The following is a 57,671-nucleotide window of genomic DNA, read 5'->3' as shown; positions in this document are numbered from 1 at the left end:
CAGCCGGGCTTCCCGGGTGTCTACACCGAGGTGTCCACCTTCGCCGCCGACATCCAGTCGGCAGCGGCGGGTCTCTGACGCCCTGTCGGAGGGATCACCGGCGCGCGCTGAGCGCGTGACGTGACACGTATGAGGAGGGGTGGATTCCGGGCCGGTCGGTCCGGAACCCACCCCTCTTCCTCGTTTGGCGGGCCCGTCCAGGCCGTCCCGCCTTCGTCCGTGTGGGCGCCTTGTCCCGGGATGCTCGCGCGGCGGCCGGAGATGAGGGGCGTTCCGGTGTTCGGTGGCCGGACGACGACCGGAGGCCGACCGTTCGGTTGGCCGAGATTCGTATCTTGTGGGGCCGCAGCTGCCCTCCGGATAATCCGTCTCGCGTTCCTGTCGGGCTCATGCCAATGTCGTGCAACGCGCGTCGACCCGTGTGTCCTACAGGGGCAAATCCCTCAAGCCCCCACGAAAGGCAGACCGTTGAGCATTCAGGGTGTCCTCAAGAGATGCATCGCTGCCGGCGCTGTCATGCTCGCCGCCATCAGCCTCCAGACCACCAGCGCCTCCGCCGCTCCCGTGCCGGACGCGCCCAAGACGCAGGCCGCCGCCCCCCTCGCGCCCCCCGTCGTCGGTGGCACCCGCGCCGCCCAGGGTGAGTTCCCCTTCATGGTCCGCCTCTCGATGGGCTGTGGCGGCTCGCTGTACTCGCCCACCGTCGTGCTGACCGCCGCCCACTGTGTGAGCGGATCGGGCAACAACACCAGCATCACCGCCACCGCGGGCGTCGTGGACCTCCAGAGCTCCAGCGCCATCAAGGTCCGCTCCACCAAGGTCCTCCAGGCCCCCGGCTACAACGGCACCGGCAAGGACTGGGCGCTGATCAAGCTCGCCCAGCCGATCAACCTGCCGACCCTGAAGATCGCCACCACCACGCAGTACAACACCGGCAACTTCACCGTCGCCGGCTGGGGAGCGGCCCGCGAGGGCGGCGCCCAGCAGCGCTACCTCCTCAAGGCCACCGTCCCGTTCGTCTCCGACGCCACCTGCAACTCGAACTACGGCGGCCAGATCATCGCCTCCGAAGAGATCTGCGCCGGCTTCGCCGCCGGTGGCGTCGACACCTGCCAGGGTGACTCCGGCGGCCCGATGTTCCGCAAGGACAACGCCGGCGCCTTCATCCAGATCGGCATCGTGAGCTGGGGCAACGGCTGCGCCCGGCCCAACTACCCCGGTGTCTACACCGAGGTCTCCACCTTCGCCTCCCAGATCGCGTCGGCCGCCTCCACTCTCTGACCCGACCGGGTCCGACCGGCTGTTGACCGTGTGACCCGCAGAGGCGGGACAGGGCAAGGGACCGGCGCCTTCGGCGCGTTAGTCCAAGACCTGTCCCGCCTTTGTCCATGGGCGCACCCGCTCCTCGCGACGCAGATTGACGTGCACGGAACACCGTGGACGAAGAGGAGCGACGTGAACGCCAACGCAAGTGACCGAGGCCCCCGCCGCAGAACCGTCGTGGCCGCCACCGCGCTCGCGGGGGCCGGCGCCGCCCTCGCCGCCGCCCCGGGCAGCGCCTTCGCGGCCGGTACGGGGGCACCCACCGCAGCCGCGCCCGCCCCCGGCACCCGCGAGACCGTCCTGCGCTCGCACGAGCTGGAGGTCCGTGTCGACAGCGGCTTCCCGAGGGTCGTGTCGTACACCGACCGTGGCACCCGCGCCGTCCTGCACGGACAGAGCGCCACCGTCACCACCGTCGTCGTCGACGGAACACCGCACACCCCGAAGGTCACCACCCGGTCCGGCGGCCGGGCGCGGATCGCGTACACGCTCGCCTTCGACGGCGGCACCGAGATCGACGTCGAGATCGCCGTCGACGGCCCGCGCGTCGACTGGCGCGTCACCCGTGTCGCGGACACCGACGCCCTGCGCGTCGGCACCCTGGAACTGCCCGAACTCGCCCTGCTCTCCGTACGGAGCGACCAGAGCGGCGCGACCCTGCTCGCCGCCCGCGTCGAGATCGACAAGGCCAAGAGCGGCGACACCCTCGTCGAGGTCACCCCCGACACCCCCGAGAGAGCGGCGGCAGGCTGCGCGTACGCCGTCGTGGCACACGACCGGCTCGGCGGCGCGATCGAGACCAACACCGTGTACGACAGGCCCGCCGCCGGCACCACCTGGGACAACGGCCGGCTCCGGCACCGCACCGAGCGGCGGGACGGCGTCGCGCTGGCCCTGCTCGGCTGCGGCCAGTGGACACACCGCGCGCAGACGTCACCGGTGGACGCCACCGAACCCCTGCCGTACGCCACCGTCGTCATCACCCGCGATCGGGACGGCTCCGGCACCGTCGACTGGCAGGACGCCGCCACCGCCTTCCGCGACATCATGGTCACCCCGCTCGGCGCCGACGAACAGCATCTGCGGGTCGTCCCGCACATCCCCTTCAACTTCGCCAGCCAGGCCACCAACCCGTTCCTGGCCACCCTCGACCAGGTCAAACGGATCTCCCTGGCCACCGACGGACTACGCCAGTACACCCTCCTCAAGGGCTACCAGTCCGAGGGCCACGACTCGGCGCACCCCGACTACGCCGGAAACCACAACACCCGCGCCGGCGGCCTGACCGACCTCAACACCCTCCTCAAGGAGGGCGCGAAATGGCACAGCGACTTCGGCGTCCACGTCAACGCCACCGAGTCCTACCCCGTCGCGAACGCCTTCTCCGAGACCCTCGTCGACAAGACCGACGAACAATGGGACTGGCTCGACCAGAGCTACCGCATCGACGCCCGCCGCGACCTCGTCTCCGGCGACATCGTCAAACGCTTCCAGGACCTGCGCGACGAGACGCACCCCGCGCTCAACACCCTCTACATCGACGTCTTCCGCGAGTCCGGCTGGAACTCCGACCGGCTCCAGCGCGCCCTGCGCGACCAGGGCTGGCACATCACCACCGAATGGGGCCACGGCCTGGAACGCTCCGCGCTCTGGTCGCACTGGGCCACCGAGACCGACTACGGCGCCGACACCTCGCGCGGCGTCAACTCCCAGCTCATCCGCTTCATCCGCAACCACCAGAAGGACGTCTTCGCCGACAAGTGGCCCACCCTGCTCGGCATCCCGCGCACCGGCAACTTCGAGGGCTGGGTCGGCAAGACCGACTGGCACGACTTCTACCGGCTGATCTGGACCGACTCACTGCCCGCCAAATACCTCCAGGCGTACCCGATCCAGCGCTGGAGCGAGCACGAGATCAGCTTCGCCGGACCGACCAGGACCGTCGTCAGCGACACCGGCGGCACCCGGCGCATCACCACCGACGGACGGCTCGTGTACGACGACGGGCGCTACCTGCTGCCCTGGGAGCCGCGCGAGGCCACCGACCCCCGCAAGCTCTACCACTACAACCCCACGGGCGGCAGCACCCGGTGGCAGCTGCCGCGCGGCTGGGCCGGACGCTCCCGCACCGCCCTGTACCGGCTCACCGACCAGGGCCGTGAACACGTCGCCGACCTGCCCGTACGGGGCGGCAGAGTCACCGTCGACGCCGAGGCCGGGCAGCCGTACGTGCTGTACCCCGCCCGCGTACCGGGCGGCCCCGACCCGCACTGGGGGCAGGCCACGCCCGTCCACGACCCCGGCTTCAACTCCGGCTCCACGGACGGCTGGCGGGTGACCGGCGGTCCGGCCCGCGTCGAGCCGAGCGCGCTCGGCGACTACGAGCTGGTGATCGGCGCGGGCGGCGCCACCTCCGTAGGACAGCGCCTCGAACGCCTCGCGCCGGGCACCTACGCCGCCTCCGTACAGGTCGAGGTCGGCGCCACGGCGGGGGAGCGGCGCCGGGCCGCCCTGGAGATCCGTACCTCCGACGGCGTGCGCGCCGTCAACTGGACGGACAGCTCCACGGCGGGCAACTATGTGGCCGCCGACCGCAAGCACGGCACCCGCTTCCAAAGGATGTTCACCTACTTCACCGTCCCCGAGCGCGGCGGCCCCGTCGACCTCCTGCTGACGGCGGCGGCCGGCGAGGCGCGCGTGCGGTTCGACAACGTACGCGTCGTCGGGGCGCGCCGCTCCACCCGGCCCGGCGCACTGGTCTTCGAGGACTTCCAGCACGTCCCGCAGGGCTGGGGTGTCTTCGTCAAGGGCGACGCGGGCGGCGCCACCGACCCGCGCACCCACATCGCCCAGCGGCACGCGCCGTACACCCAGCGCGGCTGGAACGGCAAGGCGATCGACGACGTCGTCGACGGCACCGAATCGCTCAAGTCGCGCGGCGAGAACGACGGGCTCGTCTACCGCACCACCCAGCACACCGTCCGCTTCGAACCGGGCACGCGCTACCGGGTCACCTTCCGCTACGAGAACGAGAAGGCCGGACAGTACGCCTGGATCACGGCGGTGGACGAGCCGGGGGAGCGGGAGATGTCACGCGCCGAACTGCCCGTCGCGACCGAACCGGCCGTCCTGAGCTACGAGTTCACCGCTCCGGAGAGCGGGGAGAGCTGGGTCGGGCTGCGCAAGGTCGGGGACGACGGCACGGCGGAGTTCGTCCTCGACGCGTTCGAGGTCCGCGAGGTGTAGCGGGCCCCCGGGCGGGCCCCGCACGGGGCCCGCCCGGCCAGGGCCCGTCAGGCCGGCTGTACGTCACGACAGTTGTACGTATCCCTCGCCCGCGCCCTCCAGCTCCAGCACCCACACCTCGTTGCGCCCCGCCCGCAGCACCGGCCCCGGCACATACAGCGACTCCTGCGGGCCCACCGCCCAGTACCGGCCCAGACAGAAGCCGTTGACCCAGACGAAGCCGCGCGTCCAGCCCGGCAGCCGCAGCCGGGCGTCACCGGGGGACGCCACATCGAAAGACCCCCGGTACAGGCCCCGCGCCCCCGGCCAGGACGCGGCGCGCAGCGGCAGCGCGGCGACCGCAGCCGCGTCGTCGAAGGCGTCCAGCCGCAGCCCCCGCGCCCGTACCCCGTGCAGATACTGCCGCTCGTGCAGGAAACCGCCCGTGATCCCCTTCGGCTCACCCGTCCGCGGCCCGTAGTTGACCCGCCCCAGCGACTCCACCCACGCCTCCACCACCGCCGGACCGGCCACCGGCTCCGCCAGCACCGAATCCTCCTCACGCAGCACCCCCGCCCGCACCCCGTCGACCTGCACCACCGCCAGATCGCGCAGCCCCGCCAGCGTGAGCGGATACGGGCGCCGGGGACCCGGCACCGCCACGCGGTAGCGCACCAGCCCCCGGTCCACGCCCAGTTCGTCGAAGGACGGCGGCATCGGCGTCCGTGTCTCCGGCCCGCCCAGCGCGTCGATCACCTCGTCCAACGGCGCCCACCCGTCCAGTTCCGCGCGCATCGGCCCGCCGGCCAGCACCGGGGGAGCGGGCGGCAGCTCCGGCAGCGGACCCTCCTGGAACTCCGCCAGCACCTCCCGGAACAGCCAGAACTTCTCCGTCGGCCGCCCCGCCTCGTCCACCGGCGCGTCGTAGTCGTACGACGTCACATCCGGCTCCAGCACACCGTCGTGCAGCGCGCCGGCGCGATTGGCGCCCGCCCGGCCCGCGAAGCTCGTACCGCCGTGCGCCATATAGATGTTCACCGACGCACCGCACGCCAGGATCTCCCGCAGCGCCCCCGCAGCGTCCGCCGGATCGCGCACCGCGGGCCCGGCGCCCCAGTGGTCGAACCAGCCGCACCAGAACTCCATACACATCAGCGGTCCCTCCGCCCGGTGCTCACGCAGCGTCTCGAACGCCGCTCGCGCCCCCGAACCGAAATTCACCGTCGCCAGCACACCGGGCACCGAACCACCGGTCAGCATGTGGTCCTCCGGCCCGTCGGAGGTGAACAGCGGCACCTCGATCCCGCAGCTACGGAGCAGCCCGGCCAGTGTCGAGAGGTACGGCAGGTCGGAGCCGTAACTCCCGTACTCGTTCTCGACCTGCACCATGACCACCGGCCCGCCGCGGCCGATCTGCCGGGAGGCGACCTGCGGCAGAAGACGCCGCAGCCACCGCTCCACCGGCCCCAGGAACTCCGGATCACCGGTCCGGATCCGCGTGCCCACCGCCGCCGTCAGCCAGTGCGGCAGCCCGCCGTTGTCCCACTCCGCGCAGATGTACGGGCCCGGCCGCACGATCGCCCACAGCCCCGCGCCGGCCGCCGCGTCCAGGAACCGGCCCAGCGCCTCCACATCGGCGTACCGGCCCGGCGCGGGCTCGTGCAGATTCCACGGGACATACGTCTCCACACAGTTCAGGCCCATCGCCCGCAGCATCCGCAGCCGGTGCGGCCACAACTCCTCGTGCACCCGGAAGTAGTGCAGCGCCCCCGACAGGAGCCGCACCGGCCGGCCGTCCACCAGGAAATCCTCGTCACCTACAGTGAACTCGGCCACCGCCGCCGCCCTTCCGTCCGATCAGGTCCCGGGGCCACCCTCACCCCCTGGTCAGGGACGGGTCCATGGACAAAGATCGGCAGGATCTTGGACTCGCCGTACGGCGGGAGAGGAGGAACGGCAGCGGATGTACCACACCTGGATGCGGTACTTCACCCCCAGCCCCGTCCACCACCGGCTCGGCCTCGTCTGCCTCGGCGTGGGCCTCCAGCACGGCCGGCTGCCGACGGTCGGACCCCGCGTACTCGACCACCACGTCGCCGTCGTCATCGGCGCGGGCAGCGGCTGGTACCGCGACGCCGAGGGCCACCGCACCACCGTCACCGCGCCCGCGCTCCTGTGGCTGCTCCCCGGCGTACCGCACCACTACGGCGCCGACGCAGAGACCGGCTGGGACGAGAGCTTCGTCGACTTCACCGGCCCCGCCACCGCCACATACACCGAACTCGGCTACATCGAGACGGACCGCCCCGTCGTCCCCCTCTCCGACGCGGCCACCGCGCGCGCCGCCGTCGGCCGTATCGTCCGCGCCGCACGGCGCGGCAACCCGCTCCTGGAGGTCGAGACCGGCGCCGCCGTCCACGAACTCCTCGTCGAACTGCGCCGCGCCCGCGCCGACACCAACGCCGAGGGCGAACTGGTCCTCCAGGCGCTGGCCCGCGACGCGTTCCTGCCGCTCTCCGTCGCCGAACACGCCGCCCGGCACGGTATGACGCCCGCCGAACTGCGCGGCGCCGTCCGCAGAGGCGCCGGCTGTAGCCCCAAGGACTATCTGCTGGGCATCAGACTCGGCCGTGCCAAAGAACTCCTCGCCGCCACCGAACTGCCCGTCGCGGCGGTCGCGCGCCGCGTCGGCTACGACGATCCGGCGTACTTCTCCCGGCTGTTCACACGCCGCGTGGGCATCGCGCCCATCCGCTTCCGACAGCGCCAGGGCCGGGCCGTCCCCGGCGGCTGGAGCACCTGCGTGCCGGATCCGGACCACCCGCCGACGATCACGACGTCCTCTCCGTGAGACGCGTCGCCGGTCGTACGGCGCAGGCCCTAAGCTTCCGCACCATGACCACGAGTGACAACGACGGCGAGGGCGGCGTCGACCAGGCCGTCCAGGCCGAACTGGACCGGCTGCGCGGCAGTATCGACAACATCGACGCGGCCGTCGTCCATATGCTGGCCGAACGGTTCAAATGCACCCAGCAGGTCGGCGTCCTCAAGGCCGTGCACCACCTGCCGCCCGCCGACCCGGCCCGCGAGTCCCGGCAGATCACCCGGCTCCGGCAGCTCGCGGAGAGTGCCCGGCTCGACCCCGCGTTCGCCGAGAAGCTCCTCAACTTCATCATCGCCGAGGTGATCCGCCACCACGAGACGATCGCGGACAGCTCCGCCCGCCAGAACTCCGCCTAGGCCCGGCACCGGGGCCCCCACGCCCGACGGCCGGTGTTCGGAGCGTGTCCGGCACTTCCGGACAACCCCGGCCCGGCATGTGCCCCGCCCCGCCCCCGTACCCCCACCCGTGCGCTCTCAGCGCAACCCCCACCCGCTGCGCGTCCCCGGACCCATCGGGCAGCATGTCCCCATGTCCGTACTGACGCGCGACGAAGCGCAGACCCGTGCCCAGCTCATCGACGTCCACCGGTACACGGTCGCCCTCGACCTGACCACCGGCGACGAGACCTTCGAATCCCGTGCCGCCATCCAGTTCACCGCCCGCGCGGCCGGAGACACCTTCGTCGAGCTGAAGCCCGCACAGTTGCGCTCCGTCACCCTCGACGGACAGCCCCTGGACCCCCACGCGCTCGACCAGAACCGGCTCGCGCTCACCGGCCTCGCCGCCGGCGAGCACGAACTGCGCGTCGACGCCACCATGCGCTACTCCCGCACCGGCGAAGGCATGCACCGCTTCACCGACCCCACCGACGGCGAGACCTACGTCTACACCCAGATGTTCCTCGAAGACATCCAACGCGTCTTCGCCGTCTTCGACCAGCCCGACCTCAAGGCCGTCTTCGAACTCTCCGTCACCGCCCCCGAAGGCTGGACCGTCCTCGGCAACGGCATCGCCACCGACGAGGGCGACGGCCGCTGGAGCATCGCGCCGACCCCGCCCATCTCCACCTACCTCGTCGCCGTCGCCGCCGGCCCCTGGCACTCCGTACGCACCGAACACGCGGGCCTGCCCTTCGGCATCCACTGCCGCCGCTCCCTCGCACCCCATCTCGACGTCGACGCCGACGAGATCCTCACCATCACCCGCGCCTGCTACGACCGCTACCACGAGAAGTTCAAGGAGCCGTACCCCTTCGACTCCTACGACCAGGCCTTCGTCCCCGAGTTCAACGCGGGCGCCATGGAGAACCCCGGCCTCGTCACCTTCCGCGACGAATTCGTCTACCGCTCCGCCGTCACCGACACCGAGCGGCAGACCCGCGCCATGGTCATCGCGCACGAGATGGCCCACATGTGGTTCGGCGACCTCGTCACACTCACCTGGTGGGACGACATCTGGCTCAACGAGTCCTTCGCCGAGTACATGGGCTACCAGACCCTCACCGAGGCCACCCGCTACACCGACACCTGGGTCGCCTTCGGCATCGACCGCAAGTCCTGGGGCTACGACGCCGACCAGCGGCCCTCCACCCACCCCGTCGCGCCCGACCCCGACGCCGTGCCCGACACCGCGTCCGCGATGCTCAACTTCGACGGCATCTCCTACGCCAAGGGCGCCTCCGCGCTGCGCCAACTCGTCGCCTGGCTCGGCGAGAAGGACTTCCTCGCCGGCATCAACACCCACTTCGCCCGGCACAAGTTCGGCAACGCCACCCTCGCCGACTTCATCGACTCCCTCGCCGCCTCCACCGACCGCGACGTGCACCGATGGGCCGAGAAATGGCTCCGCACATCCGGCGTCGACACCCTCACCCCCGCCGTCGGCGGCAACGGCTCCGAAGCCGGCTGGACCCTCGACATCGCCCAGCAGGGCAACCGCCCGCACCGGATCGCCGTCGGTGCCTACGACCGCGACCTCGTCGACCCCGGCCACCTCACCCCCCGCGACCGCTTCGAGATCGACATCCCGCAGCAGGACGGCCCCACCGTCCGCCCCGGCCGCCGCCCCGACCTCGTCGTCCTCAACGACGGCGACCTCACCTACGCCAAGGTCCGCCTCGACGACCGCTCCTGGGCCACCGCCCTCGACTCGCTCTCCGCCATCCCCGACCCGCTCACCCGCGCCGTCGTCTGGAACGCCGCCCGCGACATGGTCCGCGACGGTGAACTGGCCCCCACCGCCTACCTCGACGCCGCCCGCACCCACCTCCCGCGCGAGTCCGACCTCGCCGTCGTCCAAGGCGTACTGGGCTTCGCCGCCACCCAGATCGCCGACCGCTACCTCGGCCCCGACGACCGGCCCGCCGCCCTCGCCACCCTCACCAGCATCTGCCGCGCCCTCATCCGCCGCACCGAGGACGGCAACGCCCCCGGCCTGCGCCTCACCGCCGTACGTCACTTCATCTCCGCCGCCACCCAGCCCGACGGCATCCAGGACTGGCTCAGCAACGACAGCGTCCCCGGCGGCCCCGAACTCGACCCCGAACTGCGCTGGCGCATCCTCTACCGGCTCGCCGTCCTCGGCGCCGTCGACGACACCGCCATCGCCGCCGAACTCGCCCGCGACCCCAGCGCCACCGGCCGGGAAGGCGCCGCCCGCTGCCACGCCGCGCTCCCCGACGCCGACGCCAAAGCCGCCGCCTGGGACCGGATGTTCCGCACCGACGACCTCTCCAACTACCTCTTCACCGCCACCGCCCAGGGCTTCTGGCAGCCCGAACAGACCGACCTCGTACGCGGATACGTCCCCCGCTTCTACACCGACGCCGTCGAACTGGCCGGCCGCCGCGGCCCCGCCATCGCCGAATGCGCCGGACGCTACGCCTTCCCGGTCCACGCCGTGGACCAGGCGGCACTGCGCCTCGGCGAGGAATGCCTGGCCGGGGCGGACCTGCTGCCCGCCCTGCGCCGCAAACTGGTCGACCAACTGGACGACCTGCGCCGCGCGTTGCGGGTACGGGAGGGCTGACCCTCCTTACGGAGGAGCGCGAGTTCACGAGGAGGGCGGGCCCGGCACCGGGCCCGCCCTCCCGCGTACGGAGGACGCAGACGTACGGAGGACGTACGCGTACGGAGGCCCGCACACGCACGGAGGCCCGCGCGCTCCTTCACTCTCCTTCAGCGCACACCGCTACCCCCGCCGGGTCCGGATCGTTGTGCACCGTGGGCACCACCGACCGACCCCGGACCCCCTGGTGTATCCGGCCCACCCGCCCTGAAGGACCCTCCATGACCGACCTGTCAGCAGACGATCACGACCGGCCGCACGATCTGGTCGGCATCGGCATCGGACCGTTCAACCTCTCCCTCGCCGCGCTCGCCGACGGCGTCCACGGGGGCCTCGCCGCCACCTTCTTCGAACAGCGCCCCGCCTTCCACTGGCACCCCGGCCTGCTTCTCGACGGCACCACCCTCCAAGTGCCCTTCCTGGCCGACCTGGTGACCCTCGTCGACCCGGCGAGCCCCTGGTCGTTCCTCAGCTACCTCAGAGCGCGCGAGCGGCTGTATCCGTTCTACTTCGCCGAGCGCTTCCACATCCAGCGCGCCGAGTACGACGCCTACTGCCGCTGGGTCAGCGAACAGCTCCCCGGGCTCCACTTCGGCCACCAGGTCGACGCCGTCCGCTGGAACGCCGAACGCGCCCTGTTCGAGGTCGACTTCACCCAGCTCGACCACGACGGCGAGGTCGAGGCCCTCGGCCGCGCCTACACCCGCAACATCGCACTCGGCATCGGCACCGAACCCCACATCCCCGAACCGCTCAAACTCCTCGCCGACACCCCCGCCGTCCCCGTCATCCACTCCGCCGACTACCTCGCCCACCGCGAACGGATCCTCGAAGCCGAACACATCACCGTCGTCGGCTCCGGCCAGTCCGGCGCCGAGGTCTTCCTCGACCTGCTGCGCGCCCGCCCCGCAGGCGCCGAGAAACTCCACTGGCTGGCCCGCACCGAGGCGTTCGCGCCCATGGAGTACTCCAAACTCGGCCTGGAGCAGTTCACCCCCGACTACACCAGCTACTTCCACGCACTGCCCGAACAGGTACGCGACGAACTCATCCCGCGCCAGTGGCAGCTCCACAAAGGCATCGACGCCGACACCATCGCCGCCATCCACGACGAGCTCTACCGCCGCACCATGCACGGCGGGTGGCCGGACGCCGTCCTCACCCCCGGCGTCCTCGTCCGCACCGCGGGCCGGGTCGGCGCCACCAGGATCGAACTCCACCTCGAACACGCCCAGCAGGCCGACCGCTCCCGCCTCACCACCGACGCCGTCGTCCTCGCCACCGGCTACCGCGAGCGCCCGCTCGGCCGGCTCCTGGCCGGACTCGACCCGTACATGCGGCTCGACAAGTCCCAGCGCCCGCGTATCGACGCCCGGTACCGGCTGGTCCTCGACCCCTCCGTCACCGGCTCCGTCTATGTACAGAACGCCGAACGGCACACGCACGGCGTCGGTGCCCCCGACCTCTCACTCGCCGCCTGGCGCAGTGCGACGATCCTCAACTCGCTCACCGGCACCGAGCCCTACCCGCTGCCGCGCCGCACCGCGTTCACCAGCTTCGGCCTCGACGGACAGGAAAAGCACCGGCAGGTGCCGGTGCCGAGGGGCCTCGTACCGCTCTCCGAGGTGCGCTGACAACCACGGGAAGGGGTTTGCGCCGGTGCGGTGCCGAGGGGACGGCACCACACCGGCGCGTCATCGCGCGACGAGTCAGAAGACCGGGGTGCCGTCGCGCGTGAGCTTCCAGTCCACCGAGGCGAACGCCGTCGGGTCGACGGTCTTCGCCGTCTGCACCCACGTGATGATCGTGTTCCGGATCTCGTCCGGGTCGGACCACAGCTGCTGGGCAGCCGCGACATGCGGGAAGTTCCCGCCGCCGCTCGCCCGGTAGTTGTTCACCGCCAGCACGAACTTCGCCGCCGGGTCCAGGGCCTTGCCCTCGAAGGACAGATTCACGATCCGCGAACCGGCCGGCTTGGCGATGTCGATGTCGTACGTCAGCCCCGACACCACGTCGTAGTTGTAGTCCGGGATGTTGTCCGCGTTCGTCAGCTTCGACGTGTCCACCGGCGCGCCCGCGGCCGTCTGTACGTAGTACCTGGCCGAGAACTCCAGATAGTCCTTGATCTGGGCACCCGTCAGCAGCCGCGCCTCCAGGGTGTTCTCGAACGGATACAGCGCCGCCGCGTCCTTGATGGTCACCTCGCCCGCCGGGATCCCCGCCGTACGCGAGAAGCACGACGCCTGCGACAGCAGCGGCAGCGCCGCCCACTCACCGCCCGCGAGACCCGCCTTCACCGTCTCCGTCTGCACATGGTTGATCAGATCGATCAACGGCTCGTCACGCCACGGCGCGTCGGCCGTCGTCATCGCGGCCGTCGACGTCCCGATGACCTGGTTGACATAGGCCACGACCTTGCGGTGCTCGTCCACCAGCAGCCCGGTGATCTTCTTGTCCTCCTCCACCGTGTTGGAGTTGAGGACCTGCGCGCCCACCTTCTCGACCGACCAGCGGCCCCGCTCCCACACCAGGTCGAAGTCGAACAGCGTCAGCCGCTGCCCCCACTTCAGCGGCTCGGACAGCACCACGTCCTTGCCGGTCTCCTTGTTGGTCACCCGGTACTCGGGAATCTCGCTGTGCGCGTGCCCGACCAGGATCGCGTCGATGCCCGGCACCTGCTCGGCCACCAGACCGGCCGCGTTCTCGATGTGCGGAAGCTGGTCTCCGTAGGAGGACGTACCGCTCGACCCCGAATGCGCGGACACGATCACCACGTCGGCGCCCATCGACCGCAGCTTCGGCACCCACTTCGCGGCCTGCTCCTCCAGACCCGGGAACGTCATCCTGCCCTGGACGTTGACCTTGTCCCAGATCGCGATACCCGGGTTCGTCAACCCCAGCACCGCGACCCGCACATCACGCCCGTGCGGCGTCCGCAGCCGCTTGATCACATACGGCGGGAACGCCGGCCGCAGCGTCTTCGCGTCCAGTGCGTTCGCCCCCAGCAGCGGGAAACGGCACTGCTCCTCGAACTTCCGCAGCACCGGAATGCCGTAGTTGAACTCGTGGTTGCCGAGCGCCGCGGCGTCGTAGCCGATCGCGTTCATCGCCTGCGCCATCGGATGCACCGGACCACGCTTCGCCGTGATCGGGTCGATCTTGGCGTAGTAGTACGAGAGCTGAGTGCCCTGGATGGTGTCGCCCGCGTCGATGAGCAGGGTGTTGCCCCGGCCCTTCTCCTTACGGATGCGGTTCACCAGCGTCGAGATCTTGGCCAGTCCGACGTCGTTGCGGTCCTTGTCGTCGAACTCCTTGTCCGTGAAGTAGTCCCAGTTGAAGACATTGCCGTGCAGGTCGGTCGTGCCCATCACGGTGAACGAGTACCGCTTCGGCGGACGTCCGTGGCCATGCCCCTGACCGTCACCGTGCTCCCGCGCCGCCGCGGGCACGGCCGCGCCCCCGGCGATCGCCACACCGGCTCCGGCGGCGGCCGACCGCTCCAGGAACGTCCTTCGGTTCAGCGGCATCGCTACTCCCTCGATCTCGTCACCCACGCGCACAACGCGCGTAGATAGGGCGGCTAGATTCTGACGCAGGAACGAGGAATCGAACACCCCCGGCGGGTTTCGATCCGGTGACCGCCGAATGTCGTGCCCGGACGGGAGTTCGGATGGCAGAGTGACCGGACAGGCCGGCGAGGCGTACACCACGCCCCCCAACTCGCCCCCGTACAAGGGAGAACCGCACATGACCACCGACGCCTCCGCCCCCACCGCCGCGCCCTACGGCACCCCCGAGACCCCCAGGGTCGCCGTCCGGGGCGAGGCGCGCCTGGAGTTCGACCCCGAGATCGCCACCATCGACATCTCCGTCGGCGCACGCGGCACCGACCGGCGCACCGCGCTCGAAGACCTCACCCGCCGCAACAACGACGTCCTCAGCCTCGTCAAGTCCTACGGCGACGCCGTCGAGAAGCTCGTGACCGGCTCCTTCTCCATCAACCCCGAACTCACCCGGCACGGCCGCGGCGAACGCGTCCGCGCCTACCACGGCCGGGTCAACATCACCGCCCAGCTCACCGACTTCACCGCGCTCGGTGAACTCACCACCCGCCTCGCCGACCTCGACCTCACCACCGTGAACGGCCCCTGGTGGGCCCTGCGCCCCGGCTCGCCCGCCCACGGCGAGGCCCGCAGGCAGGCCGTCCGCGAGGCCGTCCAGCGGGCCCGCGAGTACGCCGCCGCGCTCGGCTCGAACCTCGCCGCCCTGGTCGAGCTGGCGGACATCGGCGCCGAGAACGCGGCGCCGTTCGCCACGCGTGCTCCCGCGTACGCGATGAGTTACGGCGGCTCCGCCGAGGCCGCCGGAGCGCCGCCCGCGCTCGATCTCGAACCGCAGCGCCAGACCGTCTACGCGCAGGTGAACGCGCGCTTCACGATGACACCGCCCATTCTCTGAACCGGCCGCCGTCAATACCCGAATAATGCTCATCGGAGCGCGGCCCCGCCCACTTCAACAGTTGTCAACAACCCTTCATGCAAAGGTTGTTGAGTAGTCATGTGAGACCAATTACCTACCCGGCGGTAAGGTTTAGTCTCGAATCATGCGCCGAGCAAAAATCGTCTGTACCCTCGGGCCCGCCACCGACTCGTACGACCAGATCAAAGCACTGGTCGAGGCCGGAATGGACGTCGCCCGCTTCAACCTCAGCCACGGCAGCTACGCCGATCACGAGCAGCGCTACCAGCGCGTACGCAAAGCCGCCGAGGAAACCCGCCGCAGCGTGGGAATCCTCGCCGACCTTCAAGGCCCGAAGATCCGTCTCGGGCGCTTCCGCGAAGGCCCCGTACTCCTTGAACGCGGCGACGAATTCACCATCACCGTCGAACCCCTCGAAGGCGACCGCCACACCTGCGGCACCACCTACGAAGGACTCGCCGACGACGTCACCGCCGGTGAGCGCATCCTCGTGGACGACGGCAAGGTGACCCTGGAGGTCACCGCGGTCGACGGACCCCGCGTCCGCACCACCGTCGTCGAAGGCGGCATGGTCTCCGACAACAAGGGGCTCAACCTCCCCGGCGTCGCGGTGTCCGTCCCCGCGCTCTCCGAGAAGGACATCGACGACCTCCGCTGGGCCCTGCGCATCGGCGCCGACGTCGTAGCGCTCTCCTTCGTACGCAGCGGACGCGACATCGTCGACGTCCACCGCATCATGGACGAGGAGGGCCGGCGCGTCCCCGTCATCGCCAAGGTCGAGAAGCCGCAGGCCGTGGAGAACATAGACGACATCGTCGCCGCGTTCGACGGCATCATGGTGGCCCGCGGCGACCTCGGCGTCGAGATGCCGCTGGAGCAGGTGCCGATCGTCCAGAAGCGCGCGATCAAGCTCGCGAAGCGCAACGCGAAGCCGGTCATCGTCGCCACGCAGATGCTCGACTCGATGATCGACAACTCCCGGCCGACCCGCGCCGAGGCGTCCGACGTCGCCAACGCCGTCATCGACGGCACCGACGCGGTGATGCTGTCCGGCGAGACGAGCGTCGGCAAGTACCCGGTCGAGACGGTCCGCACGATGAGCCGCATCGTGGAGGCGGCGGAGGAGGACGTCCTCGCCAAGGGCCTGCCCCCGCTCACCGAACGCAGCAAGCCCCGCACCCAGGGCGGCGCGGTCGCCCGCGCGGCGGCGGAGATGGGCGACTTCCTCGGCGCGAAGTTCCTGGTCGCCTTCACCCAGTCCGGGGACACGGTCAAGCGCCTCTCGCGTTACCGCTCCCCGATCCCGCTGCTGGCCTTCACGCCCGACCCGGCGACGCGGGCGCAGCTCAACCTCACCTGGGGTGTGGAGGCGTTCCTCGGCCCGCACGTGGACTCGACGGACGCCATGGTCGACCAGGTGGACGAACACCTGCTGCGGATCGGCCGCTGCGACAAGGGCGACATCGTGGTGATCACGGCGGGCTCCCCACCGGGAGTCGCGGGCTCGACGAACCTGGTCCGGGTCCACCACGTGGGCGAGGACGACAGCCCGAAGTAGGGGGTGTCGGGCCGGGGTTGTTCAGTGCTTCGGCCCGACGTGGGTGTCCATGAGGGCGACGGATGTCTTTCTGGCGACGGAGATGTTCTTGGCGTTCGCCTTCTTCCAGGCGACCCCGAGGGTGTCGAGAGTGTCGGTGAACAGGCGCAGGATGTCGGCGGACCTGTTGGTGAAGAAGTACCGGGGGTACTCGTAGCGCTTCATCGCGCCGCCCACGGCGCGGGTGGTCCAGTTCGTGGTCCGGCAGCCGTCGGAGTGGATCAGCCCGCGTAACAGCTCCCACGGGTGGGCGTCCACGATCTCCCGCTGCCAGCCGACGAGTTCGATGGGCCGGTCGTGCTTCTTGCCGGGGCCGTGCTGCGGGAAGAGACACGGCCAGTGCCGGTCGTAACTGCTCACCATCACGCATCCCTGTCTCTGCACGACAGCCACGGAGACACCGGGCCGGACGGCGGGAATGGCCGCCCGGCACAGCTCGATCAGACCGGGCCAGGCATCCGCGCAGGCGATGCGCAGATAGTGGCCACCGCGGGGATACGGGCTGATGCAGCCGTCACCGAGGTAGAGGCCGAGGAGATAGGCGTACGACGCTTGGTCGGCAGGTTCCGACGGACACTCTCGCGCCATGCGTGGCAGGGGCTCGACGCGGGTCTGCCAGGCGCGTATCGCGGCACGCGACACGCCAGTCTGCCTGCTCACGGAGTTGAGGCTGCGGCCTTGGGCGACGAGCGCCAGCGTGCTGCGTCGCGTCTTCATGTCGTACATACGACCGAGCTTGACGTGATCTTGTGTCAGCCGAGCGGAAACGGTGTCTGTGTCACACGTTCACGTGAAGATCGGCGAAAATCACGCCAACCTTAGAAACGAAGGGAAAGTGCCCCGAGTCGGATTCGAACCGACGCTGTATGGGTTTTGAATCCATGGCCTCTACCGCTGGGCTACCGGGGCTCCTTCGAAACGAAGGAAGGGACGGGCCCTCCGTGCTCCAACCATACCGTAGCTAGGTAGGCTCTTGCCCAGCAGTATCTGCCAGTAACGAGGAGCCTCAGTGACCGCCCCCGAGTCGCCCCAGCCCGTCGACGACGACAAGTCGCATGTCCCGCCCCTGACGACCCGCGTCGTCATCGCCGAGGACGAGGCGCTCATCCGTCTCGATCTCAAGGAGATGCTCGAAGAAGAGGGCTACTCCGTCGTGGGCGAGGCCGGTGACGGTGAGCGTGCCGTCGAGCTGGCCCGTGAGCATCGGCCCGATCTTGTCATCCTCGATGTGAAGATGCCCGTCCTCGACGGGATCTCCGCCGCCGAGAAGATCGCCAAGGAGTCCATCGCCCCCGTCCTCATGCTCACCGCCTTCTCGCAGCGCGATCTCGTGGAGCGCGCCCGGGACGCCGGTGCGATGGCGTATCTCGTGAAGCCGTTCAGCAAGAGCGATGTCGTGCCGGCCATCGAGATGGCCGTCTCGCGCTTCAACGAGCTGAAGGCCCTGGAGCAGGAGGTCGCCGATCTGACGACCCGGCTGGAGACCCGCAAGCTCGTGGACCGCGCGAAGTCGATCCTCCAGACCCAGTACGGCCTCACCGAGCCCGCCGCGTTCCGGTGGATCCAGAAGACGTCGATGGACCGGCGGCTGTCGATGCAGCAGGTCGCCGAGGCCGTCATCGAGGACGCCGAGGAGAAGAAGGCCGCGAAGGGGCAGTAGGGGCCGCGTACGGGATCTCGTACCGGACTTCGTACAGACGAGAAGGCCCGCACTCCCGAGGGGGTGCGGGCCTTCTCACGTACGTACGCGGGGACTCAGTCCTCGCCCAGGTACGCCTTGCGTACCGACTCGTCCACCAGCAGGTCCTGCCCGCTGCCCGAGAGCACGACCTTGCCGACCTCCATCACATGGCCCTGGTCCGCCAGTGACAGCGCCGCCTGGGCGTTCTGCTCGACGAGGAGGATCGTCGTGCCCTGCGACTTGAGTTCGGCGATGGTCGCCATGATCTTCTGCATCATGATCGGCGAGAGTCCCATGGAGGGCTCGTCGAGCATGAGCAGCTTGGGCTGCGACATCAGCGCCCGTCCCATGGCGAGCATCTGCTGCTCACCGCCGGACAGGGTGCCGGCCGCCTGCTTGCTGCGTTCGCCGAGGATCGGGAACAGCTCGTAGGCGCGCCTGATGTCCTTCTCGATGCCGGCGGTGTCCTTCCGGAGGAAGGCGCCGAGCTTGAGGTTCTCCGCGATCGTGAGCCGGGGGAAGATCCTGCGGCCCTCGGGGGAGTGCGCCAGGCCCATCGCGACGATCTTGTGCGCGCCGATGCCGTTCAGCGGTTTGCCGTCGAAGACGATCCGGCCGCCGGAGGGCTTGAGCAGCCCGGACAGGGTGCGCAGGGTGGTCGTCTTGCCGGCGCCGTTGGTGCCGATGAGCGTGACGATCTGACCGGCTTCGACGCTGAAGGAGATGCCCTTGACGGCTTCGATCTTGCCGTAGGCGACCTTGAGGTCCTCCACCTCCAGTAGTGCGGTCACTTGGTGTCTCCTTCTGTGCCTGCCGTGCTGTGTGTCTCCGCGGCCTCCACCTCGGAGACTTCCTCGGCGCCGGGGGCGCCCTCGTAGGGGGTGCCGAGGTAGGCGGCGACGACGCGCTCGTCGGCCTGGACGACCTCGGCGGTGCCCTCGACCAGCTTCTGGCCCTGGACGAGGACGGCGACGCGGTCGCACAGGTTGAAGATGAAGCGCATGTCGTGCTCGATGACGAGTACGGCGATGCCCTGGTCGCGGATGGCGAAGACCAGGTCCTGGGTGGTGCGGGTCTCCTGCGGGTTCATGCCGGCGGTGGGCTCGTCGAGCAGGAGCAGGCCCGGGTCGCTGGCGAGTGCGCGCGCGATCTCCAGCTTCCGCTGTTCTCCGTAGGGGAGGTTGCGGGCGAGGTGGTCGCGCTTGGCGGCGAGGCCGGTGAACTCCAGGAGTTCCATGGCGCGTGCCTCGGACTCCTTCTCCGCCTTCTTGAAGCCGGGGCCGCGCAGGAGCGCGGACCAGAGGCCTTCCTTGGTCCTGGTGTGGCGTCCGACGAGGACGTTCTCCAGGACGGTCATGTTGGCGAAGAGCCGGATGTTCTGGAACGTACGGGCGATGCCTGCCTTGGTGACCAGGTGGGACTGGTGCGGCAGGACGGTGCCCTTGTAGCTGACGGTGCCGTCGGTGGGGACGTACAGACCGGTGAGGCAGTTGAAGAAGGTGGTCTTGCCCGCGCCGTTGGGGCCGATGAGGCCGACGATCTCGCCGGTGTTGACCTGGAGGTCGACGTTCTGTACGGCGGTGAGTCCGCCGAATTTCTTGGTGACGCCGGTGGCCTGGAGCACGGGCACACCGGTGGCGGTGGCGGCCTTGGGGGATCCGGCGCCGGTGGGTTCGATGTCGGTGGTCATGTGGGTCACACCCCCGCTTTGCTGAGGCCGATATCGCCCTTGGGGGCGTCCAGTTGCCCGGTCTCGTGGAATTCGAGCTGCTTCCTGCGGTCGGCGATGAGGCCCTCGGGGCGGAATCGCATGAGCAGGATCAGCGCGATGCCGAAGAGCAGCAGCTGGTAGTCGGACATGAACTGGAGCTTCGCCGGGATGAGGTAGAGCAGCGAGGCGCCGATGAGGGGTCCGCTGACGGTGCCCATGCCGCCGAGGATGACGGCGGCGAGGAGGAACGCCGAGTTCGGCGGGACGGCTTCGACGAACTTGTACTGGGCGGGGGTGACGGTGAAGGTCACGTGTGCCTGTACGGTGCCGGCCATGCCGGCGAGGGTGGCGCCGAGGGCGAAGGCGAGCAGCTTGAGCCGGAAGGCGTTGATGCCCATGGCCCTGGCCGCGGTCTCGTCCTCGCGGATGGCGACCCAGGCGCGGCCGATGCGCGACTGGTCGGAGCGCCGGAAGACGGTCACCACGATGATGGTGAACAGCAGCATCAGCAGGTAGTAGTTGGAGAATCTGCCGAGTTCGACGCCGAGGATCGTATGTGGTTCCCCGAGGTTGAACCCGAACAGGTCGAGGTCGGGGATGTTGGGGATGCCGTTGGAGCCGTTGGTGACGTCCGGGCCCGAGGATCCGTCGAGGTTCTGCATGGTGATGCGGAAGATCTCACCGAAGCCGAGGGTCACGATGGCCAGGTAGTCGCCGTGCAGTCGCAGGGTCGGCGCGCCGATGACGACGCCGAAGATCAGCGAGGCGCCGGCGCCGCAGAGGACGGCGGCCCAGAACGGGAGCTGGATGCCGATGGTGGACGACGGCGATCCGGAGACGAGGGCGGCCGTGTAGGCGCCGACGCCGAGGAAGGCGACGTATCCGAGGTCGAGCAGGCCGGCGAGGCCCACGACGACGTTGAGTCCGAGCGCGACGGTGGCGAAGATCAGGATGTTCGTACCGATGGAGGCGTACGCGTCGTTGCTCTGGGTGAACGGGAAGGCGAACGCGGAGACGAACGCCGCGGTCACGGTGACGTTCTTGTGCTTGGAGGTGAGGCCCGCGAGGCGGCGGTTGAGGCCGGCGCGGGAGACGGCGGTGGCGCCGAAGGCGACGAGGAGGATGTAGCCGATGAAGAGTTCGGCGGCCTCGGTGTCGATGCCGTAGGTGAAGACGAACAGGCCGAGCCCGAAGGCGGCGGCGATGATGAGGATTTCGGCCCAGCCGGGGAGCGCGGTGGCTTCCTTGGGCGTGGGGGCCTTGAAGGACTGGACGAGCCGCTGCCAGGCGTTGGGGTTGTCGTGGTCGCCCGGGACGTCGCCGGGGAGCCCGAGGGCGGCGAGGACCGTGATGAGCGAGGCGGCGGCGGCGACGTAGCCGCCCGGTTCGAGGTTGGCGAGTCCGCCGAGTTTCACGGCGATCGCGATGACCGTGTACCAGGTGGTGGCGAAGGTGCCGAGGGCGAAGAGGAGGACGGGGCCGTTCTTGCCGCCGGGGGTGAGCCAGCCGAGTCCGCGTACGCCGTAGCCGGCGACGACGAAGAGCAGGGTCAGCAGCGCACCGGTGAGGGTGAGCAGTTGGAGGCCGCCGGGGTAGCCGGTGACGGTGAGGTCGCCGGGGAATTCGGCGGTCCAGGTCCAGGCGAGGAAGGTGCTCGCGAAGGTCGCGACGGCGCCGATCGCGGCGCCGAGGCTGGCCGCCGCGGGCGGGAGGCCGATGACGGGGCGGCTGTGCCGGGGCGCGGGGGCCGCGGGGTTCGTTTTCGTCGTGGTGGTGGTCATCGGTATCACGCCCGATCCGAGACGCGTGCGCCGAGTAGACCTTGTGGCCTCAGCAGCAGTACGAGGATGAGGAGGACGAACGCCCACACGTCCTTCCAGGCGCCGCCGCCGAGCTGCGACATGCCGGGGATGTTCTCGATGTAGGCGGTGGCCATGGATTCGGCGAGGCCGAGTACGAGGCCGCCGATCATGGCGCCGTAGATGTTGCCGATACCGCCGAGGACCGCGGCGGTGAAGGCCTTGAGTCCGGCGATGAAGCCCATCTTGAAGTTGACTTCGCCGTACTTGAGGCCGTGTGCGACGGCCGCGATGGCGGCGAAGGCGGCACCGATGGCGAACGCGGTGACGATGATGCGGTCGGTGTTGATGCCCATCAGCTTGGCCGTGTCCGGGTCCTGCGACGTGGCCTGCATGGCGCGTCCGGTGCGGGTCTTGGAGACGAAGATCCCGAGCGTGATCATGCACAGGGGTGCGGCGATGAGCAGGAAGAGGTCGCCGCGGCTGATGGCGAACGCGCCGAAGTCGAGCCTGCCGCCTTCGAATTCGGGGAAGGGGCGGGACTTCGTGGCGTCCGGGTAGAAGGCCCAGATGGCTTGCTGGAGTGCGATGGAGAGGCCGATCGCGGTGATCAGTGGTGCGAGCCTGGGGGCGTCCCGCAGGGGCCGGTAGGCGAAGCGTTCGGCTCCTACGGCGACGAGCACGGAGCAGGCCATCGCCATGAGGATCATGAGGGGCAGTGCGAGCAGCAGGCTGGTACCGCTGGGCAACCAGAGAAATACGGTCAGCGCACCGAAGCCGCCGATCATGAATATCTCGCCATGGGCGAAATTGATGAGCTGGACTATGCCATAGACCATCGTGTAACCGATTGCGATGAGTCCGTACAGCGCGCCGAGTAGCAGGCCGTTGGCAAGTTGCTGCGGCAGATCGTTCACCGCGGGGCCTCCGAATGAGTGGGGTCAGATACGGCCGCGGGGGGGCGCTGTGGCGCCCCCGCGCGGTGGTAGTTCCTTCAGGAGGGAGGGCTGGTGAGCCCGATCAGCCCTCGAACACGCCCGTCTTGACGGGGACGTGCTTGCCGCCCTTCACCTCGTAGAGGGAGAGCTGCTTGTTCACGGTGTCGCCGAACTCGTCGAAGCCGACGGTGCCGGTGACGCCGTCGAACTTGACGTCCTGCATGGCCTCGGTGATCTGCTTGCGCGCGTCCTTGACGTCGCCGGGCAGCTTGCCGTCGTTCTTCTCGACGACGGCCTTGACCGCCTGGATGATCGCCCAGGTGGAGTCGTAGGAGTAGCCGCCGTACGCCTCGAACGCGCCGTCGTAGCCGCCGGCGGAGTAGTCGGCGATGAACTTCTTGGCGGTGTCCAGGGTCTCCAGGGGCGCGCCCACGGAGCTGGCGAAGTCGCCTTCGGAGTTCTTCTTGCCCAGCTTGATGTACTCGGCGCTGAAGAGAGCGTCACCACCGACGGTGGGGATCTTGGCGCCGGCGTTCTTGATCTGGCTGGCCAGCGGGGCGCCGGCCGGGTACTCGCCGCCGTAGTAGACGAAGTCGGCCTTGGCCTGGGCGACCTTGCTCGCCACGGCCGAGAAGTCCTTGTCGTCCGGGTTGATGTGGTCGGTGCCGACGACCTTGCCGCCGAGCTTCTCGAACTCGGCGGAGAAGGTGGCGGCGAGACCGGCTCCGTACGTCTTCTTGTCGTCGATGACGTAGACGTTCTTGAGCTTCTTCTCGTTGAACATGAACTGCGCGGCGTACGGGCCCTGGATGGCGTCCGTGGTCGCGGTGCGGAAGTACGTGTCGAAGCCGCGGACCTTCTTGCCGGTCTGCCAGTCCTTGCCCTGAGTCATCTCGGGGTTGGTGTTGGCGGGCGACACCTGGACCAGGTTGTCGTTGGCGAAGACCTTCTGCATGGCCTGGCCGACGTCGGAGTTCAGGGGGCCGACCACGCCCATGACGTCCTGGTTGCCGACAAGCTTGGTGGCGTTCTGCTGGCCGGTCGCGGCCTGGGCCACGTCGTCCAGGGACTCCAGCTTGAAGGTGACGCCTTCGACTTCGTTGTTCTTGTTGGCCGTCTTGACGGCGAGGTCGGCGGAGTTCTTGATGCCCTGGCCGAGCGCGGAGAGGTCTCCGGTCAGCGGCGCGTCGAGGCCGATGACGACGGTCGTCTTTCCGCCGCCGCCGCCCTCGCTGCTGTCGTCGCGGGAGCCGCAAGCAGAAAGCGTGAGGGCTCCTACAGTGACCGCAGTGGTGACTATGAACAAGGAACGGTGACGCACGATCAGTCCTTTCCCCTGGCACGGCTGTCCCTGATTGAGAAGCCGGGTCGAGCGCTGGAACCGAACTGAAAGTAATCCGGTGGCGCGGTGACTGGCCGTGACTCTAAGCGCGCTGGTGGGGGTGGTGCAGAGGTGCGGCCCATGATGTGACGCTCTTGTTATGACGGAAGCGTGGTGAAGCCCGCAAGGGAAGGGAAAGGCGTGCGATTTGAGACCGTTCGGAAGTCCACATAGTGAGAACCAGCAGGACCGTGACGGTAATCGGGCGGTTACGGAGCGGGTTCGCCGCATGCCCGGTCGATGGCCGCGCCGAGGTCTTCGGGGTATCCGTCGCCGAGGATCCGGCTCTGTTTCTGGACCGCCCTTTCGTTACGCAGGGTGATGTCCAGGAAGGGGAGTCCGGAGTTCCGTGGCACTTCCCCGCAGTCGAGTACGTAGACGGTCACCGCCACGTCGCGGGACGCCCCGGCGGGCACGGTGAACGGAGCGGACGGTTCCGTCGATACGGCGAGCGCCGCGGACGGCTGGGTGACGGCGTCGACGGTCACACGGCGGCCGGGCTCGGTCGAGATGGTGACGTCGAAGGTGAACGCCCCGGCGCGTTCGCTCTTCGGCGCCGCGCCCGCGTAGACGAAGCCAACCACCTGCGAGGGCCAGGGTGGTGGCGGCGCGGGCGGTGGCTCCGGGGCGTTGAGCGCGTACACGCAGACCCCCGCGCCGAGGGTCGCGACGACGGCCAGGACCGCCTTGCGGCGGTGGCGCGCGGGCACGGCGAGACGGGCGCGGGGCGGCGTCGCCCCGGTGAGCGGGGCAGCGGGGTGGTGGTAGGTGTCCTCACCCGGTTCGACGGGGCCGATGCCGCTCATGTGCCGAAGTTAGTGGGCATCGCCGGCGAGGACAATGGATCGTGCCCCACGGCGTAACGCAACGTCACCATCGGGGGTCCCACCTGGCTCTCCCGCGCCGGGGTCCGGAGGTGGGCCGTGCGCCGCGCGAGCCTCAACGGGCCCTGGTTTCCGGGATGTTTCGCGGCCGTCGGGCGACGGCCGCGCGTCTCACCTGTTGGTCACCGGAGGGCCGGGCGGAGCCCGTTCGATCCCGCCTCCGGCCCGCTTGAGCCTCCCTTGAGGTTCGCCCTCCGGCGTCCCCCGACGTCCCTCAGGTGTCCTTCGGGCGACCCCCGGGCGTCACTCCGGTTCCGCCCCTCACACGTCCCTCACGCGTCCTTCCGCTTCATGAAGGCGCTGCCGTCACCGCTCTGGAGCAGACACGTCAGCCTGGCCGTGCACACCCGCTTGTCCCGCTCGTCGGTGATCACGATCTCGTACGTCGCGGTGGACCTGCCGCGGTGGATCGGGGTGGCCACGCCCGTCACGACGCCGTCGCGTACGGCGCGGTGGTGCGTGCAGTTCAGATCCACGCCCACGGCGACCTTGCCCCGGCCGCCGTGCATCATCGCGCCGATGGAGCCGAGGGTCTCGGCGAGTACGGCGGAGGCGCCGCCGTGCAGCAGCCCGTACGGCTGGGTGTTGCCCTGCACGGGCATGGTGGCGACGACACGGTCGGCGGACGCCTCGGTGACCCGCAGGCCCATGCGGGTGCCGAGATCCCCGGCGGAGAAGAGCGACTCCAGGTCGATCTCGCCCGGCCCGTACTCGTCGATGATCTCCTGCGGGAACGTCGCTGAGGGCTGCTCGTTCGCTGTGTTCTCACCCATGGGTCAGGCTCCGATCGGCTGCGTGGTGCGGTGCGGTACGTGCTGCGGTGGATGATCCGGGCATGGTTTCCGTGCGTGGTCGCGGTGCGCGTCCGCGTGTGCCGTGCGTGCCGCTCCGGGGTGGGCCGGGGGCGGCACCTCGCGTCAGCGGTGCTCGAAGCGCACGACGACGGACTTGCTCGCCGGGGTGTTGCTGGTGTCGGCCGTGGAGTCCAGCGGCACGAGCACGTTCGTCTCCGGGTAATAGGCGGCGGCGCAGCCGCGGGCCGTGGGGTAGTGCACCACCCGGAAGCCGCGGGCGCGCCGCTCGACGCCGTCCCGCCATTCGCTGACCAGATCCGTGTACGAGCCGTCGGCCAGGCCCAGCCGGTCCGCGTCGTCCGGATTGACCAGGACGACGCGGCGGCCGTTCCGGATGCCCCGGTAGCGGTCGTCGAGACCGTAGATCGTGGTGTTGTACTGGTCGTGCGAGCGCAGCGTCTGGAGCAGCAGCCGGCCCGCCGGCAACTCCGGGTACTCGATCGGCGCCGCTGTGAAGTTGGCCTTGCCGGTGGCGGTGGGGAAGCGCCGTTCGTCGCGCGGGGCGTGCGGGAGCTGGAATCCGCCCGGTGCGGCGACGCGTTCGTTGAAGTCCTCGAAGCCGGGGACGACACGCGAGATGCGGTCGCGGATCGACCCGTAGTCCTTCTCGAACTCCTCCCACGGAGTCAGCGACGCCGGGCCGAGGACGGCACGCGCCATGCGGGCGACGATCGCCGGCTCGGACAGCAGATGCGGGCTCGCGGGCGGGAGGTTGCCGCGCGAGGCGTGCACCATGCCCATGGAGTCCTCCACGGTCACGATCTGCCTGCCGCCCGCCTGCACGTCCTTGTCGGTGCGGCCGAGGGTCGGCAGGATCAGGGCACGCGCGCCGGTCACCGCGTGGGAGCGGTTGAGCTTGGTCGACACGTGCACGGTGAGCCGCGCGGTGCGCATCGCCGCCTCGGTCACCTCGGTGTCCGGGGACGCCGACACGAAGTTGCCGCCCATCGCGAAGAAGACCTTCGCGTCGCCGTCGCGCAGGGCGCGGATGGCCCGTACGACGTCGTAACCGTGGTGGCGCGGCGAGGTGATCCCGAACTCCCGGTCCAGGGCGTCGAGGAACGCCGGCGCGGGCCGCTCGAAGATGCCCATGGTGCGGTCACCCTGGACGTTGGAGTGGCCGCGTACGGGGCACACCCCGGCGCCCGGCCGGCCGATGTTGCCGCGCAGCAGGAGGAAGTTGACGACTTCGCGGATGGTCGCGACGGAGTGCTTGTGCTGGGTGAGGCCCATCGCCCAGCAGACGATGGTGCGCTTCGAGGCCAGCACCATGGCCAGCGCGCGCTCGATGTCGGCGCGCTCCAGTCCCGTCGCGATGAGGGTCTGCTCCCAGTCGGCCTCGCGCGCGGTGGCGGCGAACTCCTCGAAGCCGTGGGTGTGTTCGGCGACGAACGCCTGGTCCACGGCGGCCGGGTCGCTCCCGGCCGCGTCGAGGATCAGCTTGTTCAGCAGCCGGAACAGGGCCTGGTCGCCGCCGATCCGGATCTGTAGGAAGAGGTCGGTGAGCGCCGCGCCCTTGAGGAGGCCCTGCGGGGTCTGCGGATTCTTGAACCGTCCCAGACCGGCCTCGGGCAGCGGGTTCACCGAGATGATCCGCGCGCCCGCCGCCTTGGCCTTCTCCAGGGCGGAGAGCATCCGGGGGTGGTTGGTCCCCGGATTCTGCCCGGCCACGATGATCAGGTCGGCCTGGTGCATGTCCTCCAGGGACACGCTGCCCTTGCCGACGCCCAGGGTCTCGGCGAGCGCCGAACCGGACGACTCGTGGCACATGTTGGAGCAGTCCGGCAGATTGTTCGTGCCGAACTCGCGGGCGAACAGCTGGAGCAGGAAGGCCGCCTCGTTGCTGGTGCGGCCCGAGGTGTAGAACAGCGCCTCGTCGGGGGAGTCCAGCGCGGTCAGTTCCTCGGCGATGATCGCGAACGCGCGCTCCCAGCTGACCGGTTCGTACCGGTCCCCGCCGCCGCTGTCGCCGTCGGTGCCGGTGCCCGCGCCGCGCTCCAGGAGCATCGGCTGGGTGATCCGGCCCTGCTGGCCCAGCCAGTAGCCACTGCGTGTCGCCAGATCGGCCACCGGGTGCGCGGCGAAGAAGTCCGGCGTCACCCGGCGCAGCGTCGCCTCCTCGGCGACCGCCTTCACGCCGTTCTCGCAGAACTCCGCCGTGTGCCGGTGGTCGCCCTCCGGCCAGGCGCAGCCCGGACAGTCGAAGCCGTCCTTCTGGTTGACCTTGAGCAGCGTCCGCGCGGCCCGCCGCACGCCCATCTGCTGCTGGGCGACGCGCAGTGAATGCGCCACGGCCGGCAGTCCGGCGGCGCTGCTGTGCGGGGCGGCGACCTGCGGGGCGTCCTGGACCGGATCACCCGAGGGCGGCTTGCTGGCCATCACGCTCTCCCAAACTCGTACGTCGCGACTCCCCCCGATCCTGTCACGCACCACCGACAGCACGTCGAGCCGGAGCAGCCGGGTCAGGATTGTCAGTGGGGCGTGGCAGGATCGGGTACGTGGCTGAGACAGCATCGAAGAAGACCGCAGACAACCGTCCTCGCCTGCTCCTCATGGACGGGCACTCTCTGGCGTACCGGGCGTTCTTCGCGCTGCCCGCGGAGAATTTCACCACCAGCTCCGGCCAGCCGACCAACGCCGTCTACGGCTTCGCGTCGATGCTGGCGAACACCCTGCGTGACGAGGCGCCCACGCACTTCGCGGTGGCCTTCGACGTCTCGCGCAAGACGTGGCGCTCGGAGGAGTTCCCCGAGTACAAGGCGAACCGCTCCAAGACGCCCGACGAGTTCAAGGGCCAGGTCGAGTTGATCGGTGAGCTGCTGGACGCGATGCACGCGCACCGGTTCGCGATCGACGGCTTCGAGGCGGACGACGTCATCGCCACCCTCGCCACCCAGGCCGAGGAAGCCGGTTTCGAGGTCCTCATCGTCACCGGGGACCGGGACTCCTTCCAGCTCATCACCGAGCACACCACGGTGCTGTATCCCACCAAGGGTGTCTCCGAGCTGACCCGGTTCACCCCGGAGAAAGTCCACGAGAAGTACGGGCTGACGCCCGCGCAGTATCCGGACTTCGCCGCCCTGCGCGGCGACCCGTCGGACAATCTCCCCAGCATTCCCAAGGTCGGTGAGAAGACGGCCGCGAAGTGGATCAACCAGTTCGGTTCCCTCGCCGATCTGGTGGAGCGCGCCGACGAGGTCAAGGGCAAGGTCGGCGAGAGCCTGCGTGAGCACCTGGACTCGGTCAAGCTCAACCGTCATCTCACCGAGCTGGTGCGTGACGTCGAGCTGACGAAGACCCCGCAGGAGCTGGAGCGCGCCCCGTACGACCGGACGGCCCTGACCGGATTCCTCGAAGTGCTGGAGATCCGTAACCCGAGCCTGCGGGAGCGGCTGCTCGCCGTCGACCCGGGCGCCGTCGAGGAAGAGGCCCCGGCCCCCGAGGCGGGCATCGCGCTGGACGGCACGGTCCTCGCCTCCGGCGAGCTGGCCCCCTGGCTGGCGGAGCACGGCGACGAGCCGCTGGGTGTCGCCCTCGTCGACACCTGGGCGCTCGGCACGGGCAGCATCGGCGAGGTCGCGCTGGCCGCGGCCGACGGCGCCGCCGCCTGGTTCGACACCACCCAGCTCGACGAGGCCGACGAGAAGGCCTTCAGCACCTGGCTCGCGTCGGCGGACCACCCCAAGGTGCTGCACAACGCCAAGAGCGCCATGCGCGTGGCCCCCGAGCACGGCTGGCGGATCGGCGGGGTGACCATGGACACCGCGCTCGCCGCGTATCTGGTCAAGCCCGGCCGCCGCTCCTTCGCGCTCGACGCCCTCGCCGTCGAGTATCTGGGACGGGAGCTGGCCCCGGCCGCCGCGGCCGACGGGCAGCTCGCCTTCGGCAGCGACGACCAGGCCGAGGCGGACGCGCTGATGACACAGGCGCGCGCCGTCCTCGACCTCGGCGAGGCGTTCACCGGCCGGCTGGCGGAGGTCGGCGCCACCGAACTGCTCCAGGGCATCGAGCTGCCCACCTCCGCGCTCCTCGCCAAGCTGGAGCGCAACGGGATCTCGGCCGACCAGCCCCATCTGGTCACCCTGGAGGAGCAGTTCGCCGCCGCCGTCCAGCAGGCGGTGAAGGAGGCGCACGCCGCCGTCGGGCACGAGTTCAACCTCGGCTCGCCCAAGCAGCTCCAGGAAGTCCTCTTCGGCGAGCTGAATCTGCCCAAGACCAAGAAGACCAAGACCGGTTACACGACGGACGCCGACGCGCTGGCCTGGCTCGCCGCGCAGACCGAGCACGAGCTGCCCGTCCTGATGCTGCGCCACCGTGAGCAGGCCAGGCTCCGTGTCACCGTCGAGGGCCTGATCAAGATGATCGCCGCCGACGGCCGTATCCACACCACCTTCAGCCAGACGGTCGCGGCCACCGGCCGGCTCTCGTCGACCGACCCCAATTTGCAGAACGTGCCGGTGCGCACCGACGAGGGCCGCGCCATCCGCCGCGGTTTCGTCGTCGGCGAGGGCTACGAGTCGCTGATGACCGCCGACTACAGCCAGATCGAGCTGCGCGTCATGGCGCATCTGTCCGAGGACGCCGGTCTGATCGAGGCGTTCACCTCCGGCGAGGACCTGCACACGACCGTCGCCTCCCAGGTGTTCGGCGTCGAGCGCGCCGATGTCACCCCCGACATGCGCCGCAAGATCAAGGCGATGTCGTACGGACTGGCGTACGGCCTCTCGGCGTTCGGCCTCTCCCAGCAGCTGAACATCGAGGCGGCGGAGGCGCGCGGTCTGATGGACACGTTCTTCGAGCGCTTCGGCGGCGTACGGGACTATCTCCAGCGCGCGGTCGAGGAGGCGAGGGCCACGGGCTACACGGAGACGATGCTCGGCCGCCGCCGCTATCTGCCCGACCTCAACAGCGACAACCGCCAGCGCCGCGAGATGGCCGAGCGGATGGCGCTCAACGCCCCGATCCAGGGCACGGCCGCCGACATCGTCAAGGTCGCCATGCTCCGTGTCGACGCGGCGCTGACCGAGGCCGGGCTCACCTCGCGCATGCTCCTCCAGGTCCACGACGAAATCGTGCTGGAGATCGCCCCCGGCGAGCGGGAGCGGGTGGAGGAGCTGGTGATTCGCGAGATGGCCGCCGCGACGGAGCTGCGGGCGCCGCTGGACATCTCCGTGGGCGTGGGACCGGACTGGGACTCCGCCGCCCACTGACGGCGGGCCGCCCGGCTCTCGTCACCCGAAGGCGTACGGGTAGTCGTTCTCGTACGGGATCAGCGCGATCCCGTACGAGAGCGGTCCGGGGCTGCGGTCACCGGCTTCGTCCGGGCGGCGCGCAGCCGCATCCCCACGCCGTGGACGACGAGTCCGAGGGCCAGCCCCGCACCGGCGCCGAAGCAGAGCGTCGGGATGACGTCCAGCGGGGTGTCCACCCGCCCGTGGTAGGCGTACCAGCGGGTGAACCGGTGCGCCATGCCGAGCAGCACACACCCCGCCAACAGGGCGTGGGCGAGCACGCGTTCGCGCCGTACGAGCACCGGCACCGAGGCCGGCACAGGAGTCCGCGGCAGTCGGCGCACGGCGGTGACCGTGAACCAGCAGAGCCCCGCCAGCGCCAGCGCCGAACTGCCGTACTGCGTGTACGTGTACAGGGGGAAGCCCGCGACGACCTCGCCCAGCGCGGGCACCATCCGGGTGCCCCAGCGGTCGAAGTGCGTGAACGCGTCCCACACCACATGGGTGGACGCGCCGAGCACCGCCGACACGTAGAAGCGCGCGGCGAGCGCCGCCCGCCGTCCCGCACGCCGGTCGGGTCCTCGTACGAAGGCGTACGCCCGCCCCCGCCAGGCGGACGGCAGCAGCGCCACCAGCGGCTCCCGCAGCATCAGCCACAGACCCACCAGGGCCGCGGCGATGACGGCGTCGGCGGTGAACAGGCCCACGATCCCGTGCGTCACCTCGCCGAACTCCATGGCGGCCGGTACGGCGGTCGCGGCGAAGTACGTCATGTCGGGGGCCATCGAGCCGGCGACGAGCGCGGAGGCGAGCAGCGGCCCGCGCGAGGTGCCGTCCCTCCGGATGCCCGGCAGTACCGCCGCCGCATGGCTCAGCGTGAAAGGCAAGGCCGTCCCCCCGGGGCGTGTCGTCGTGGTGCGATCAGCGCGATCGGTGCGATTGGTGCGATCAGTGCGATCGGACAGGGAACGCGCGCACCTGGCACGGAGTCAGTCGGATCAGTATGAAGGACGCGTGTTCTCGGCCACCGGTTCGACCTACGGGAAGCCGGGAGGTGGCGAAGCGGTGAAAAGCGGTCACCGACCCGTTGCGTACACAGGTAGTTGCCGTAGGGTCGCCTGAGTCCTCGCGCTGGGGAGCGCGAACAGCCGTTCACCGGGAGGGACCAGACGTATGGCAGCGCACTTCGGACGCAGGCTCCGCAGAGGGGCGACCACCACCGCGGTCGCCGCACTCGCGGTCGCCGCACTCTCCGCCTCGCAGGCCCCCGCGATTTCTCCCGGCGGCGGTGACAACGGAAAGCAGGCGTCCGGATCGAGCGCGCCGGACGAGAGTCCGGACTCGGCCACCGGGGACTCCTCCTACCACACGGATCTCCCGCCGCTGAACACCCCTGACAAGCCCGGCACTTCGATCGACCTGCCGGACCTGGAGGGGGCCGCCGAGGCCGGTATACCCGCCACGGTGCTGTCGGCGTACAAGCAGGCCGAACAGCGCCTCGGGGTGACCAACCCGGGCTGCAACCTGCCGTGGCAGCTCCTCGCGGCGATCGGCAAGGTCGAGTCGGGCCAGGCGCGCGGCGGCCGGGTCGACGACAACGGCACCACGTTCACGCCGATCCTGGGCCCGGTGCTGAACGGTGTCGGCTTCGCCAACATCTCCGACACCGACAACGGCGCCTACGACGGCGACAAGACGCACGACCGTGCCGTGGGCCCCATGCAGTTCATCCCGTCGACCTGGGCGACCTGGGGCCAGGACGCCAACAGCGACGGCCGCAAGGACCCGAACAACATCTTCGACGCGGCGCTGGCCGCCGGTCGCTATCTTTGCGCCAATAATCGCGACCTGTCGGTGAAGTCCAATCTGGACCAGGCGATACTCAGTTACAACCGCTCGCGGGAGTATCTGGCGACGGTCCTGTCCTGGCTGGAGTACTACAAGCGCGGCAGCCACGAGGTTCCGGACGGCTCGGGCGTGCTGCCCGAGGGCCCCGGCCCGCTGAACCCGGGCGGCCCCAGCTCCCCGCCGAGCCCCGGCCCCAGCAACTCTCCGAGCCCCGGCGACTCGCCGTCGCCCAAGCCCCCCAAGCCGCCGACGACGAAGCCGCCGACGACACCTCCCACGAAGCCCCCGACCACGCCTCCGACGACGCCGCCCACCCCCGCGCCGACCGTCGAGCGCCTGGAGGACGCGGGCACCGGCAAGCTGTCCGTCACGGCCGGCGGGGAGTTCGAGGCGCGCGTCACGGTGCGCGGCGAGGACGCCAAGGGCAAGGCCGTCGGCAAGGTCGCCGTGCGCTTCACGATCGTCGGCGACACGGACGCGACGTTCGCGGGCGGCGCGAAGCAGGCCACCGGCGTGACCGGCTCCAACGGTGTCGCCAAGGCGCCCGCGCTCCGGGCCGGCGAGAAGACCGGCGACTTCACGGTGCGGGCCAATGTCGTGAGCCGTACGGTCCCGGCCGTCGACTTCACGGCGACGGTCACCGAGCGGCAGGCCGACGCGGTCGCCCGGACCGACGAGAAGGAACTGACGGCGGCGCCTGGCGCGGAGTTCGCCGGCACCGTCCAGCTCAAGGCCACCAACGGCGGTCAGATCGCGCCCGGTGTGGCGGTCAAGGCCACCATGATCAAGTCCGTGCTCGACCCGTCGGCGGCGGACAAGGGCCCGTACTTCAAGGACGCGGCGGGCCAGCCGCTGCGTGCCCTGACGGGTCTGAAGACGGACGCCAAGGGCCTGCTCGTCCTGCCGAAGATCTTCGCGGACGACGCGACGGGCACGTTCCTGCTCCGGATCGAGACGGCGGGCGGCGCGAAGGTGACGATCGAACTGAAGGTCGCCGCCCCGGAGCCGGAGGCGTAACACCCGCCCGGCACGCGCACGCCGCCCCTCCGTCCACGACGGAGGGGCGGCGTCGTCATGGTCGGCCCGGTCGGCTGCATACGGCCGGGCCGTCGACCGCGCCCGGACCATCGCCCCCGCACCGGTCCGCCGATCGCACGCACCGACGTGTCACCGGCCGCCGCGCGGCGGGGTGCGGCTCCGGCCCGAGTGCGGGCGGTGCTGTTCGCCGGACCCGGCGAAGCACGGCCGGCCCGGGGCGCGTGGGCGCACACGCTCCCCGCGTTGTCGTTCGCGAGTCCCGCGCCGCGCCCTCGCACGCACCGACGTGTCACCGGCCGCCGCGCGGCGGGGTGCGGCGCTGCCCCGAGTGCGGGCGGTGCTGACGACCGCCCCTACCGGCGGTCGTTCAGACGGCGCGTCGCCGGTGCCCGGGTCGGGTCCTCCGGCCACGGGTGGCGCGGGTAGCGCCCACGCAGCTCCGCGCGTACGGCGCGGTAGCCGTCGCGCCAGAAGGACGCCAGGTCCGCCGTGACGGCGGCCGGACGCCCGGCGGGGGACAGCAGATGCACCAGCACCGGAACGCCCGCCACGGTCGGTGTCGCCGTCAGGCCGAACAACTCCTGGAGCTTCACCGCCAGTACGGGCTGCTCCCCGCCGTAGTCGACACGTACGCGCGACCCGCTCGGCACCTGGATCCGCTCGGGCGCCAGCTCGTCCAGCCGCCCCGCCTGCCCCGAGGACCACGGCAGCAGCCGGCGCAGTGCCTGGCCGGCCTCGATCCGCGCCAGATCCGCGCGGCGCCTGGCCTTCGACAGCTCGGGCTCCAGCCAGTCACCGGCGGCGTCGAGCAGCGCGGCGTCCGAGACGTCCGGCCACGGCGCGCCCAACGCCCGGTGCAGAAAGCCCAGTCGCTCCCGCAGCGCGTGCGCGTCGCGCGTCCAGCGCAGCAGGGCGCCGGGGCCCTCGCGCCGCAGACCGTCCAGCAGCGCCGCCCGCACCAGGGCCGGGTCGGGCTTGCGCAGGGGTCGTACGGAGAGCTCGACCGCGCCGAGGCGCCGTACCTCCCTGGCGACGACATCACCGTCCTCCCAGCCCACCTCCTCGCCGGAGACGAGCAGATGCGCGGCGGCGGCCCGCGCGGTGTCCTCGTCGACGACGGCGGCGAGCCGCACCCGCGCCGAGGCGGCCGTCGCGGGCCGGTCCGCGACGGCGACGGCGAGCCACGGCGCGTCGCGCAGCCCGGACCCGTCGCCGAGCTCGGCGCCGGTCCCGGAGGCCATCAGGAACGCGCCGCCGCCACGGGCCCGCGCCACCCGCTCCGGGAAGGCGTACGCGGCGACGACCCCGACCACGGCGTCGTCGGGCAACTCCCCCCGGCGCTCGGGGGGATCCGGCGCCCCCGGCAGCGCCGAAGCCAGCCTCCGTGCCTCCTGGCGCCAGCGCGCCGCGTACCCGTCACCGCCCCGCTTCGCCGTACGCCACGCCGCCGCCAGGTCGTCCCCGTACGCCCTCGGTGGCTCCTCGCTCAGCAGCGCCACCACCTCGGCGGCCCGGCGGGCGCCGACCTCCTGGGCGCCGTCGAGCAGGGCGCGGGCGAGGCGCGGGTGCAGCCCGAGGCGCGACATGCGGACGCCGCGCCCGGTCACCCGGCCGTCCGCGTCCACCGCGCCGATCGCGGCCAGCACCGTCCGCGCGGCGGCCAACGCCCCCGCCGGGGGCGCGTCGAGCAGCGCGAGGCCCGAGGCGTCCGGGTCGCCCCAGCACGCCGCCTGGAGGGCGAACGCCGCCAGATCGGCGACCTTGATCTCCGGCGCGGGGAACCGCGCGAGCCGCCCGTCCTCCGCCTCGTCCCAGCAGCGGTACACCGCGCCCGGCGCCTCGCGCCCCGCACGTCCCGCGCGCTGCCGTGCGGTCGCCTGCGAGGCCCGCACCGTGGTGAGGGCGCTCAGCCCCCGCGCGTGGTCCGTACGCGGCTCACGCGCCAGCCCGGAGTCGACCACGATCCGTACTCCCGGCACGGTGAGGCTCGACTCCGCCACCGAAGTCGCCAGTACGACACGGCGGTTGCCGTCCCCCGACCCGGCGAGCACCGCGTCCTGCACGTCGGCCGGGGCCCGGCCGTGCACCTGGAGGACCTCCGCGCCGAGTTCGCCGATGCCCCCCAACTGGCCCGCCACCCGGCCGATCTCGCCGACGCCCGGCAGGAACACCAGCACGTCGCCCGCGCGCTCGGCGAGCGCCCGCCGTACTACGGAGGCCACGTGCGTCAGCAGCGCCGGATCGACGCGCATCCCGTGCGGCGGTCGTACCGGCCGCGGCGGGGGCGCCCACACGGCCTCCAAAGGATGCGTCACCCCGCGCGCCTCCACCACGGGCGCGTCCCCCAGCAGGCGCGCCCACCCCTCGGCGTCGGTCGTCGCCGACGCGGCCACCAGGCGCAGTTCGGGGCGGAGCGTGGCGCGTACGTCCAGCAGGAAGGCCGCCACCGTGTCGGCGTCCAGATGGCGTTCGTGGCACTCGTCGATGATCACCACGTCGACGCCGCCGAGTTCCTGGTCGCGCTGGAGACGCTGGAGGAGCACGCCGGTGGTCACCACCTCCACCACCGTGTCGCGCCCCACCACGCGCTCCCCGCGCACCGTGAAGCCGACGCTCGCGCCGACCCGTTCGCCCAGCAGCCAGGCCATCCGCCGGGCCGCCGCGCGGGCGGCGATACGGCGCGGCTCGGCGACGATCACCCGCCGCGGTGGCCCGGGCACGCCGCCGCCGGGCCGTACGAGCCCGGCCAGCACCAGCGGCACCAGCGTCGTCTTGCCCGTGCCGGGCGGCGCGCACAGCACGGCGCACCCCGGCCCGTCGAGGGCCGCCTCCAGCGCGGGCAGGGCGGTGCGGACGGGCAGAGCGCCGAGGGCGTCGTCGCGGATCACACCCTCAGTCTCGTACGCAGACGAAGATCGCCGAACCCGGGATCAGTTTCCCGCGCAGCGGCGACCAGCCGCCCCAGTCCTGGGTGTTCCAGGCCGGCCACTCCGGTTCCACCAGGTCGACGAGCCGGAAACCGCCGGCCACCACGTCCCGTACGCGATCCCCCACCGTCCGGTGGTGTTCCACGTACACCGCGTGCCCCTGTTCGTCCTGTTCCACGTACGGCGTGCGGTCGAAGTACGACGCGGACACCGACAGGCCCTCGGGTCCCGGCTCGTCGGGGAACGCCCAGCGGATCGGGTGCGTCACCGAGAAGACCCACCGGCCGCCGGGGCGCAGCACCCGGCGTACCTCGCGGAACACCCGTACCGGATCGGCGACGAAGGGGATCGCGCCGTACGCGGAGCACGCCAGGTCGAAGGAACCGTCACGGAACGGCAGGGCCGCCGCGTCCGCCTCCACAAGAGGCACGTCGTCACCGATGCGCAGGGCGTGCTGGAGCTGCCGGTGGGAGAGGTCGAGCGCCACGGGGCGCGCGCCCTGCCTGGTCAGCCAGCGTGAGCACTGCGCCGCGCCCGCGCCGATCTCCAGGATGTCGAGATCCTTGAGCGACTCGGGCGGCCCGAGCAGCTCCGCCTCCACCTCGTCCAGACCTTCCGGGCCCCAGACGAACCGGTCGTCGCCGAGGAAGGTGCCGTGCTCGATCTGGTAGTCGTCCGCGTTGCTGTTCCACCAGCCCCGGTTGGCGCGGCTGCTCTCGGCGCCGTCGCTCTCCCGCCGGGTGGCTTCCGGCTCGTACCGCTCTGCCTGCTCTTGGCTCATCGTGTCCGTCGTCGTAGTGTGCGGAGAGGCGTGCACGTTCCTGTGTCCGCGCCGTGGCCGGCCGTGGTCGGCCATGGCTCCGGTGCGGGCCTCGTGGCCTCATGAAACGCTTGTTGTGCCGGGTATGGGGCGTTCCGCCCCGGGTGTGCGCCTTCGCGCATTGACCGTGTCCGGCTGCCCCCGTATGCTAAAGGTTGCGCTGCGGGCTTGCGCGCCTCAGACGTAGCAGGCCGCGCTCGCATCTGTTGTAGGTCCCCTCGGCTGTCGAGGCGCCTTCTCCTCATCGGGAATGGCGCTCGCTCGGCTGTCCGGACTTCCGGCGGATGGCGATACGGGCTCTCGGCGTGGCAGTACCTACGACTCAATGTCCGTACCGGAGCCTTTACCCACATGACGAGCAGCACCGAGACCACCGCCACCACCCCGCAGGTTGCGGTCAACGACATCGGTAACGAGGAAGCATTCCTCGCCGCGATCGACGAGACGATCAAGTACTTCAACGACGGCGACATCGTCGACGGCGTCATCGTGAAGGTCGACCGGGACGAGGTCCTGCTCGACATCGGTTACAAGACCGAAGGCGTCATTCCCTCCCGCGAGCTTTCGATCAAGCACGACGTCGACCCCAACGAGGTCGTCGCCGTGGGCGATGAGATCGAGGCCCTTGTTCTCCAGAAGGAGGACAAGGAAGGCCGTCTCATCCTGTCCAAGAAGCGCGCGCAGTACGAGCGCGCCTGGGGCACGATCGAGAAGATCAAGGAAGAGGACGGCATCGTCACCGGCACCGTCATCGAGGTCGTCAAGGGTGGACTCATCCTCGACATCGGCCTCCGTGGCTTCCTGCCGGCCTCTCTCGTCGAGATGCGCCGCGTCCGCGACCTCCAGCCCTACGTGGGCAAGGAGCTCGAAGCCAAGATCATCGAGCTGGACAAGAACCGCAACAACGTGGTCCTGTCCCGCCGTGCCTGGCTGGAGCAGACGCAGAGCGAGGTTCGCCAGACCTTCCTCACGACCCTCCAGAAGGGCCAGGTCCGCTCCGGCGTCGTCTCCTCGATCGTCAACTTCGGCGCGTTCGTGGACCTCGGCGGTGTCGACGGTCTCGTGCACGTCTCCGAGCTCTCCTGGAAGCACATCGACCACCCCTCCGAGGTTGTCGAGGTCGGCCAGGAAGTCACCGTCGAGGTTCTCGACGTGGACATGGACCGCGAGCGTGTCTCCCTGTCGCTCAAGGCGACGCAGGAAGACCCGTGGCAGCAGTTCGCCCGGACGCACCAGATCGGCCAGGTCGTTCCCGGCAAGGTCACCAAGCTCGTTCCGTTCGGCGCGTTCGTCCGTGTCGACGAGGGCATCGAGGGTCTGGTCCACATCTCCGAGCTGGCCGAGCGCCACGTGGAGATCCCGGAGCAGGTCGTCCAGGTCAACGACGAGATCTTCGTCAAGGTCATCGACATCGACCTGGAGCGCCGTCGCATCAGCCTCTCGCTGAAGCAGGCCAACGAGGCGTTCGGTGGCGACCCGGCCTCGGTCGAGTTCGACCCGACCCTGTACGGCATGGCTGCCTCGTACGACGACCAGGGCAACTACATCTACCCCGAGGGCTTCGACCCCGAGACCAACGACTGGCTCGAAGGTTTCGAGGCTCAGCGCGAGGTGTGGGAGACCCAGTACGCCGAGGCGCAGACCCGCTTCGAGCAGCACCAGGCTCAGGTCATCAAGTCCCGCGAGGCCGACGAGGCCGCCGCTGCCGAGGGCGCTGCCGCCCCGGCCGGCGCGGCTCCCGCCGCCTCCGGTGGCAGCGGTGGCGGTGGCGGCGGCGGTTCGTACTCCTCGGAGTCGCAGGACAACTCCGGCGCCCTGGCGTCGGACGAGGCCCTGGCCGCGCTGCGCGAGAAGCTGGCCGGTGGCCAGAGCTGACGCTCTGACCTCCTAGCCGGTCGCTGGACTGCTTGACGTGAGGCCCGCTCCCTTCCGGGGGAGCGGGCCTCACGCATGCCCGCGCGGGGGCGTGCGGGCGGCGCGGCCCGGCGGCGCGTGGCCAAGTACCGTACGCCGTCGGCCTCTTGCCGCTCGCGCCCCCGGTGCCGGATCCAGCGCGACCGGATGCGGGGCGCGCGGGCGGGGAATGCTCACGCACCAAGGTGCGTTCTTCCTGAGGAACACGAGGAGGACCGGTAATCGTGCTTGATCCGCAGGATTTGTACGAGTGGGAGCCCAAGGGCCTGGCAGTCGTCGACATGGCGCTCGCGCAGGAGTCCGCGGGCCTCGTCATGCTCTACCACTTCGAGGGCTACATCGACGCGGGTGAGACCGGCGACCAGATCGTCGAGAACCTGCTCGAATCGCTGCCGAACCAGGTGGTGGCGCGCTTCGACCACGACAGGCTGGTCGACTACCGCGCCCGCCGCCCCTTGCTGACGTTCCGGCGCGACCGCTGGTCGAGCTACGAGACACCGGCGCTGGAGGTGCGGCTCGTCCAGGACGCCACGGGCGCCCCGTTCCTGCTGCTGTCCGGGCCCGAGCCGGACGTGGAGTGGGAGCGGTTCGCGGCGGCCGTGGGCCAGGTCGTCGAGCGCCTCGGCGTACGGCTGGCCGTCAACTTCCACGGCATCCCCATGGGCGTACCGCACACGCGCCCGGTCGGGATCACCCCGCACGGCAACCGCACCGACCTGATGCCGGGCCATCGCAGCCCCTTCGACGAGGCACAGGTGCCCGGCAGCGCGGAAGCGCTCGTCGAGTACCGGCTGATGGAGACGGGGCACGACGTCCTCGGCGTGGCCGCGCACGTCCCGCACTACGTGGCACGGTCCTCGTACCCGGACGCGGCGCTGACCGCGCTGGAGGCGATCACGGCGGCGACAGGGCTCGTGCTGCCGGGCGTCGCGCACGCCCTCCGTACGGAGGCGCAGCGCACCCAGACCGAGATCGAGCGCCAGCTGAGCGAGGGGGACGAGGAGCTGGTGACGATGGTGCAGGGCCTTGAGCATCAGTACGACGCGGTGGCCGGCGCCGAGAGCAGGGGGAATCTGGTGGCGGAGCCGGTGGAGCTGCCGTCGGCGGACGAGATCGGGCGCGAGTTCGAGAAGTTCCTCGCCGAGCGTGAGGGCGACGCGTAGGCCGGCCGGTGGGCGTGCGTCCCGGGCAGCCGCCGGTTGCCGGGCGCCCGCCGGCCGTACGTGCCCGTGTCTCGTAAGACGTCCGGTCCACGCTCTAAGCTGCGGAACATGCTGAAAGTGGGCCTGACCGGCGGGATCGGTGCCGGAAAGAGTGAAGTCTCCCGACTGCTCGTCTCGTACGGCGCGGTGCTGGTGGACGCGGACAAGATCGCCAGAGAGGTCGTCGAGCCCGGGACTCCCGGGCTCGACGCCGTTGTCGAGGCCTTCGGGCCGGGCGTCCTCACCGCCGACGGGCGGCTCGACCGGCCGAAGCTCGGCTCGCTCGTCTTCTCCGACAGCGACAAGCTCGCCACCCTGAACGCCATCGTCCATCCGCTGGTCCGGGCGCGTTCGGCGGAGCTGGAGAGCACGGCGGGGGAGGGGGACATCGTCGTCCACGACGTGCCCCTCCTTGTGGAGAGCGAGCTGACCGGGCTCTACGACATGGTCGTCGTCGTGGACGCGTCGCCCGGGACACAGCTCGACCGGCTCGTACGGCTGCGTGGCATGGCCGAGTCCGAGGCCAGGTCGCGGATGGCGGCCCAGGCCACCCGCGAGCGGCGCACCGCCGCCGCCGATCTGGTCATCGACAACGACGGGCCGCGCGAGAAGCTGGAGCCGCAGGTCCGCGCGGTCTGGGAGCGGCTGATCGAGCGGGCCGCCGCCGGCGGGTGACGCGGTTCCCGCGACCCGTTTTGGAATACCGCCGATCTGTGCGACGTTGAACGCGCCGACCCGAGGGGAAGGATCCGACCGTGCCCGAGAGCCCGGAGACCCACGTCATCGACTTTCGCGCGGCGGAGCAGTTGCTGGCCGCGCGCGACCCGCGCGGCGCGGTCAAGCTGCTGGACTCGGTGATCGCGGCACATCCCGAGAACACGGCCGCCCGGCTGCTGCGCGCTCGCGCGTTCTTCGCGGCGGCCCAACTGCGCCCTGCGGAGCTGGAGTTCGAGCTGGTCCTGGAGCGTGAGCCGGACAACGCGTTCGCCCATTTCGCGCTGGCCCGCACCTACGAGCGGGCGGGGCGGCCCGAGCAGGCCACGAAGCACTTCAGACTGGCGGCGGCGCTCGACCCCAAGCCGGAGTATCTCAAGGCCGCGCGTTTCGATTCCGACGACCGGTCCGACGGCTGATGTAGTCGTCGCCGCCCCGACGGTCGCCGCCGCCGTGCCGGTGGCGGCTCGCTTCGTACGGCGGTACGTCACGCCCCGGCTGGAAGCGCGACCCCTGCCGCCGATGGCGGACGACCAGCACGAAGTCCGCGGCGACGATCAGCAGCAGCACCCCGCAGGCGATCGCCCAGCCCGGCCGGCCGACGACCGCGAAGGCGATCGTGCCGAAGGCGGCCCAGATCAGTCCCCAGACGCTCAGCCACCAGCGCATCCGCAGCGGGCTGCGCGCGGTGACGGGTTCATTTCCGGTGCGCATGCCGTCGCACCTCCCGACGGGAAAATCGTCGATCCGACCGCCCGGAGAGCGATGAGTTCCGGGCGGGGCGGGTGTCTACCTCCTTGAAAGCACACCACGTGCACAACGGAGGAGAACCCCCAATGTCCGAGGCTACGTCCACCACCGCACCGATCGCATCCGCGGCCGTTTCCCCGTCCACGACCGTCACGACCGCCGCGACTGCCACGCCGGCCACGGCCGACGCCGGGCCCTCGCGCCGTACGGACCTCACGGTCCGGACGCTCCAGATCGTCCTGGCGCTGTTCCTCGCCATCCCGAGCGCGGGGCCGAAGATCATCGGCCACTCGACGGCGGCCGAATCGTTCGACGCGATCGGCTTCGGTGACTGGTTCATGCACCTCACCGGCGTCCTTGAGCTGGCGGGGGCCGTCGCACTGGTGATCCCCATCCTCTCGGGAGTCTCGGCGCTCGCGCTCATCGGCCTGATGATCGGGGCCTTCATCACACAGCTGACCGTCTTCGACGGTGAGAACGCCCTGACACCCGTGATCTTCCTGGCGCTCTTCGCCGTGGTCGCATGGGTGCGGCGGCAGAAGACCGTGGAACTCGTCGCCCTGGTGCGCCGCCGGGTCTGATCGGTGCCCATCCCGCTCCGTCGCGCCTGAAGACCGCACCCTCACGCCGTGAGGGGGTGCGGCCTTCAGGCATGACGGGGGCAGTGTCAGACCCCCCGCCTAGACTCGCCGAGTAACAAGATCTGGAACAGGATCTCGCAGGTGGGCGACCTGGACGGAGGGAGTGGATGACGATGGCTATGACGCGATCCGCGTCGGGCGACGCGACGCCGCTGCCGCGCTGCGCCGTGGTCTTCCTTCCCGCCGGACTGCCCCGTGACGGCCGTGTCGCGTTCTGGGCCCCGGTGGGCGCCCCGCCCGCCGGGGGCGACTTCGCCACCGGGGACCTGACGGTCGTGGCCCCGGCCGAGGCGGATGATCGAGGCGCCGGCGGTCCGGGCTCCAAGGGTGTTCGCGCGGGCGGGCCGGGCGCCGGCGGTGTCCGTACGGATGAACGAGGCATCGGCGGTGTCCGTGCGGGCGGTCCGGTTGCCGACGGTGTCCACGCGGATGACCCAGGCGTCGGCGATGCCGGCGCGGGCGTGCCCCGTGTCGGCCGTCTCCGCCAGGAAGAGCCCGGCGCGGACGATCCCGGCCCCGGCGTCCGTACGCGCGTCGTGACCGCCGTCCTCCTGCCCGTCGCCGACGCCCTGCCCCTGCTGGTCCGCGCCCGCTCCGACCCCTCGGCCCACCCCTCCGCCGCCTGCTGGGGCGCCGCCGCCCTGCACGCGCTGCACCTCTCGGCCCGGGGGCGGCTGCTGCCCGGCCTCACCGCGTCCGACCACGACGCGTGGCGGGCAGGACCGCTCGACGCGGACGACATCGCCCAGCTGCGGGCCATCGCCGCCGCCATGCCCTACGAGGCCCACGCCGTCCCGCTCCCAGGCCCCCTCCCGCCTCGGCTGCCCGAGCCGGAGGCGCTGGTCCGGGCCTTCCTCGACGCCGTCGCCGACGCCCTGCCCCGTACACCCGCCGCCGCGTTCGCCGCGGGGGCGCCCTTCGCCGCGCACACCGCGCAGCATCTGCCCGGCGCCCGCTCGTGGGCGGCCGAGGCGGCGGCCGGTATGGACGCCGGGGTGCGTGTCTCGCTGCGCCTCGACCTGTCCGCGTACGAGCTGTTCGACTCCCCGGCCGCACGGGAGACCCCCGAGGAGTCCGGTGTGGAGCGGCGCGCCGGGGCCGCTCTCGTCCAGATCCACAGCCTCGCCGACCCGACGCTCGTCATGGACGCGGCCCAGCTCTGGGCGGGCGACGGCGACGACCTCTTCGGACCGCGCGCCCGGATCGACGCGCTGCTGGCGCTGCGCCGCGCCGCCCGGGTCTGGCCGCCGCTCGCCCGGCTGCTGGAGTACGACGTCCCCGCCGCGCTGCCGCTCTCCGAGGACGAGCTGTACGAACTGCTCGGGCCGGGAGCCGCGAGCCTCGCCGCCGCCGGGGTGGCCGTCCACTGGCCCAGGGAGCTGGCCCGTACGCTCACGGCCGCCGCCGTCGTACGCCCCGCGCCCGGCTCGGCCACGGACGGCACCCCCTTCTTCGACAGCGACGAACTGCTCAAGTTCAACTGGCAGTTGGCGCTCGACGGTGCCCCTCTCAGTGAGGCCGAGATGGACGCGCTCGCCGAGTCGCACCGCCCGATCGTGCGGCTGCGCGACCAATGGGTGGTGATCGACCCCGACCTCGTGCGGAAGGCTCGTAAACGGGAGCTGGGTCTGCTCGACCCCGTCGACGCGCTGGCCGTCGCCCTCACCGGCACCGCCGAGGTGGACGGCGAGACGGTCGAGGCCGTCCCGACCGGCGCGCTGGCGGTCCTCCGTGACCGGCTCGTCTCCGGCCCGGCGGCCGTCCCGCAGCCCGCCGCCCTGGACGCCACCCTGCGCGACTACCAACTGCGCGGGCTGGCCTGGCTCGACCTGATGACCTCGCTCGGCCTCGGCGGCTGTCTCGCCGACGACATGGGCCTCGGCAAGACGATCACCGTCATCGCGCTCCATCTGCACCGCGCCCGCCCGGCCCCCACGCTCGTCGTCTGCCCGGCCTCCCTCCTCGGCAACTGGCAGCGCGAGATCACCCGCTTCGCGCCCGGCGTCCCGGTCCACCGCTTCCACGGCTCCGGCCGCACGCTGGAGGGGGCGGGGGACGGCTTCGTCCTGACGACGTACGGCACGATGCGCGGCAGCGCGCCCGAACTGGCCGCGTACACCTGGGGGATGGTCGTCGCCGACGAGGCCCAGCACGTCAAGAACCCGTTCTCGTCCACCGCCAAGGCGCTGCGTACGATCCCGTCGCCCGCCCGCGTCGCCCTGACCGGCACCCCCGTGGAGAACAACCTCTCCGAGCTGTGGGCGCTGCTCGACTGGACGACCCCCGGCCTCCTCGGCCCGCTCAAGTCCTTCCGCGCCCGCCACGCGCGCGTCGTGGAGAACGTGGAACACGCGGGGTCGGCGGGCACCACAGCGAGCGACGAGGCCGTGGAGCGGCTCTCCCGGCTGGTCCGCCCCTTCCTGCTGCGCCGCAAGAAGTCCGACCCCGGCATCGTGCCCGAGCTGCCGCCCAAGACGGAGAGCGACCATCCCGTGCCGCTCACCCGCGAACAGGCCGCGCTCTACGAGGCCGTCGTCCGCGAGACGATGGCCGCCATCGAGGCGGCGGAAGGCATCGCCCGGCGTGGTCTCGTCATGAAGCTGCTCACCGCGCTCAAACAGATCTGCAACCACCCGGCGCAGTATCTGAAGGAGGAGCGGGCCAGACTCGCCGGCCGGTCCGGGAAGCTCGCCCTCCTCGACGAACTGCTCGACACGATCCTCACCGAGGACGGCTCGGTCCTGGTCTTCACGCAGTACGTGTCGATGGCGCGGCTCCTCTCCGCGCATCTCACCGCCCGCGCCATCCCGTCCCAACTCCTGCACGGCGGCACGCCCGTGGCGGAGCGCGAGCGGATGGTGGACCGGTTCCAGTCCGGCGAGATCCCCGTCTTCCTGCTGTCGCTCAAGGCCGCGGGCACCGGCCTCAACCTCACCCGGGCCGGCCATGTCGTGCACTACGACCGCTGGTGGAATCCGGCCGTCGAGGAGCAGGCCACGGACCGTGCCTACCGCATCGGCCAGACCCGGCCCGTGCAGGTCCACCGGCTGATCGCGGAGGGCACCGTCGAGGACCGCATCGCTGACATGCTCGCCGCCAAACGCGCCCTGGCCGACGCCGTCCTCGGCTCGGGCGAAGGGGCCCTCACCGAGCTGACCGACCGTGAACTGGCCGATCTGGTGTCGCTGAGGAGGCCGGCATGACCGCACCGCGCGCCCCTCGGCACGACGACCGCCGCCGTACGTTCCCCGCTCTGCCGTCCCGGCCGGACCCGGCGGGCGAAGGGGGCTTCGCCGCCAGCTGGTGGGGCAACGCGTGGGTGGAGTCCATGGAGGACGTCGCACTGGACCCGGCCAGGCTGCGGCGCGGGCGCGCCTACGCCAGCGGCGGGCACGTGGACGCGATCACGGTCACGCCCGGTCGCGTCATGGCGTATGTGCACGGCTCCCGGCCGCGCCCGTACCGTACGGAGATCCGGCTGCGCACCCTCGGCGACGGCGACTGGGAAGACCTCCTCGACGCGGCGGCTGCCCGCCCCGACCACATCGCCGCCCTCCTCGACAAGGACATGCCGCACGCGCTCGCCGCCACGGCCGACCTGCTGCCCACCGCCGGCGATCTGACGCCCGACTGCTCCTGCCCGGACGACGGCTTCCCCTGCAAGCACGCGGCGGCGCTCTGCTACCAGACGGCGCGGCTGCTCGACGAGGACCCGTTCGTGCTGTTCCTGATGCGCGGACGCGGCGAGCACGAGATCCTCGCCGACCTGACCCGCCGCAACGCCACCCGCTCCGCCGCCGAACGGACCACCGCCGCACCGCCCATGCCCACGGTCGACGCGGCCACGGCGCTCACGGCCCACCCGGCGCGGCTCCTGCCGCCCCCGTTCCCGCTGCCCGCCAACCCCGGCCGCCCGCCGGTCTATCCGCACACCCCCGGCGCCCCCGACCCACTGGCGCTCGACCTGCTCGCCACCGAGGCGGCGGTCCGCGCGCACACGTTCCTCGCGACCGGCATCGACCCCGTCGCGGGCCTCACCGCCTGGCAGGACGCCGTCCGTCTGGCCGCCGCCCACCCCGGCTCTGGCCTCACCGCCTCCACCCGCGCCCTCTACCGCGACCTCGCGGCGGGCACCGACCACAGCCCCATGGACCTGGCCCGCGCCGTCGCCGCCTGGCGCCAGGGCGGCCTCGCCGGGCTGGCGGTCCTGGAGGAGCCCTGGGACCCACCGGCCGGACCGTTCGACCGGGCCCGTCCCGCGCTCATAGCGGCCGACTTCCCGCACTTCCGCCCCTGGCGCAACCGCCTCTCCGAGCCCTCGCTCCAGCTCCGCTTCGGCCGCGACGGGCTCTGGTACGGCTACGAGTCGGACCGCGACCGCGAGGACTGGTGGCCCCGCGGCACCCCCGACACCGATCCCGTCGGAGCGCTCACGGCCCTGCTCGGACGGTGACCGGTACGCTCTTCTCCGTAACCATTCATGGATCAAGGGGGCCCGATGGAAGCCGAGTTGGTGGCGCTGGCGACGGCGGGGGCGACAGCCCTCGTACAGCAGATGGCGACGGACGGCTGGAGCGCGGCACGCGACCGGGTCTCGGCGTTCTTCGCGGGCCGGGGCTCGGCCACCCGTGACTCCGTCGAGGAGGATCTGGAAACGGGCCGCGCCGAAGTGGTCGCGGCCCGCGGGGACGAGGACCAGGAGCTGATCGCCGACGTCCGCGCGGAGTGGCGCGCCCGTCTGCGCCGCACCCTGGCCGCCGACCCGGCGGCGGCGGCCGAACTCCGCGCCCTGCTGGACGAGCTGACCCCGGCCGAGCCGGAGGCGCGGCAGACGTACGACGTTCACAACAACATCAGCGGCACGGTGAACGGCCCGGTCGTCCAGGCCGGCAGGGTCGACGCGCCGCGTCTCGGATACCAAGGCACGCAATCGCCGGACGGCCACTGAACCGTCCGGCGATCGACGAGGCGAGAGCGGGGGAACGAACCGGCCGCCGGGGGCCCACCCGGCGGCGGATCCGTACCGGCCCGTGAGCCGTGGTCTCGATCAGGCGGTGTGCAGGGTCAGTCCGTACGTGCTGAGGATCTCGTTGATCGGCTGGTAGAAGCTCTGCCCGCCGCTGGTGCAGTTGCCCGAGGCGCCGGACGTCACGCCCTGCGCCTGGTCACCGCTGATGAACGAGCCGCCCGAGTCGCCGCCCTCCGCACAGGCGCTCGTCTGGACCATCTGGTGCACGGCGCCCTGTGCGTAGTTGACCGTCACGTTCTTGGCCAGGACGTTGCCGCAGCGCCAGTGCGTCGTGGAGCCGGAGCGGCAGATCGACGCGCCGGTGGGGGCTTCGTTCGAACCGCGTACCAACTGGTCCGGGATGGTGCCCCAGCCGAGGACGACGGGCACGGTCCACCAGCCGTTGGCGACGTTCACCCACGCGTAGTCGTTGCCGGGGAAGGACGATCCCTGGAAGTTGCCGATGGCGGAGTTGTCCCAGCCGCGTACCGACTGGCCCCGCGGGCCGCAGTGCCCGGCGGTGACGAAGCCGCCGTGCACGGAGAAGCCTATGGAGCAGCGGACGTTGCCCGTGTAGTACGGGTCTCCGCCGACGGTGCCGGCGGCGACGGTGGTGGGAGCGTGCGTCGTCTCCGCGACCGTCACCGGACCGGTCTTCCTGGCCTTGGCGACGAAGGCGGTGACCGCCTTGGTGTCGCTCTTCGACGCGAGGACGTTCACCACGACCCGGTTGGTCTTCGGGTCGACCCGCCAACTGCTCACGCCGGACGGCGCGGAGAGCGCGTCGATCCGCTTCATGGTCGCGTCGAGCGCCTTCTCGCTGTGCTTCACGAGCTTGACCGCGGCGCCCGTCGCGCGCACGTCGGCCGCCTTGTCCCTGTCGGTGAGGGCGACGGTGAGCGTGTTGTCGGCCGCGCTGAACCAGGAGCCGCCGTACGACGCTCCCGCCACGCGCCGCGCCTTGTTCTCGACGGCGGTCGCCGTCTTCTCGGCGGCGAGCCGGGCCACGGCCTGGCTCTTCGTCAGACCGAAGTCCTTCTGCATGGCGGTGAGCAGGCCCTCGGAAGCGGCTGCCTTCGCCGCCGAGGCTGACATCGATGTCGAGGCCGAGGTGGACGCGGTGTCGGGAGCCGCGGCCGAGGCGGGCGCGAGCCCGGCCGTCGCCCACGTACCGATGAGGAGGAGTGCGGACAGACCGGTGCGTACAACTGTCTTGCGTCTCAAGGCATTCGCCCTTCGGTTGTTCCAGCGATCGTGGGGATGGAACAGTGGAACAGCGGACGAGTGAGAGCGCTCTCAATCGCCCCGGCCGGAGCGTATCCAAGGATCGTAGGCAGGTCCATGCCAATGCTGGAACGAATTCGCGACCGGGCTCGATTCGCCTGGTCGGGAGGGATGCGGGCCGGTCGGAACGATTCCCTCCGGGGTGTGTCGGAGCCGCGTACGGGCCGGTACGACGACGCCTCAACTGCCCTCCCCGCAAGGCTTTTACAGCGTTGCAAAAGGCAACTCGTGAACGCCTCTCAGCGCCGGGCGGAGCATCGACGGGGCGCCGTCAGAGCAACTCCGCCCAGCGCGTCAGCGTCGCGAAGTCCCTCTCCCGCAGGCCCCGTCGAGGATGGATGCGCAACAGCAGCCCCGGCCCGTCGTGATGGGTCGCGACATAAGTCGTGTCCAGTTCGGTGATCATGTCGTCGACCCAGGCGAAGGGGCGCCCGTCCGCCCACTCCACCAGCGGACGGGTCTTCCAGCAGAGACCGTCGGGATCCGTCGGGAAGGGGACGGGCCACTCGATCACCGGCAGATCGGTCGGCAGCCCGACGGCCGGCGCGATCATGGTGTTGGCCTCGTGCATCCAGGCGGTGGCCCAGGTCAGTTCGAAGGGCAGCCCGGTGAGCAGCGGACCGTGGGCGGGGTTGAGCCGCACCCGCAGTCCGCGTCTGTGCGCACGGGATCCCGGGGTCTGGCGGGAGAGCCAGTTCGAGGGGTGCAGATGATGGGTCGTGTATCCGCGCGGCCGGGGCATTCGTGCGGCGTACGGGTTGAGAGGGCCGTCGACGTCGAGGAGCAGCAGGGGGCGTGTGCGAACCGTCATGAGGTAGAAATGCCCGCCACGGCCGCCGATTACGACCCCCGCGCCTCCGCGCCCCGTACCTCGCGCCCCCGCGCCCCGTACCCGGCGCCCCCCGCGTTCTCCCGTTCCCCCGCGCTCAGAAGTCCGCGAGCGTCCGCTCGTCGAGCCTGGCCACGGAGTCCTGGGCGTTCGCGCGGATGTACGCGTCCCGGATGCGCTCGATCCGGGAGTCGTGCGCCCTCGCCTCCGACGCCGGATACAGCAGGACCAATTCGTAGGAACGCTCCCGCTCGATCACGCCGTTGGAGTCGCGCCACTGGCCGCGGCCCTCCTGGATCGTCAGCCCGGCCGGAAACGCCGGGGTGACCTCGCGGTCGATGAACGCCATGAACTGACGGTCGGTCACCTCCGGCCCGCCGTCGGGCCGTTCCGTACCGAAGAAGAGCCGGGTCTCGACGTACGCCTCACCGCGACGGGTCTGGGCGGGTCGCTGTTCGCTGTCGAGGGTCGCGTACGCGGCGGGAGCCCCGACCGTCAGTACGGCGGCGGAGACAGCCCCGACGGCGAGCCAGGTACGGCGTTTCGGAGCGGGGCCGGGCCGGGACGCGTTCGGCACGGTCGACGTGTTCGACGTGTTCGACTTGGGCGGCAGAGTTGCCATGGAAGCGGTTCGCTCTCTCTGGGACGATCCGCACGGAGGGCTCTCACCTGCGGATTCACACGCGCGGTCAACCGCCCGGCCACCCCGTCGGGACACCCGATCCGACCCGAAACCACCCGCACGAGTGCATGACCGCCACCCCCACGCCCAGTACGTTGCTCCGATGACCACCGTTTCCGAGAGCCGGCCGGCCGATCTCGTCATCACGGGCTGCACCACCCTGACGCACGACGAAGGCGGCGGCGCCGACGGCATCGGCTTCGTCGCCGACAGCGCGATCGTCGTACGTGACGGCGTCATCGAGTCGATCACCACCCCGCGCGCCGTCGAGGCGCTGCCCGCGGTCGAGCGCGTCGACGCACGCGGTCTGCTCGCCATGCCCGGACTGATCAACTGCCATACGCACACACCGATGGTGGCCCTGCGCGGCATCGCCGAGGACCTGCCGATCGAGGACTGGTTCAACGACTGGATCTGGCCCGTCGAGACCAATCTCACCGACCGCGACGTCGAACTCGGCGCCCTGCTCGCCTGCGCCGAGATGATCCGCGGCGGCGTCACCACCTTCGCCGACCACTACTTCGCCATGGACCAGGTCGCCGCCGCCACCGAGGTGAGCGGGCTGCGTGCCAACCTCGGCTGGGGCTACTTCTCCAGCGAGGGCGCCGCCGGGCGCGAGCGCTCCCTCGACTTCGCGCTCCGGCTGCGAGGCGCCGCCGACGGGCGGATCACCACGTCCCTGGCGCCGCACGCCCCGTACACGGTGAACGACGACGATCTGGCCGCGACCGCCGAACTCGCCCGTGAAAACGATCTGTTGGTGCACATCCACGCGGCGGAGAACGCCGCGCAGACGGCCGCGAGCGTCGCCGCGACCGGCCGCACCCCCATCGAGACCCTGTACCGCGCCGGACTGCTGGACGTCGATCTGCTCGTCGCCCACGGGACGGGGCTGACCGACGGCGACCTCGACGTACTCCGGAGCGGCACCGGCCGGATCGCGTTCGCCACCGCTCCCAAGGGCTACCTCAAGTTCGGCTGGGACACGACACCGCTGCGCGCCCTGGCCTCGATCGGGGTCCCCGTCGGTCTGGCGACGGACGGGGCTGCGTCGAACAACACCCTCGACGTCTGGGAGAGCATGACCCTCACCGCGCTGACCCAGAAGTCCACGGAACGCGACCCCGGCTGGCTGACCGCCCGTCAGGCACTGGGCCACGCCACCACCCAGAGCGCCGCGGCGGTCGGCCTCGGCGACCGGATCGGCGCCCTCGCCCCGGGACGGCGGGCGGATCTGATCCTGGTGGATCTGACGGGGCCACACACCCAGCCGATTCACGACCACGCCGCGACGCTCGTCCTCAGCGCCCGCTCCGCCGACGTGGTGACCACGATCGTCGACGGGAAGGTGCTGATGCGCGACCGCAGGCTCCTGACGCTCGACGTGCCGCGGATCGTCGAGGAACTTCGCCCCCGGCTGGCGGCGTTGACGGACCGCGGCCACGGTCGCCGTATCCAGGACTACGACCCGGAGGCCGGTTCGTAGTCCTGATTCGGTGAGGGAGTGTACGGGGGAGCGCGCGAGGTGGTGCGCGTGAGGGGGTGCGCGGGGGATTGCGTGGGGAGGGCACGATGGCACCGTGAGACTCGAAGCGATCACCTGGGAACGGCTGACCGACGCCCTGGCCGCTCGTGCCCTGGAGACCGAGGCCGACGACGGCAGCCCCTGGCTGCGGATCGCCGTGGACGGCGCCCCGGCGGCGCACCCCGGCGTACCGGCGGAAGCGCTCGCCGACGCGCTACGGCTCCGGGGCCGCTCGGTGCTGGTCGTCGGGACCGGCGGGTTCCTGCGGCCCGCGTCGCTGCGGTACGAGTACGGGCGGCACGAACCCGACTCGTACTACGACGGCTGGTTCGACACCGGGGCGCTGTGGCGCGAGGTGTTCGGGCCGGTGGAACCGGGCGGCTCCGGTCTGGTCCTGCCCGACCTCTGGGATCCCGCGACCGATCGCGCGACCCGCAGCCCACGGGTCGAACTCCCGCCGGGCGGCGTGCTGTTGGTGCACGGTCCGCTGCTGCTCGGCCACTGGTTCCCGTTCGACCTGACGGTGCATCTGCGGCTGTCGCCGGCCGCGCTGCGCCGCCGTACCGCCGAGGACGAGTCGTGGACGCTGCCCGCCTTCGAGCGGTACGAGAGCGAGGTCGGCCCGGCCGACGCCGCCGATGTCCTCGTACGCGCGGACGATCCGCGCCACCCCGCCTGGGCGCCCCGGCGGAACTGAACCGTTCCCGCGCGGGATCACCGTCTACGGCACCGGTGGTCTGCCGCCGGGCCGGGCGACCGAGAGGGCGCCGGCGCGGCAGCCCGCAGCCGCCGCCGTCACCGGGTCGGCGCCCGCCAGCAGGGCCGCGAGAAAGGCGCCGTTGAACGCGTCGCCCGCCCCGGTGGAGTCGACCGCCCGCGCGGCGGCGGACGGGACGCGCGCCGTCACCGCGCCCTCCGCCGCCACCAGCGCGCCTTCCGCTCCCAGCGTCACCACGACGAGCGGGAACCGGCGGCTCAGCTCGGCAGCCGCCTTCTCGGTGTCCGGGACGCCGGTGAGCAGCCGGGCCTCGTCCGTGTTCGGCAGGAGTACGTGGACACCGTCGGCCGCCGACAGGAACACCTCGGGCCCGAGGTCCGCGATGAAGCCCACCGACGCGGGGTCCACGCTCACCGGGATGCCACGTGTCCGCGCCGACTCCACGGCCGCGCGCACCACCGCGCGGCTCGTGGCGGCGAAGAAGAGATAACCGGAGATGTGCAGCCGGCCCACGCCGTCCAGCAGCGAGGCGGACCAGTCGGCGGCGCACAGGCGCAGCACGGCCCCGCTGTCGGTGAGGAAGGTGCGCTCGGCGGAGGCGTCGACCAGCGAGACGACGGTGGCGGTCGCCGCGTCGTCGTCCACCACGAGCAGCGGCCGGACGCCCGCCGCCCTCAGCCGCTCCTCGTGCCAGCCGGCGGCGTCCGCGCCGACCCGGCCGAGCAGCCGGACGTCCGAGCAGCCCGTGAACGCCGCCCAGCACGCCGCGTTCGCGCCGGCGCCCCCCGGCAGGGTGCGGATCTCGGCGGCGGTGTCCGTGCCGTGCGTGAGCGGCTTACGGTGCCGGGCCACCACATCGGTGACGACGTCCCCGACGATCAGCAGCGCGCCCGCGTCGCCGTCGACGGGGCGCCCCTCGCTCACCGCGCCGCCGCGATCAGCGCGGCCAGTCGTACGTTGCCGCGTACGGCGGCCAGATTCGCCTCCAGGGACGCCCCGCCGGTCCGCCGCATCAGCTCGCCCAGCAGGAACGGCGTGACCGCCTGCCCGCCGATGCCCCGCTCCCGGCACTCCGACAGCGCCTCGGCGAGCACCCGGTCGTGCAGCTCCGGATCGAGCTGGTCCGCCTCCGGTACGGGGTTGGCGACGATCAGCGCCGCCCGCGGTCCGCCGAGCGAGTCCTGGGCGGCCATCACCGCCGCGACCTCCCGCGGGGTGTGCACCGTCCAGTCCACGGGCTCCCCGGACGAGGTGAGATAGAAGCCGGGGAAGCGCTCCGTGCCGTAGCCGAGGATCCCGACGCCCAGGGTCTCCAGCCGCTGCAAGGTCGCCGGTACGTCGAGGATCGACTTCACGCCCGCGCACACCACCGTGATCCCGGTCTCGGCGAGCAGCCGCAGATCCGCCGACTCGTCCTGCGCCCGGACCCAGTCGCGGTGGACACCGCCCAGGCCGCCGGTGGCGAAGACCCGGATCCCGGCGCGGGCGGCGAGGAACGCCGTCGCGGACACGGTCGTCGCGCCGTCGGCTCCCGTGGCCAGGGCGGGCGCCAGATCACGGTGGCCCAGCTTGCGGACGGAAGGGTCTCCGGCGACCCGCTCCAACTGGTCCTTGTCCAGGCCCACATGGGCCCGGCCGTCCAGTACGGCGACGGTGGCGGGGACGGCGCCGCCGGACCGTACCAGCGCTTCCAGTTCCTCGGCGACGGCCAGATTGCGCGGTCGCGGCAGACCGTGCGCGATGATCGTCGACTCCAGCGCGACGACGGGCCGGCGCGCGTCGAGCGCGTCGCGTACCTCGGGGGACAGCAGCGGTGTCGTGTCAGGCATGTCCCATCCCTGGCACGGGACGGGGCCCCGCAAACGTCGGCCGCCGGGGTGGATACGGCGCGCGGCGTCAGAACAGCGGCGCGGGCAGTACGCCCTCCAGCGCCAGCAACTGGCGCTTGGTCTCCAGACCGCCCCCGAAGCCGCCCAGTCCGCCGCCGCTCTCCACCACCCGGTGGCACGGGACCACGATCGGCAGCGGGTTGGACCCCATCGCGGCGCCGACCGCCTGGGCCGCGCCCGGACTGCCCACCCGGTCGGCCAGCTCGCCGTAGCCGACGACCGTGCCGTACGGAACGCCGGCCGCCAGCTCGCGGAGCACCTGGCGGTTGAAGCCGCCCGACAGCGACCAGTCCAGCGGCAGCTCGAACTCCCGGAGGGTGCCGTCGAAGAAGGCCGCCAGCTGACGTATCGGCTCGGCGAGCCGGCCCGTCGGATCCTCGACGGGCTCGACGCCGAACCGCCCCTTCAGCTGCCGAAGTGCCGCCTCCCGGCGCCCGGTCGTGGCGTGGAAGACAACTGTCACAAGTCCTTCACCGGTGGCGGCCAGCAGCAGCGGACCGATGTCGCTTCCGACGACGGCCCACCGCACCGACGGCGCTTTGCTGTTCATGCCGACAACGCTACGGCCAGGGTCTGACAACGCGCCCCGTTCCCGCCACGGACCGCCGCTCAGCCCACCGCGTTCCGCACCACGTCGGGGTTGTTGGTGATGATGCCGTCCACGCCGAACGCGTCCACGCGCAGCGCGCCCGCCGCGTCGTTGACCGTCCAGGTGCTGACCGTCAGCCGCTTGCCGTGCGCGCCCTTCAGCCGGTGCACGGCGGCCACGTACTCGGCGGTCAGCGAGGAGTGCGTCGGGTTGATCTGGTCGGTGAACTTCGCGTACGACGGCAGGTCGGCCACCGCCGGCGTACCGAGGAATCCGGTGATCACATCGGGCCGCTGTTCGTGCACGGCCTTCACGCTGTCCGCGCCGAAGCTCTGGATGACGAGCTTGTTCCGCACGTGCGAGCGGTCCAGCCAGCCCTCCGCGCGGAGCACGCGCAGGATGTCCTTCTCGATGCCCGGGTACAGCTCGGGCGCCTTGATCTCCAGAAGAAGCTTCTGGCGGTTGTCCTCGACGGTGTCCAGATACCGCTTCAGCGTCGGCACCCGCGCGCCCGCGAACCCGGCGCCGAACCAGCTGCCCGCGTCCAGCCGCGCGATCTCCGCCGCGGTGAAGTCCTTCACATTCCACGGAGCGCGGTCGGGGAAGACCTGCTCGGCGTCGGTGGTGCGCTTGAGGTCGGTGTCGTGCAGGACGACCAGCTCGCCGTCCTTCGTACGCTGGACGTCGTTCTCCACCCAGTCGATACCCAGCTCCTCGGCCTTGTCGACGGCGGCGAGGGTGTTCTCCGGCGCGTAGGCGGAGGCGCCGCGGTGCGCGATGACCAGCGGATCGGCGCCGTGCCGGGCGGACCCGGCGGACGTCTGCGGGGCGTCGGCCCGGGGCGCGGCGGCCGACGTGGTCCCCGGCAGAACCAGCGCGGCGGCTCCCAGCAGCGCGACGGTCGCGGTCACAGAGGTGCGTGCGTACACGTGGACTCCTTGCGTCGATCGATCACAGACGGGCCGAGAGTGACAGTCGGCGGCCAACACGCGACAGGCGAAGGTTGGCCACAACGTGAACGGAATGCGCCCGAGCCGGCCCCGGAGACCGTCCCCATGTCGACAAAAGGGTGACCTGATGTTTGCTTGCCGAGCCGCTGGTCATACCCTCGCCCCCGGACCAGCGCTTCCGCAGACGGCTCATCAGGAGCGAAGGGCGTACCACATGCAGGGCACCACCGACGGATTCAGCTACGGCCTGATCACCCCCGTGGCGGCCTTCCTCATGGCCTGCCTCGGCGGCGCGCTGGGCCTGCGCTGCGCCATCAGATCCCTGCACACGGCCGAACGCGGCCGCAAGGCCGGCTGGCTCGCGCTCGCGGCCATCGCGATCGGCTCGGGCGTCTGGACCATGCACTTCATCGCCATGATGGGCTTCGCGGTCGCCGAGACGCCCATCACGTACGACCCGGCCACCACGCTCGCCAGCCTCGCCCTGTCCATCGTCATGGTCGGCCTCGGCATCTTCATCGTGGGATACCGCGGCACGACCACGATGGCCCTGGTCACCGGCGGCACCGTCACCGGCCTCGGCATCGCGAGCATGCACTACCTGGGCATGGCCGGAATCCGCCTCCAGGGCGGCATCGAGTACGACACGCTGACCGTCGGCGGCTCCGTCGCGATCGCCGTCGTGGCGGCCACCGTGGCGCTGTGGGCCGCCTCGTCCGTGCACAGTCTGCTGATGAGCCTGGCCGCCAGCCTGGCGATGGGTGTCGCCGTCACCGGCATGCACTACACCGGCATGGCGGCCGTCCACGTCCATCTGCGAGTCCCCGACGGATCCGCCGGAGGCGTCGAAGGAGGCGAACCGGCGGCCACGCTGCTCGGGCCCATGCTGGTGGGGCCCGGTGTCTTCCTGCTGCTCGCGGCCGTCGTGGTGATCTTCGACCCGCTGATGGTCATGGGCGGGCAGGAGAGCGGCGCCCCGGCGCCCGGGGGCCGGGGAGGCCACGAGCGCGCCCTGCCCGGTGTGCCGGCCCAGCGGGCCCGCCCGGAGCCCACGTACGGCGAGAGCGCCGAGGAGAGGCTCTCCCGACGGTCCGGGGCCGCCGGGAGAGGCGGCGGGTCGCGGGGCGTCCACGACTGGTGACCCGGCGGGTGAGCCGACCGGTGACCTGGTGGGCGGTTCCAGGGGCGGTCGCGGGGGCGCTGCGACGGGTGATCCACCCTCGACTGTCAGTGGGTGGTCGTACGGTGGATACATGCGGCCAGTTTCCAAGATCGAACGTACTTTGGCGC

46 protein-coding genes and 1 tRNA gene (2 of these 47 running past the window's edge) are annotated in these 57,671 nt (G+C 71.1%); 24 read left to right on the top strand and 23 right to left on the bottom strand.

Annotated elements, in window-relative coordinates:
* The 3 genes from ACFYNU_RS13675 to ACFYNU_RS13665 form a co-directional block, all read left to right on the top strand.
* Positions 1–78, top strand: the 3' portion of a protein-coding gene (locus tag ACFYNU_RS13675; protein WP_356585850.1) for a serine protease. The gene continues 705 nt to the left of window position 1, outside the view; the window shows 78 of its 783 coding nt (coding positions 706–783); its start codon lies off the left edge, out of view; its stop codon occupies positions 76–78.
* A 438-nt stretch (positions 79–516) separates the two neighbouring features.
* Entirely contained in the window at positions 517–1,281 is a 765-nt protein-coding gene (locus tag ACFYNU_RS13670; protein ID WP_356586176.1) for a serine protease, read from the top strand.
* A 174-nt stretch (positions 1,282–1,455) separates the two neighbouring features.
* Entirely contained in the window at positions 1,456–4,569 is a 3,114-nt protein-coding gene (locus ACFYNU_RS13665; protein ID WP_356585852.1) for an endo-alpha-N-acetylgalactosaminidase family protein, read from the top strand.
* Between the two features lie 63 nt (positions 4,570–4,632).
* Here the strand turns inward: ACFYNU_RS13665 and ACFYNU_RS13660 are convergent, their stop codons facing one another.
* Positions 4,633–6,384, bottom strand: a complete 1,752-nt coding sequence (locus ACFYNU_RS13660; RefSeq protein WP_356585854.1) for a beta-galactosidase family protein — start codon at positions 6,382–6,384, stop codon at positions 4,633–4,635.
* Positions 6,385–6,511: 127 nt separating this feature from the next.
* Between ACFYNU_RS13660 and ACFYNU_RS13655 the strand changes: the two genes are divergently transcribed.
* The 4 genes from ACFYNU_RS13655 to ACFYNU_RS13640 all read left to right on the top strand — a co-directional run bounded on the left by ACFYNU_RS13655 (position 6,512) and on the right by ACFYNU_RS13640 (position 12,132).
* The gene (locus ACFYNU_RS13655) at positions 6,512–7,399 is read left to right on the top strand and encodes an AraC family transcriptional regulator (protein WP_356585856.1); all 888 of its coding nucleotides are present in this window, start codon (positions 6,512–6,514) and stop codon (positions 7,397–7,399) included.
* 44 nt (positions 7,400–7,443) lie between these two features.
* On the top strand, positions 7,444–7,788 hold the full coding sequence (locus tag ACFYNU_RS13650; RefSeq protein ID WP_356585858.1) for a chorismate mutase: 345 nt from the start codon (positions 7,444–7,446) through the stop codon (positions 7,786–7,788).
* 172 nt (positions 7,789–7,960) lie between these two features.
* Entirely contained in the window at positions 7,961–10,459 is a 2,499-nt protein-coding gene (gene pepN, locus ACFYNU_RS13645) for an aminopeptidase N (RefSeq protein WP_356585860.1), read from the top strand.
* A 260-nt stretch (positions 10,460–10,719) separates the two neighbouring features.
* Entirely contained in the window at positions 10,720–12,132 is a 1,413-nt protein-coding gene (locus ACFYNU_RS13640; RefSeq protein ID WP_356585862.1) for a SidA/IucD/PvdA family monooxygenase, read from the top strand.
* 75 nt (positions 12,133–12,207) lie between these two features.
* Here the strand turns inward: ACFYNU_RS13640 and ACFYNU_RS13635 are convergent, their stop codons facing one another.
* Positions 12,208–14,025 carry a 5'-nucleotidase C-terminal domain-containing protein gene (locus ACFYNU_RS13635; RefSeq protein ID WP_356585864.1) on the bottom strand — a complete coding sequence of 606 codons (1,818 nt, stop codon included), beginning with the start codon at positions 14,023–14,025 and terminating at the stop codon, positions 12,208–12,210.
* 220 nt (positions 14,026–14,245) lie between these two features.
* Between ACFYNU_RS13635 and ACFYNU_RS13630 the strand changes: the two genes are divergently transcribed.
* On the top strand, positions 14,246–14,956 hold the full coding sequence (locus tag ACFYNU_RS13630) for an SIMPL domain-containing protein (RefSeq protein WP_356585866.1): 711 nt from the start codon (positions 14,246–14,248) through the stop codon (positions 14,954–14,956).
* 145 nt (positions 14,957–15,101) lie between these two features.
* Positions 15,102–16,535: a pyruvate kinase gene (gene pyk / locus ACFYNU_RS13625; protein ID WP_356585868.1), complete on the top strand. Its 1,434-nt coding sequence runs from the start codon at positions 15,102–15,104 to the stop codon at positions 16,533–16,535.
* A 21-nt stretch (positions 16,536–16,556) separates the two neighbouring features.
* Here the strand turns inward: pyk and ACFYNU_RS13620 are convergent, their stop codons facing one another.
* A complete protein-coding gene (locus ACFYNU_RS13620; protein ID WP_356585870.1) occupies positions 16,557–17,300 on the bottom strand; it encodes a helix-turn-helix domain-containing protein in 744 nt (247 codons plus the stop codon).
* A 110-nt stretch (positions 17,301–17,410) separates the two neighbouring features.
* Positions 17,411–17,483: transfer RNA gene (locus ACFYNU_RS13615), tRNA-Leu, on the bottom strand.
* Positions 17,484–17,583: 100 nt separating this feature from the next.
* On the opposite strand from ACFYNU_RS13615, the gene ACFYNU_RS13610 reads away from it, so the two are divergent.
* Positions 17,584–18,234, top strand: coding sequence for a response regulator (locus ACFYNU_RS13610; protein ID WP_356585872.1), 651 nt, complete (start codon positions 17,584–17,586; stop codon positions 18,232–18,234).
* A 95-nt stretch (positions 18,235–18,329) separates the two neighbouring features.
* Here the strand turns inward: ACFYNU_RS13610 and ACFYNU_RS13605 are convergent, their stop codons facing one another.
* From ACFYNU_RS13605 to ACFYNU_RS13570, 8 genes are all read right to left on the bottom strand, one after another.
* Positions 18,330–19,046 carry an ABC transporter ATP-binding protein gene (locus tag ACFYNU_RS13605; protein ID WP_356585874.1) on the bottom strand — a complete coding sequence of 239 codons (717 nt, stop codon included), beginning with the start codon at positions 19,044–19,046 and terminating at the stop codon, positions 18,330–18,332.
* Positions 19,043–19,945, bottom strand: coding sequence for an ABC transporter ATP-binding protein (locus ACFYNU_RS13600; RefSeq protein WP_356585876.1), 903 nt, complete (start codon positions 19,943–19,945; stop codon positions 19,043–19,045). The genes ACFYNU_RS13605 and ACFYNU_RS13600 overlap by 4 nt, the downstream gene beginning before the upstream one ends.
* 5 nt (positions 19,946–19,950) lie before the next feature.
* Positions 19,951–21,747 (bottom strand): branched-chain amino acid ABC transporter permease, encoded by a 1,797-nt coding sequence (locus ACFYNU_RS13595; RefSeq protein ID WP_356585878.1) that lies wholly within the window; start codon positions 21,745–21,747, stop codon positions 19,951–19,953.
* A gap of 5 nt (positions 21,748–21,752) precedes the next feature.
* The gene (locus ACFYNU_RS13590; RefSeq protein ID WP_356585880.1) at positions 21,753–22,682 is read right to left on the bottom strand and encodes a branched-chain amino acid ABC transporter permease; all 930 of its coding nucleotides are present in this window, start codon (positions 22,680–22,682) and stop codon (positions 21,753–21,755) included.
* A 103-nt stretch (positions 22,683–22,785) separates the two neighbouring features.
* Positions 22,786–24,024 carry a branched-chain amino acid ABC transporter substrate-binding protein gene (locus ACFYNU_RS13585; RefSeq protein ID WP_356585882.1) on the bottom strand — a complete coding sequence of 413 codons (1,239 nt, stop codon included), beginning with the start codon at positions 24,022–24,024 and terminating at the stop codon, positions 22,786–22,788.
* A gap of 269 nt (positions 24,025–24,293) precedes the next feature.
* Positions 24,294–24,890, bottom strand: a complete 597-nt coding sequence (locus ACFYNU_RS13580) for a Tat pathway signal sequence domain protein (RefSeq protein ID WP_356585884.1) — start codon at positions 24,888–24,890, stop codon at positions 24,294–24,296.
* A gap of 350 nt (positions 24,891–25,240) precedes the next feature.
* On the bottom strand, positions 25,241–25,741 hold the full coding sequence (locus ACFYNU_RS13575) for a hotdog fold thioesterase (protein WP_356585886.1): 501 nt from the start codon (positions 25,739–25,741) through the stop codon (positions 25,241–25,243).
* A 144-nt stretch (positions 25,742–25,885) separates the two neighbouring features.
* Complete coding sequence (locus ACFYNU_RS13570) at positions 25,886–28,201, bottom strand: FdhF/YdeP family oxidoreductase (protein WP_356585888.1); 2,316 nt, start codon at positions 28,199–28,201, stop codon at positions 25,886–25,888.
* Positions 28,202–28,320: 119 nt separating this feature from the next.
* Here ACFYNU_RS13570 and polA point away from each other — a divergent pair, with 119 nt between their 5' ends.
* On the top strand, positions 28,321–31,032 hold the full coding sequence (gene polA / locus ACFYNU_RS13565; RefSeq protein WP_356585890.1) for a DNA polymerase I: 2,712 nt from the start codon (positions 28,321–28,323) through the stop codon (positions 31,030–31,032).
* A 59-nt stretch (positions 31,033–31,091) separates the two neighbouring features.
* On the opposite strand, the gene ACFYNU_RS13560 is transcribed toward polA, so the two are convergent.
* Positions 31,092–31,940, bottom strand: coding sequence for a DUF4184 family protein (locus tag ACFYNU_RS13560; RefSeq protein WP_356585892.1), 849 nt, complete (start codon positions 31,938–31,940; stop codon positions 31,092–31,094).
* Between the two features lie 286 nt (positions 31,941–32,226).
* Between ACFYNU_RS13560 and ACFYNU_RS13555 the strand changes: the two genes are divergently transcribed.
* Complete coding sequence (locus ACFYNU_RS13555) at positions 32,227–33,918, top strand: lytic transglycosylase (protein ID WP_356585894.1); 1,692 nt, start codon at positions 32,227–32,229, stop codon at positions 33,916–33,918.
* Positions 33,919–34,292: 374 nt separating this feature from the next.
* Here ACFYNU_RS13555 and hrpB read toward each other — a convergent pair whose 3' ends face one another.
* Positions 34,293–36,827: an ATP-dependent helicase HrpB gene (hrpB, locus tag ACFYNU_RS13550; RefSeq protein WP_356585896.1), complete on the bottom strand. Its 2,535-nt coding sequence runs from the start codon at positions 36,825–36,827 to the stop codon at positions 34,293–34,295.
* A gap of 4 nt (positions 36,828–36,831) precedes the next feature.
* Complete coding sequence (locus ACFYNU_RS13545; RefSeq protein WP_356585898.1) at positions 36,832–37,647, bottom strand: methyltransferase domain-containing protein; 816 nt, start codon at positions 37,645–37,647, stop codon at positions 36,832–36,834.
* Positions 37,648–38,037: 390 nt separating this feature from the next.
* Here ACFYNU_RS13545 and rpsA point away from each other — a divergent pair, with 390 nt between their 5' ends.
* From rpsA to ACFYNU_RS13525, 4 genes are all read left to right on the top strand, one after another.
* Positions 38,038–39,561 (top strand): 30S ribosomal protein S1, encoded by a 1,524-nt coding sequence (gene rpsA, locus ACFYNU_RS13540; protein ID WP_023542473.1) that lies wholly within the window; start codon positions 38,038–38,040, stop codon positions 39,559–39,561.
* Positions 39,562–39,824: 263 nt separating this feature from the next.
* Positions 39,825–40,763, top strand: coding sequence for a PAC2 family protein (locus ACFYNU_RS13535; protein WP_356585901.1), 939 nt, complete (start codon positions 39,825–39,827; stop codon positions 40,761–40,763).
* Between the two features lie 108 nt (positions 40,764–40,871).
* Positions 40,872–41,477 carry a dephospho-CoA kinase gene (gene coaE / locus ACFYNU_RS13530; RefSeq protein WP_356585903.1) on the top strand — a complete coding sequence of 202 codons (606 nt, stop codon included), beginning with the start codon at positions 40,872–40,874 and terminating at the stop codon, positions 41,475–41,477.
* 80 nt (positions 41,478–41,557) lie between these two features.
* Positions 41,558–41,935, top strand: a complete 378-nt coding sequence (locus ACFYNU_RS13525) for a tetratricopeptide repeat protein (RefSeq protein WP_356585905.1) — start codon at positions 41,558–41,560, stop codon at positions 41,933–41,935.
* Here the strand turns inward: ACFYNU_RS13525 and ACFYNU_RS13520 are convergent.
* Positions 41,892–42,230 carry a DUF6343 family protein gene (locus ACFYNU_RS13520; RefSeq protein WP_356585907.1) on the bottom strand — a complete coding sequence of 113 codons (339 nt, stop codon included), beginning with the start codon at positions 42,228–42,230 and terminating at the stop codon, positions 41,892–41,894. The two genes, ACFYNU_RS13525 and ACFYNU_RS13520, sit on opposite strands and share 44 nt — an antisense overlap.
* A gap of 122 nt (positions 42,231–42,352) precedes the next feature.
* On the opposite strand from ACFYNU_RS13520, the gene ACFYNU_RS13515 reads away from it, so the two are divergent.
* The 4 genes from ACFYNU_RS13515 to ACFYNU_RS13500 all read left to right on the top strand — a co-directional run bounded on the left by ACFYNU_RS13515 (position 42,353) and on the right by ACFYNU_RS13500 (position 47,855).
* Positions 42,353–42,847: a DoxX family protein gene (locus ACFYNU_RS13515; protein WP_356585909.1), complete on the top strand. Its 495-nt coding sequence runs from the start codon at positions 42,353–42,355 to the stop codon at positions 42,845–42,847.
* A gap of 179 nt (positions 42,848–43,026) precedes the next feature.
* Entirely contained in the window at positions 43,027–46,110 is a 3,084-nt protein-coding gene (locus ACFYNU_RS13510; protein ID WP_388766178.1) for a DEAD/DEAH box helicase, read from the top strand.
* Positions 46,107–47,360: an SWIM zinc finger family protein gene (locus tag ACFYNU_RS13505; protein WP_356585913.1), complete on the top strand. Its 1,254-nt coding sequence runs from the start codon at positions 46,107–46,109 to the stop codon at positions 47,358–47,360. Before ACFYNU_RS13510 ends, ACFYNU_RS13505 begins: the two co-directional genes overlap by 4 nt.
* A 45-nt stretch (positions 47,361–47,405) precedes the next feature.
* Positions 47,406–47,855 carry a hypothetical protein gene (locus ACFYNU_RS13500; RefSeq protein ID WP_356585915.1) on the top strand — a complete coding sequence of 150 codons (450 nt, stop codon included), beginning with the start codon at positions 47,406–47,408 and terminating at the stop codon, positions 47,853–47,855.
* Positions 47,856–47,954: 99 nt separating this feature from the next.
* Here ACFYNU_RS13500 and ACFYNU_RS13495 read toward each other — a convergent pair whose 3' ends face one another.
* The 3 genes from ACFYNU_RS13495 to ACFYNU_RS13485 form a co-directional block, all read right to left on the bottom strand.
* Positions 47,955–49,139: a S1 family peptidase gene (locus ACFYNU_RS13495; RefSeq protein ID WP_356585917.1), complete on the bottom strand. Its 1,185-nt coding sequence runs from the start codon at positions 49,137–49,139 to the stop codon at positions 47,955–47,957.
* A gap of 331 nt (positions 49,140–49,470) precedes the next feature.
* Positions 49,471–50,010, bottom strand: a complete 540-nt coding sequence (locus ACFYNU_RS13490; RefSeq protein ID WP_356585919.1) for a hypothetical protein — start codon at positions 50,008–50,010, stop codon at positions 49,471–49,473.
* 115 nt (positions 50,011–50,125) lie between these two features.
* Positions 50,126–50,641 carry a DUF3574 domain-containing protein gene (locus tag ACFYNU_RS13485; protein ID WP_388766175.1) on the bottom strand — a complete coding sequence of 172 codons (516 nt, stop codon included), beginning with the start codon at positions 50,639–50,641 and terminating at the stop codon, positions 50,126–50,128.
* 172 nt (positions 50,642–50,813) lie between these two features.
* Here ACFYNU_RS13485 and ACFYNU_RS13480 point away from each other — a divergent pair, with 172 nt between their 5' ends.
* Both ACFYNU_RS13480 and ACFYNU_RS13475 read left to right on the top strand, forming a co-directional pair.
* On the top strand, positions 50,814–52,196 hold the full coding sequence (locus ACFYNU_RS13480; RefSeq protein WP_356585923.1) for an amidohydrolase: 1,383 nt from the start codon (positions 50,814–50,816) through the stop codon (positions 52,194–52,196).
* 94 nt (positions 52,197–52,290) lie between these two features.
* Positions 52,291–52,932 carry a uridine kinase gene (locus ACFYNU_RS13475; protein WP_356585925.1) on the top strand — a complete coding sequence of 214 codons (642 nt, stop codon included), beginning with the start codon at positions 52,291–52,293 and terminating at the stop codon, positions 52,930–52,932.
* A gap of 24 nt (positions 52,933–52,956) precedes the next feature.
* Here ACFYNU_RS13475 and ACFYNU_RS13470 read toward each other — a convergent pair whose 3' ends face one another.
* From ACFYNU_RS13470 to ACFYNU_RS13455, 4 genes are all read right to left on the bottom strand, one after another.
* Complete coding sequence (locus ACFYNU_RS13470; RefSeq protein ID WP_356585927.1) at positions 52,957–53,877, bottom strand: PfkB family carbohydrate kinase; 921 nt, start codon at positions 53,875–53,877, stop codon at positions 52,957–52,959.
* Positions 53,874–54,782 carry a pseudouridine-5'-phosphate glycosidase gene (locus ACFYNU_RS13465; RefSeq protein WP_356585928.1) on the bottom strand — a complete coding sequence of 303 codons (909 nt, stop codon included), beginning with the start codon at positions 54,780–54,782 and terminating at the stop codon, positions 53,874–53,876. Before ACFYNU_RS13465 ends, ACFYNU_RS13470 begins: the two co-directional genes overlap by 4 nt.
* Positions 54,783–54,849: 67 nt before the next feature.
* Positions 54,850–55,392: a methylated-DNA--[protein]-cysteine S-methyltransferase gene (locus ACFYNU_RS13460; protein ID WP_356585929.1), complete on the bottom strand. Its 543-nt coding sequence runs from the start codon at positions 55,390–55,392 to the stop codon at positions 54,850–54,852.
* Between the two features lie 59 nt (positions 55,393–55,451).
* A complete protein-coding gene (locus ACFYNU_RS13455) occupies positions 55,452–56,360 on the bottom strand; it encodes a glycerophosphodiester phosphodiesterase family protein (protein WP_356585931.1) in 909 nt (302 codons plus the stop codon).
* Between the two features lie 235 nt (positions 56,361–56,595).
* Between ACFYNU_RS13455 and ACFYNU_RS13450 the strand changes: the two genes are divergently transcribed.
* Complete coding sequence (locus ACFYNU_RS13450) at positions 56,596–57,522, top strand: MHYT domain-containing protein (protein ID WP_356585933.1); 927 nt, start codon at positions 56,596–56,598, stop codon at positions 57,520–57,522.
* A 112-nt stretch (positions 57,523–57,634) separates the two neighbouring features.
* A protein-coding gene (uvrB, locus tag ACFYNU_RS13445; RefSeq protein ID WP_356585935.1) for an excinuclease ABC subunit UvrB crosses the window boundary here: on the top strand, positions 57,635–57,671 show its 5' portion. The gene runs 2,081 nt beyond the window's last position; 37 of the gene's 2,118 nt are visible here — the first part of the coding sequence; its start codon is at positions 57,635–57,637; its stop codon lies beyond the right edge, outside the window.

The organism is Streptomyces sp. NPDC006643 (assembly GCF_042870175.1).
Taxonomy (GTDB): domain Bacteria; phylum Actinomycetota; class Actinomycetes; order Streptomycetales; family Streptomycetaceae; genus Streptomyces.
The sequence above is the reverse complement of the archived record's forward strand: the minus strand, read 5'-3'. Positions and strand labels throughout refer to the sequence as shown.

Bases quoted from the DNA above. Each gene is read 5' to 3' on its own strand.
- ACFYNU_RS13670 (WP_356586176.1), top strand. From the start codon at position 517: ATGCTCGCCGCCATCAGCCTCCAGACCACCAGCGCCTCCGCCGCTCCC.
- ACFYNU_RS13655 (WP_356585856.1), top strand. From the start codon at position 6,512: ATGTACCACACCTGGATGCGGTACTTCACCCCCAGCCCCGTCCACCAC.
- ACFYNU_RS13650 (WP_356585858.1), top strand. From the start codon at position 7,444: ATGACCACGAGTGACAACGACGGCGAGGGCGGCGTCGACCAGGCCGTC.
- pepN (WP_356585860.1), top strand. From the start codon at position 7,961: ATGTCCGTACTGACGCGCGACGAAGCGCAGACCCGTGCCCAGCTCATC.
- ACFYNU_RS13640 (WP_356585862.1), top strand. From the start codon at position 10,720: ATGACCGACCTGTCAGCAGACGATCACGACCGGCCGCACGATCTGGTC.
- ACFYNU_RS13635 (WP_356585864.1), bottom strand. From the start codon at position 14,025: ATGCCGCTGAACCGAAGGACGTTCCTGGAGCGGTCGGCCGCCGCCGGA.
- ACFYNU_RS13630 (WP_356585866.1), top strand. From the start codon at position 14,246: ATGACCACCGACGCCTCCGCCCCCACCGCCGCGCCCTACGGCACCCCC.
- pyk (WP_356585868.1), top strand. From the start codon at position 15,102: ATGCGCCGAGCAAAAATCGTCTGTACCCTCGGGCCCGCCACCGACTCG.
- ACFYNU_RS13620 (WP_356585870.1), bottom strand. From the start codon at position 17,300: ATGTACGACATGAAGACGCGACGCAGCACGCTGGCGCTCGTCGCCCAA.
- ACFYNU_RS13600 (WP_356585876.1), bottom strand. From the start codon at position 19,945: ATGACCACCGACATCGAACCCACCGGCGCCGGATCCCCCAAGGCCGCC.
- ACFYNU_RS13595 (WP_356585878.1), bottom strand. From the start codon at position 21,747: ATGACCACCACCACGACGAAAACGAACCCCGCGGCCCCCGCGCCCCGG.
- ACFYNU_RS13580 (WP_356585884.1), bottom strand. From the start codon at position 24,890: ATGAGCGGCATCGGCCCCGTCGAACCGGGTGAGGACACCTACCACCAC.
- ACFYNU_RS13575 (WP_356585886.1), bottom strand. From the start codon at position 25,741: ATGGGTGAGAACACAGCGAACGAGCAGCCCTCAGCGACGTTCCCGCAG.
- ACFYNU_RS13570 (WP_356585888.1), bottom strand. From the start codon at position 28,201: ATGGCCAGCAAGCCGCCCTCGGGTGATCCGGTCCAGGACGCCCCGCAG.
- ACFYNU_RS13555 (WP_356585894.1), top strand. From the start codon at position 32,227: ATGGCAGCGCACTTCGGACGCAGGCTCCGCAGAGGGGCGACCACCACC.
- ACFYNU_RS13545 (WP_356585898.1), bottom strand. From the start codon at position 37,647: ATGAGCCAAGAGCAGGCAGAGCGGTACGAGCCGGAAGCCACCCGGCGG.
- rpsA (WP_023542473.1), top strand. From the start codon at position 38,038: ATGACGAGCAGCACCGAGACCACCGCCACCACCCCGCAGGTTGCGGTC.
- coaE (WP_356585903.1), top strand. From the start codon at position 40,872: ATGCTGAAAGTGGGCCTGACCGGCGGGATCGGTGCCGGAAAGAGTGAA.
- ACFYNU_RS13520 (WP_356585907.1), bottom strand. From the start codon at position 42,230: ATGCGCACCGGAAATGAACCCGTCACCGCGCGCAGCCCGCTGCGGATG.
- ACFYNU_RS13515 (WP_356585909.1), top strand. From the start codon at position 42,353: ATGTCCGAGGCTACGTCCACCACCGCACCGATCGCATCCGCGGCCGTT.
- ACFYNU_RS13510 (WP_388766178.1), top strand. From the start codon at position 43,027: ATGACGCGATCCGCGTCGGGCGACGCGACGCCGCTGCCGCGCTGCGCC.
- ACFYNU_RS13505 (WP_356585913.1), top strand. From the start codon at position 46,107: ATGACCGCACCGCGCGCCCCTCGGCACGACGACCGCCGCCGTACGTTC.
- ACFYNU_RS13500 (WP_356585915.1), top strand. From the start codon at position 47,406: ATGGAAGCCGAGTTGGTGGCGCTGGCGACGGCGGGGGCGACAGCCCTC.
- ACFYNU_RS13490 (WP_356585919.1), bottom strand. From the start codon at position 50,010: ATGACGGTTCGCACACGCCCCCTGCTGCTCCTCGACGTCGACGGCCCT.
- ACFYNU_RS13480 (WP_356585923.1), top strand. From the start codon at position 50,814: ATGACCACCGTTTCCGAGAGCCGGCCGGCCGATCTCGTCATCACGGGC.
- ACFYNU_RS13465 (WP_356585928.1), bottom strand. From the start codon at position 54,782: ATGCCTGACACGACACCGCTGCTGTCCCCCGAGGTACGCGACGCGCTC.
- ACFYNU_RS13460 (WP_356585929.1), bottom strand. From the start codon at position 55,392: ATGAACAGCAAAGCGCCGTCGGTGCGGTGGGCCGTCGTCGGAAGCGAC.
- ACFYNU_RS13450 (WP_356585933.1), top strand. From the start codon at position 56,596: ATGCAGGGCACCACCGACGGATTCAGCTACGGCCTGATCACCCCCGTG.